55 protein-coding genes and 1 pseudogene (2 of these 56 cut by a window edge) are annotated in these 56,828 nt (G+C 57.2%); 21 read left to right on the top strand and 35 right to left on the bottom strand.

The features are described 5' to 3' along the window. The 5 genes from fba to QEP11_RS09350 all read right to left on the bottom strand — a co-directional run. Positions 1–860, bottom strand: the 5' portion of a protein-coding gene (gene fba / locus QEP11_RS09370; protein WP_284336359.1) for a class II fructose-bisphosphate aldolase. 205 nt of this gene lie to the left of the window's left edge; 860 of the gene's 1,065 nt are visible here — the first part of the coding sequence; the start codon lies at positions 858–860; its stop codon lies beyond the left edge, outside the window. A 149-nt stretch (positions 861–1,009) separates the two neighbouring features. Continuing rightward, positions 1,010–2,455, bottom strand: coding sequence for a pyruvate kinase (gene pyk, locus QEP11_RS09365; RefSeq protein WP_284336403.1), 1,446 nt, complete (start codon positions 2,453–2,455; stop codon positions 1,010–1,012). Positions 2,456–2,489: 34 nt separating this feature from the next. Then, complete coding sequence (locus QEP11_RS09360) at positions 2,490–3,872, bottom strand: aminopeptidase P N-terminal domain-containing protein (protein WP_284336358.1); 1,383 nt, start codon at positions 3,870–3,872, stop codon at positions 2,490–2,492. A gap of 75 nt (positions 3,873–3,947) precedes the next feature. Continuing rightward, positions 3,948–4,742 (bottom strand): sulfite exporter TauE/SafE family protein, encoded by a 795-nt coding sequence (locus QEP11_RS09355; protein ID WP_284336357.1) that lies wholly within the window; start codon positions 4,740–4,742, stop codon positions 3,948–3,950. A 35-nt stretch (positions 4,743–4,777) separates the two neighbouring features. Beyond that, the gene (locus tag QEP11_RS09350) at positions 4,778–5,545 is read right to left on the bottom strand and encodes a nucleotidyltransferase family protein (RefSeq protein ID WP_284336356.1); all 768 of its coding nucleotides are present in this window, start codon (positions 5,543–5,545) and stop codon (positions 4,778–4,780) included. 152 nt (positions 5,546–5,697) lie between these two features. Here QEP11_RS09350 and tkt point away from each other — a divergent pair, with 152 nt between their 5' ends. The 3 genes from tkt to QEP11_RS09335 all read left to right on the top strand — a co-directional run bounded on the left by tkt (position 5,698) and on the right by QEP11_RS09335 (position 10,513). Continuing rightward, a complete protein-coding gene (gene tkt, locus QEP11_RS09345; RefSeq protein WP_284336355.1) occupies positions 5,698–7,743 on the top strand; it encodes a transketolase in 2,046 nt (681 codons plus the stop codon). A gap of 94 nt (positions 7,744–7,837) precedes the next feature. Then, positions 7,838–8,836 carry a type I glyceraldehyde-3-phosphate dehydrogenase gene (gap, locus tag QEP11_RS09340; RefSeq protein ID WP_284336354.1) on the top strand — a complete coding sequence of 333 codons (999 nt, stop codon included), beginning with the start codon at positions 7,838–7,840 and terminating at the stop codon, positions 8,834–8,836. Between the two features lie 177 nt (positions 8,837–9,013). Further along, positions 9,014–10,513 carry a rhomboid family protein gene (locus QEP11_RS09335; RefSeq protein WP_284336353.1) on the top strand — a complete coding sequence of 500 codons (1,500 nt, stop codon included), beginning with the start codon at positions 9,014–9,016 and terminating at the stop codon, positions 10,511–10,513. Between the two features lie 12 nt (positions 10,514–10,525). Here QEP11_RS09335 and QEP11_RS09330 read toward each other — a convergent pair whose 3' ends face one another. Next, complete coding sequence (locus QEP11_RS09330) at positions 10,526–11,860, bottom strand: hypothetical protein (RefSeq protein WP_284336352.1); 1,335 nt, start codon at positions 11,858–11,860, stop codon at positions 10,526–10,528. A 59-nt stretch (positions 11,861–11,919) separates the two neighbouring features. Between QEP11_RS09330 and QEP11_RS09325 the strand changes: the two genes are divergently transcribed. Beyond that, positions 11,920–12,168, top strand: a complete 249-nt coding sequence (locus QEP11_RS09325) for a hypothetical protein (protein ID WP_284336351.1) — start codon at positions 11,920–11,922, stop codon at positions 12,166–12,168. A gap of 252 nt (positions 12,169–12,420) precedes the next feature. On the opposite strand, the gene QEP11_RS09320 is transcribed toward QEP11_RS09325, so the two are convergent. Then, positions 12,421–12,678 (bottom strand): hypothetical protein, encoded by a 258-nt coding sequence (locus QEP11_RS09320; protein ID WP_284336350.1) that lies wholly within the window; start codon positions 12,676–12,678, stop codon positions 12,421–12,423. A 474-nt stretch (positions 12,679–13,152) separates the two neighbouring features. On the opposite strand from QEP11_RS09320, the gene QEP11_RS09315 reads away from it, so the two are divergent. Then, the gene (locus QEP11_RS09315; RefSeq protein ID WP_284336349.1) at positions 13,153–14,559 is read left to right on the top strand and encodes an aspartate ammonia-lyase; all 1,407 of its coding nucleotides are present in this window, start codon (positions 13,153–13,155) and stop codon (positions 14,557–14,559) included. Between the two features lie 83 nt (positions 14,560–14,642). On the opposite strand, the gene QEP11_RS09310 is transcribed toward QEP11_RS09315, so the two are convergent. Next, on the bottom strand, positions 14,643–15,014 hold the full coding sequence (locus tag QEP11_RS09310; RefSeq protein ID WP_284336348.1) for an HPF/RaiA family ribosome-associated protein: 372 nt from the start codon (positions 15,012–15,014) through the stop codon (positions 14,643–14,645). A gap of 386 nt (positions 15,015–15,400) precedes the next feature. Here QEP11_RS09310 and QEP11_RS09305 point away from each other — a divergent pair, with 386 nt between their 5' ends. After that, a complete protein-coding gene (locus tag QEP11_RS09305; RefSeq protein ID WP_284336347.1) occupies positions 15,401–16,273 on the top strand; it encodes a gamma-glutamyl-gamma-aminobutyrate hydrolase family protein in 873 nt (290 codons plus the stop codon). Between the two features lie 18 nt (positions 16,274–16,291). Here QEP11_RS09305 and QEP11_RS09300 read toward each other — a convergent pair whose 3' ends face one another. The 6 genes from QEP11_RS09300 to QEP11_RS09275 form a co-directional block, all read right to left on the bottom strand. Further along, a complete protein-coding gene (locus QEP11_RS09300) occupies positions 16,292–16,777 on the bottom strand; it encodes an FKBP-type peptidyl-prolyl cis-trans isomerase (protein ID WP_284336402.1) in 486 nt (161 codons plus the stop codon). A gap of 104 nt (positions 16,778–16,881) precedes the next feature. Further along, the gene (locus QEP11_RS09295; protein ID WP_413788711.1) at positions 16,882–17,919 is read right to left on the bottom strand and encodes a pirin family protein; all 1,038 of its coding nucleotides are present in this window, start codon (positions 17,917–17,919) and stop codon (positions 16,882–16,884) included. Positions 17,920–18,069: 150 nt separating this feature from the next. Continuing rightward, positions 18,070–18,780 (bottom strand): glutathione S-transferase N-terminal domain-containing protein, encoded by a 711-nt coding sequence (locus tag QEP11_RS09290; RefSeq protein ID WP_284336345.1) that lies wholly within the window; start codon positions 18,778–18,780, stop codon positions 18,070–18,072. A gap of 91 nt (positions 18,781–18,871) precedes the next feature. Further along, positions 18,872–19,444 (bottom strand): DUF1439 domain-containing protein, encoded by a 573-nt coding sequence (locus QEP11_RS09285; RefSeq protein ID WP_284336344.1) that lies wholly within the window; start codon positions 19,442–19,444, stop codon positions 18,872–18,874. A 180-nt stretch (positions 19,445–19,624) separates the two neighbouring features. Continuing rightward, on the bottom strand, positions 19,625–20,386 hold the full coding sequence (locus QEP11_RS09280) for a tyrosine-protein phosphatase (RefSeq protein WP_284336343.1): 762 nt from the start codon (positions 20,384–20,386) through the stop codon (positions 19,625–19,627). Between the two features lie 119 nt (positions 20,387–20,505). Then, positions 20,506–23,412 carry a DNA topoisomerase III gene (locus QEP11_RS09275; RefSeq protein ID WP_284336342.1) on the bottom strand — a complete coding sequence of 969 codons (2,907 nt, stop codon included), beginning with the start codon at positions 23,410–23,412 and terminating at the stop codon, positions 20,506–20,508. A 150-nt stretch (positions 23,413–23,562) separates the two neighbouring features. Here QEP11_RS09275 and QEP11_RS09270 point away from each other — a divergent pair, with 150 nt between their 5' ends. The 3 genes from QEP11_RS09270 to QEP11_RS09260 are packed head-to-tail and all read left to right on the top strand — an operon-like array spanning position 23,563 to position 25,680. Further along, complete coding sequence (locus QEP11_RS09270; RefSeq protein ID WP_284336341.1) at positions 23,563–24,087, top strand: SET domain-containing protein; 525 nt, start codon at positions 23,563–23,565, stop codon at positions 24,085–24,087. Then, the gene (locus tag QEP11_RS09265; protein ID WP_284336340.1) at positions 24,084–24,941 is read left to right on the top strand and encodes a biotin--[acetyl-CoA-carboxylase] ligase; all 858 of its coding nucleotides are present in this window, start codon (positions 24,084–24,086) and stop codon (positions 24,939–24,941) included. Before QEP11_RS09270 ends, QEP11_RS09265 begins: the two co-directional genes overlap by 4 nt. 25 nt (positions 24,942–24,966) lie before the next feature. Beyond that, a complete protein-coding gene (locus QEP11_RS09260) occupies positions 24,967–25,680 on the top strand; it encodes an SPOR domain-containing protein (RefSeq protein WP_284336339.1) in 714 nt (237 codons plus the stop codon). A gap of 61 nt (positions 25,681–25,741) precedes the next feature. Here QEP11_RS09260 and QEP11_RS09255 read toward each other — a convergent pair whose 3' ends face one another. Together QEP11_RS09255 and QEP11_RS09250 are read right to left on the bottom strand one after the other, a co-directional pair. Beyond that, positions 25,742–26,713, bottom strand: a complete 972-nt coding sequence (locus QEP11_RS09255) for a Bug family tripartite tricarboxylate transporter substrate binding protein (protein WP_284336338.1) — start codon at positions 26,711–26,713, stop codon at positions 25,742–25,744. Positions 26,714–26,864: 151 nt separating this feature from the next. After that, positions 26,865–27,833 (bottom strand): Bug family tripartite tricarboxylate transporter substrate binding protein, encoded by a 969-nt coding sequence (locus tag QEP11_RS09250; protein ID WP_284336337.1) that lies wholly within the window; start codon positions 27,831–27,833, stop codon positions 26,865–26,867. A 123-nt stretch (positions 27,834–27,956) separates the two neighbouring features. Between QEP11_RS09250 and QEP11_RS09245 the strand changes: the two genes are divergently transcribed. Continuing rightward, positions 27,957–28,943, top strand: a complete 987-nt coding sequence (locus QEP11_RS09245; protein WP_284336336.1) for a LysR substrate-binding domain-containing protein — start codon at positions 27,957–27,959, stop codon at positions 28,941–28,943. A 45-nt stretch (positions 28,944–28,988) separates the two neighbouring features. On the opposite strand, the gene QEP11_RS09240 is transcribed toward QEP11_RS09245, so the two are convergent. The 3 genes from QEP11_RS09240 to QEP11_RS09230 form a co-directional block, all read right to left on the bottom strand. Further along, entirely contained in the window at positions 28,989–30,446 is a 1,458-nt protein-coding gene (locus QEP11_RS09240; RefSeq protein WP_284336335.1) for a sensor histidine kinase, read from the bottom strand. Between the two features lie 66 nt (positions 30,447–30,512). Then, positions 30,513–31,190, bottom strand: a complete 678-nt coding sequence (locus QEP11_RS09235) for a response regulator (protein WP_284336334.1) — start codon at positions 31,188–31,190, stop codon at positions 30,513–30,515. 262 nt (positions 31,191–31,452) lie between these two features. Then, positions 31,453–31,950, bottom strand: coding sequence for a MarR family winged helix-turn-helix transcriptional regulator (locus tag QEP11_RS09230; RefSeq protein ID WP_284336333.1), 498 nt, complete (start codon positions 31,948–31,950; stop codon positions 31,453–31,455). Positions 31,951–32,098: 148 nt separating this feature from the next. Between QEP11_RS09230 and recA the strand changes: the two genes are divergently transcribed. The 3 genes and pseudogenes from recA to QEP11_RS09215 all read left to right on the top strand — a co-directional run bounded on the left by recA (position 32,099) and on the right by QEP11_RS09215 (position 34,645). Next, positions 32,099–33,211, top strand: coding sequence for a recombinase RecA (gene recA, locus QEP11_RS09225; RefSeq protein WP_284336332.1), 1,113 nt, complete (start codon positions 32,099–32,101; stop codon positions 33,209–33,211). A 71-nt stretch (positions 33,212–33,282) separates the two neighbouring features. Then, positions 33,283–33,735 (top strand): recombination regulator RecX, encoded by a 453-nt coding sequence (gene recX / locus QEP11_RS09220; protein ID WP_284336331.1) that lies wholly within the window; start codon positions 33,283–33,285, stop codon positions 33,733–33,735. 167 nt (positions 33,736–33,902) lie between these two features. Continuing rightward, positions 33,903–34,645 (top strand): annotated as a pseudogene (locus tag QEP11_RS09215) (SDR family NAD(P)-dependent oxidoreductase). A gap of 46 nt (positions 34,646–34,691) precedes the next feature. Here QEP11_RS09215 and yddG read toward each other — a convergent pair. From yddG to argC, 3 genes are all read right to left on the bottom strand, one after another. After that, positions 34,692–35,630, bottom strand: coding sequence for an aromatic amino acid DMT transporter YddG (gene yddG, locus QEP11_RS09210; protein WP_284336330.1), 939 nt, complete (start codon positions 35,628–35,630; stop codon positions 34,692–34,694). Positions 35,631–35,761: 131 nt separating this feature from the next. Beyond that, on the bottom strand, positions 35,762–36,073 hold the full coding sequence (locus QEP11_RS09205) for a hemerythrin domain-containing protein (protein ID WP_284336329.1): 312 nt from the start codon (positions 36,071–36,073) through the stop codon (positions 35,762–35,764). Between the two features lie 292 nt (positions 36,074–36,365). Then, entirely contained in the window at positions 36,366–37,304 is a 939-nt protein-coding gene (gene argC / locus QEP11_RS09200; protein WP_284336328.1) for an N-acetyl-gamma-glutamyl-phosphate reductase, read from the bottom strand. Positions 37,305–37,634: 330 nt separating this feature from the next. Here argC and sucC point away from each other — a divergent pair, with 330 nt between their 5' ends. From sucC to QEP11_RS09175, 4 genes are all read left to right on the top strand, one after another. Beyond that, positions 37,635–38,795: an ADP-forming succinate--CoA ligase subunit beta gene (gene sucC, locus QEP11_RS09195; RefSeq protein ID WP_284336327.1), complete on the top strand. Its 1,161-nt coding sequence runs from the start codon at positions 37,635–37,637 to the stop codon at positions 38,793–38,795. 21 nt (positions 38,796–38,816) lie between these two features. Then, complete coding sequence (sucD, locus tag QEP11_RS09190) at positions 38,817–39,719, top strand: succinate--CoA ligase subunit alpha (RefSeq protein ID WP_284336326.1); 903 nt, start codon at positions 38,817–38,819, stop codon at positions 39,717–39,719. A gap of 373 nt (positions 39,720–40,092) precedes the next feature. Then, positions 40,093–40,677, top strand: a complete 585-nt coding sequence (locus tag QEP11_RS09180) for a pilin (RefSeq protein ID WP_349816764.1) — start codon at positions 40,093–40,095, stop codon at positions 40,675–40,677. A 44-nt stretch (positions 40,678–40,721) separates the two neighbouring features. After that, on the top strand, positions 40,722–41,543 hold the full coding sequence (locus QEP11_RS09175; RefSeq protein WP_284336325.1) for a hypothetical protein: 822 nt from the start codon (positions 40,722–40,724) through the stop codon (positions 41,541–41,543). A 1-nt stretch (position 41,544) separates the two neighbouring features. Here the strand turns inward: QEP11_RS09175 and moaC are convergent, their stop codons facing one another. Beyond that, positions 41,545–42,045: a cyclic pyranopterin monophosphate synthase MoaC gene (gene moaC / locus QEP11_RS09170; protein ID WP_284336324.1), complete on the bottom strand. Its 501-nt coding sequence runs from the start codon at positions 42,043–42,045 to the stop codon at positions 41,545–41,547. A 146-nt stretch (positions 42,046–42,191) separates the two neighbouring features. Here moaC and QEP11_RS09165 point away from each other — a divergent pair, with 146 nt between their 5' ends. Then, positions 42,192–43,730, top strand: coding sequence for a M48 family metalloprotease (locus QEP11_RS09165; protein WP_413788706.1), 1,539 nt, complete (start codon positions 42,192–42,194; stop codon positions 43,728–43,730). Here the strand turns inward: QEP11_RS09165 and QEP11_RS09160 are convergent. The 3 genes from QEP11_RS09160 to QEP11_RS09150 all read right to left on the bottom strand — a co-directional run bounded on the left by QEP11_RS09160 (position 43,704) and on the right by QEP11_RS09150 (position 45,537). Further along, positions 43,704–44,051: a phage holin family protein gene (locus QEP11_RS09160; RefSeq protein WP_284336323.1), complete on the bottom strand. Its 348-nt coding sequence runs from the start codon at positions 44,049–44,051 to the stop codon at positions 43,704–43,706. The genes QEP11_RS09165 and QEP11_RS09160 overlap by 27 nt on opposite strands. 117 nt (positions 44,052–44,168) lie before the next feature. Beyond that, positions 44,169–44,630 (bottom strand): hypothetical protein, encoded by a 462-nt coding sequence (locus QEP11_RS09155; protein ID WP_284336322.1) that lies wholly within the window; start codon positions 44,628–44,630, stop codon positions 44,169–44,171. A gap of 142 nt (positions 44,631–44,772) precedes the next feature. After that, complete coding sequence (locus tag QEP11_RS09150) at positions 44,773–45,537, bottom strand: TerC family protein (protein ID WP_284336321.1); 765 nt, start codon at positions 45,535–45,537, stop codon at positions 44,773–44,775. A 392-nt stretch (positions 45,538–45,929) separates the two neighbouring features. Here QEP11_RS09150 and QEP11_RS09145 point away from each other — a divergent pair, with 392 nt between their 5' ends. Continuing rightward, positions 45,930–46,340: a DUF3717 domain-containing protein gene (locus tag QEP11_RS09145; protein ID WP_284336320.1), complete on the top strand. Its 411-nt coding sequence runs from the start codon at positions 45,930–45,932 to the stop codon at positions 46,338–46,340. A gap of 80 nt (positions 46,341–46,420) precedes the next feature. Here the strand turns inward: QEP11_RS09145 and QEP11_RS09140 are convergent, their stop codons facing one another. The 5 genes from QEP11_RS09140 to def form a co-directional block, all read right to left on the bottom strand. Continuing rightward, on the bottom strand, positions 46,421–46,762 hold the full coding sequence (locus QEP11_RS09140) for an AzlD domain-containing protein (RefSeq protein ID WP_284336319.1): 342 nt from the start codon (positions 46,760–46,762) through the stop codon (positions 46,421–46,423). Next, the gene (locus QEP11_RS09135) at positions 46,759–47,589 is read right to left on the bottom strand and encodes an AzlC family ABC transporter permease (protein ID WP_284336318.1); all 831 of its coding nucleotides are present in this window, start codon (positions 47,587–47,589) and stop codon (positions 46,759–46,761) included. Before QEP11_RS09135 ends, QEP11_RS09140 begins: the two co-directional genes overlap by 4 nt. 3 nt (positions 47,590–47,592) lie before the next feature. Then, positions 47,593–48,561 (bottom strand): methionyl-tRNA formyltransferase, encoded by a 969-nt coding sequence (fmt, locus tag QEP11_RS09130; protein ID WP_284336317.1) that lies wholly within the window; start codon positions 48,559–48,561, stop codon positions 47,593–47,595. Positions 48,562–48,649: 88 nt separating this feature from the next. After that, entirely contained in the window at positions 48,650–49,159 is a 510-nt protein-coding gene (locus tag QEP11_RS09125; RefSeq protein ID WP_284336316.1) for a hypothetical protein, read from the bottom strand. Then, on the bottom strand, positions 49,159–49,662 hold the full coding sequence (gene def, locus QEP11_RS09120; RefSeq protein WP_284336315.1) for a peptide deformylase: 504 nt from the start codon (positions 49,660–49,662) through the stop codon (positions 49,159–49,161). The genes QEP11_RS09125 and def overlap by 1 nt, the downstream gene beginning before the upstream one ends. A gap of 159 nt (positions 49,663–49,821) precedes the next feature. Between def and QEP11_RS09115 the strand changes: the two genes are divergently transcribed. Then, positions 49,822–51,006: a LysM peptidoglycan-binding domain-containing protein gene (locus tag QEP11_RS09115; protein ID WP_284336314.1), complete on the top strand. Its 1,185-nt coding sequence runs from the start codon at positions 49,822–49,824 to the stop codon at positions 51,004–51,006. Positions 51,007–51,009: 3 nt separating this feature from the next. Continuing rightward, positions 51,010–52,164: a DNA-processing protein DprA gene (gene dprA, locus QEP11_RS09110; RefSeq protein ID WP_284336313.1), complete on the top strand. Its 1,155-nt coding sequence runs from the start codon at positions 51,010–51,012 to the stop codon at positions 52,162–52,164. An 84-nt stretch (positions 52,165–52,248) separates the two neighbouring features. Here the strand turns inward: dprA and secF are convergent, their stop codons facing one another. The 4 genes from secF to QEP11_RS09090 all read right to left on the bottom strand — a co-directional run. Further along, positions 52,249–53,202 (bottom strand): protein translocase subunit SecF, encoded by a 954-nt coding sequence (secF, locus tag QEP11_RS09105; RefSeq protein WP_284336312.1) that lies wholly within the window; start codon positions 53,200–53,202, stop codon positions 52,249–52,251. A gap of 11 nt (positions 53,203–53,213) precedes the next feature. After that, a complete protein-coding gene (gene secD / locus QEP11_RS09100; protein WP_284336311.1) occupies positions 53,214–55,094 on the bottom strand; it encodes a protein translocase subunit SecD in 1,881 nt (626 codons plus the stop codon). A gap of 88 nt (positions 55,095–55,182) precedes the next feature. Next, complete coding sequence (gene yajC, locus QEP11_RS09095) at positions 55,183–55,518, bottom strand: preprotein translocase subunit YajC (RefSeq protein WP_284336310.1); 336 nt, start codon at positions 55,516–55,518, stop codon at positions 55,183–55,185. Between the two features lie 245 nt (positions 55,519–55,763). Continuing rightward, positions 55,764–56,828, bottom strand: partial view of an indolepyruvate ferredoxin oxidoreductase family protein gene (locus tag QEP11_RS09090; RefSeq protein WP_284336309.1) — the 3' end only. It continues 2,565 nt past the right edge of the window; only the last 1,065 of its 3,630 coding nucleotides appear in the window; its start codon lies beyond the right edge, outside the window — the gene reads right to left on this strand; the stop codon is at positions 55,764–55,766.

The raw sequence follows: 56,828 nt of genomic DNA, 5'->3' as shown, positions 1-56,828 counted from the left end.
GCGCCGGTCATGGCCAGGCGGATGTCAGTGTCGATATTCACCTTGCGCACACCGTACTTGATGGCTTCCTGAATCTCCTTGACGGGAACGCCGTAGGTTTCCTTCATCTTGCCACCGTACTGGTTGATGATGGCCAGAAGCTCTTGAGGCACCGACGAAGAACCATGCATCACCAAGTGAGTATTGGGAATACGTGCGTGGATTTCCTTGACGCGCTGGATGGACAGGATGTCGCCTGTAGGGGGACGGCTGAACTTGTAAGCACCGTGGCTGGTGCCAATGGCGATGGCCAATGCATCCAGTTGAGTTTCGCGCACGAACACGGCAGCTTCTTCGGGGTCGGTCAGCATTTGGCTGTGATCCAGCTTGCCCACGGCACCAATGCCGTCTTCCTCGCCAGCGTCACCGGTTTCCAGATTGCCCAGGCAGCCCAACTCGCCTTCCACCGTCGCGCCAATCGCGTGGGCCATGGCCACCACTTGCTTGGTCACGTCCACGTTGTAGTCAAAGGACGAGGGGGTCTTGCCGTCGCCCATCAAAGAGCCGTCCATCATCACCGAGCCAAAGCCCAGAGCCAATGCGCCGCGGCAGACTTCAGGTGTGGTGCCGTGGTCTTGGTGCATCACCAGGGGAATGTGCGGATACATCTCGGCGGCCGCCTGGATCAGGTGTTTGATAAAGGGCTCACCTGCGTACTTACGGGCACCTGCGGAAGCCTGCAAGATCACGGGCGCGCCGACTTCATCAGCTGCCGACATCACTGCCTGAACTTGTTCCAGGTTGTTGACGTTAAAGGCGGGGATGCCATAGCCGTTTTCAGCGGCATGGTCGAGCATTTCGCGCATCGAGATCAAAGGCATGTTCGTGGTCCGATAAGGTTGAGCTAAAAAATTCTGGCGGCGGTAACCGCATGGTAACTTTCGATTTTAACCGCCCATGCCCATTCTGGCGACTGCGCCAAGCAATTGCCTTGATATGCAGAGCTGATGCCAACTGCTTGTCTACGGATTTACTTCACGCAACAAATTTTCAGCATATTGGAGCCCCCAGGCTGGCCCATGGGCTCACCGCAGGTAATGGCATAGACATCTCCAGTCTGCACAATACCGCGCATTCGCAGATGGCTTTCCGCCTGCACCAGCGCTTTGTCACGCTCGGTACTGGTATCCATGAGCAATGGGCGCACATTACGGTACAGCGCCATCTTGCGCTGGGTGCTGACATTGGGCGTCAGCGCATAAATCGGGGTATGAATGCGGTGACGGCTCATCCAAAGCGCCGTGGAGCCGCTTTCCGTCATCGCCACAATGGCCTTGGCTCCCAGCTTGTTGGCTGTAAAGAGCGCGCCCAGCGCAATCGCCTGGTCAATACGCTTGAACTCACGATCTCCAAACTGAGCATCCTGGCTGCGATCTTCCGCCGCCTCTGCGGCCGCGCAGATTTGGGCCATCTCACGCACGGTCTCCAGCGGGTACCGGCCAGCTGCTGTTTCGGCACTCAGCATCACGGCGTCAGTGCCATCCAGCACGGCATTGGCCACATCACTCACCTCAGCACGCGTTGGCACAGGGTTGGTGATCATGCTCTCCATCATCTGGGTCGCAGTGATCACGACCTTGTCCATCTCGCGCGCCATGCGGATCATCTTCTTTTGCAGGGCAGGTACAGCCGCGTTACCGACTTCCACTGCCAGGTCTCCACGCGCCACCATGATGCCGTCCGAAGCCTTGAGGATTTCATCCAGCAGCGGAATGGCCTCCGCGCGCTCAATCTTGGCAATCAGTCCCGGGCGATGGCTGGTGTCCGCAGCGGCTACGGTGCACAGCTGTCGCGCCATCTCCATGTCAGTCGCATTTTTGGGGAAACTCACCGCCACATAGTCCGCACCGAGCGCCATGGCAGTCTTGATGTCTTCCATATCCTTAGCGGTCAGCGCAGGAGCAGTCAAGCCTCCCCCCCGTTTGTTGATACCCTTGTTGTTGGATAGCTCGCCACCGACCGTCACCATGGTGTGGACCGCCTGGCCCAGCACACGGTCTACCGTCAGCACAATCAAACCATCATTGAGCAGCAGCACATCACCTGTCTTCACATCGCGTGGCAGCTCTTTGTAATCCAAGCCAACACCATGAATGTCACCCGGTTCGATGCGGCTGGCATCCAGCACAAACGGCGAGCCCTCCACTAAAAGAACCTTGCCTTCGGCAAACTTGCCGACACGAATCTTGGGCCCCTGCAGGTCTGCCATGATGGCCACTTCACGGCCTACACGCTGAGCGGCTGCGCGTACAGCGGCCGCGCGGTCAATATGGTCCTGGGCAGTGCCGTGACTGAAGTTCAGCCGCACCACGTTCACGCCCGTGGCAATCATTTTTGCCAGCAGTTCAGGATCGCTGGAGGCCGGGCCCAGAGTTGCCACAATCTTGGTCGCACGGCGGACATAGAGTTCTTGCATTTCCATAGCGTTCAGTGTCTGTACTCGTGTTGTATCAGTCGCGCATCAGCGCTTCGATGGCATCGGCTTCAACTGGCACCTCGCGGGTGATCAGCTCACAGCCGGACTCTGTTACCACAGCGTCGTCTTCAATACGAATGCCGATGTGGTGGAACTGCTCAGGCACACCAGGAGCGGGACGCACGTAAATGCCAGGCTCAATCGTGGTCACCATGCCGGGACACAAAATGCGGCTGGGGCGACTGGTGACCACCTGAGCGGTGAGCGCATCGGTGTGCTGCTTGCTCTGGTCAATCTCGGCAGGCTCCACATAGCTGCCACAGTCGTGCACATCCATGCCCAGCCAGTGACCGGTACGGTGCATATAGAACTGAAAGTAGGCACGCTGGGCGATCACATCCTGGGCATTGCCATAAGTGCTTTTGTCGAGCAGGCCCACATCCAGCATGCCCTGTGCCAGCACTGCCACGGTGGCATCGTGCGGATCGTTGAAACGGTTGCCCGGCCTGGTGGCGGCAACAGCGGCCTTTTGACTCTCCAGCACCAGCTCATACAGCGCGCGCTGTGGGCCGGTGAAGCGGCCATTGGCGGGAAAGGTGCGGGTGATATCGCTGGCGTAGCCTTCCAGTTCGCAGCCCGCATCAATCAGCACCAGATCGCCGCTACGCACCGGCGCTTTGTCGGCACGGTAGTGCAGCACGCAGGCGTTAGCGCCTGCTGCGACGATGGAGTCATAGGCCACGCCATTGGCACCTCCTTGACGGAATTCGTGCAGCAACTCGGCATCGAGGTGGTATTCGCGGCAATCTTCTCCCGCGCGCAGCATGCGCGCAGAACGCTGCATGGCACGAATATGAGCGCGAGCGCTGATCTGCGCGGCGCGGCGCATGATGTTCAGTTCGTGCACATCTTTGATGAGGCGCATTTCATCGAGCAAGGTACACACATCACCTTGCTGCGCAGGACACAGCGCACCAGCACGCGTGCGTGCGCGCACTTGCTGAAGCCACCCTTCCACGCGGGCAGCCAGCCCGTCATGCGTCGCAAAAGGCCACCAGACGGTCGCCTGATTTTCCAGCAGGCGAGGCAGTCGTGTATCAATGTCATTCGTAGAGACCGCTTCGCTCACACCCAAAGTGGCCACAGCGGCTTCGGGGCCCAGGCGATAACCGTCCCAGATTTCGCGCTCCAGATCCTTGGGCTGACAAAACAATGTACTGCTGCCATCGGCTTTGAGCACCAGGCAGGCATTCGGCTCGCCAAAGCCTGTCAGATAGTAAAAATAGCTGTCGTGCCGGTACAGATAACTGTTGTCGCGGTTGCGACCGCGCTCAGGTGCCGTTGGAATGATGGCAATGCCGCCATCGCCCAATTGGGCAGCCAGGCGTGCGCGGCGTTGTGCGTAAACAGAAGTCATGCCGCAGATGGTACTGCGCTCTGATGACGGCTTGGCGTAAGGCCTTGGTTTGTCTGTGCTTCTTTTCTTTCCAGACTACAGCGCCGACCACAGCAGGCTCAAGCCTGCCAGCATCAGCAAGGCGCACACCAGCCACTGCAGCACACGCTGGGGCAGTGGTGGAGGGTGTTTGGCAAAAAACCACGTCACCAACGTCACCACAGGCAAGGCCACGACGCTGACCACTACGGACGACCAAGCCAACTCTCCCATGACCATCACCACACCCAGACGCAGCACATTACCCATCAAGAACAGGGCCAGCAAACTTTGACGCACCACCAGCACTGACAAAGGCTGGCGATACAGGTGATAGACCAAGGGTGGCCCGGAGGTTGAAAACAAGCCACCAAGAACGCCTGCCAGCCCGCCCGCCAGCCACGTTGCAGACCACGGTGATGGCGTAGATCGCTGCGTCTTCTGGATCAACAAGACAACGGCGCACACAACAATCGCCACACCCAGCACCATGCGCAACACCCCTAAGGCGCTACCGCTCAACCACTGCAGCATGCCCAGCCCCAGTACCGTGCCCAGCAGGCTGGTGATGGCCAGGGGTTTGAGCACATCCCATCGCGGCTCGAACGGATGGCTGCGCAAATACACTGCACCGTTCACCAGTGACAGCAGGCATGCCACATTGGCTGCATCGGCAATCGACATCAGGTGCAACGCACCAGCTACCCCCACAAAGATCAAGCCGAACGCAAAACCTGTGAGGTTCTGGCACATGGATGCCAGCGCCACCACCACAAACAATTGCGTGTATTCCCACCAAGCCATGCGTGCCCCGTGCCGTAGCGTGAATACCACTGCGGCGATATCTTCCAAGAAAAAAGTATGCTGCGACTACTGCTCCAGCCAGCTTAGGCAGCAGCGTTCAATGCCGCCAGACGCTCGGGCGTGCCCACATCCGTCCAGCGCCCGGTATAGAGTGTGGCGCCGCAGCGCCCCACATCCATGGCCTTGCGCAGCAAGGGAGCAAGCGGTGCAGCAACACCCTCAGGATTACCTGCAGCAATATCGCACCACGGCGCACCAAACAGTTCCGCCTTGAGCAAGGCAATGGTGCTGTAGGTCAAGCGAGGGCGCAGATCGCGTGACACATCCGCTGGCGGCAAATTGACCGCACGCCCAGTCCCACTACCCGGCGTGCTTTCCACCCAGCCGAAGTCGCCCTTGGCGTTGTGCGCCGGATTGGGCACCAGCCACACATGGGCCAGATCATCGGATTGTGCAAAGGCTTGTGCCGTGGCATTGTCGAAAACAAAGTCTGGCACATACACATCGCCAGCAGCCAGCCAGAAGGCATCTCCCAACAACGGCAAGGCACGCACAATACCGCCCGCAGTTTCAAGGGCATGGCCAAAGTCCTGCTGCTCATGCGAATACCCCAGCTGCATGCCCTGTTGTAACCAGCGTGCATCAAGGTGCACCGGGATCTGCTCACCCAGCCATGCCGTATTCACCACCACCTCACGCACGCCGTCCCGCTGCAATGCGGCCATGTGCCAGTCAAGCAAAGCCTTGCCCTGCACGGTCAGCAAGGGTTTGGGGGTGGTGTCGGTCAGCGGGCGCATGCGCTCGCCGCGGCCTGCGGCCAGCAACATGGCGGGAAGGGAAATAGGGCTCATCACTTATCAATTCCTAACGCGTGTCTGCACGCTCTGCAACCCACACTGTAGGCGATACAGGGGGCTATGTAATCGCATGGAAACCGCGCTTGATGCACATCGGTAAAATCCCCCCATCTTTGAATATCAATCCCCTCCGGAATTCTCTTCCCATGGCAAACACCCCAATGATGGCCAATGCGATCCGCGCTTTGGCTATGGACGCAGTGCAACAAGCTAACTCCGGCCACCCCGGTGCCCCCATGGGCATGGCCGATATGGCCGTGGCGCTGTGGAGCCGCCACCTGCAGCACAACCCTGCAAACCCACACTGGGCCAATCGTGACCGTTTCATTCTGTCCAACGGTCACGGCTCAATGCTGATTTACGCGCTGCTGCATCTGAGCGGCTACGACCTGCCCATGGAAGAGCTGAAGAACTTCCGCCAACTGCACAGCAAGACAGCCGGTCACCCCGAAGTGGGCATCACACCCGGCGTGGAAACCACAACCGGCCCTCTGGGTCAGGGCATCACGAATGCAGTGGGCTTTGCGCTGGCTGAAAAACTGCTGGCCGCTGAGTTCAACCAGCCCAAGCACGCCATCGTGGACCACCACACTTTCGTGTTCATGGGCGACGGCTGCCTGATGGAAGGCATCTCGCACGAAGCGGCTTCCCTGGCTGGTGCCTGGAAGCTGAACAAGCTGATCGCCCTGTGGGACGACAACGAAATCTCCATCGATGGCAAGGTGACTCCTTGGTTCGCTGACAACACGCCTGCCCGCTTTGAAGCCTACGGCTGGAACGTGATCCGTGACGTGGATGGCCACAATGTAGATGCCGTGGACGCTGCCATTGCCCAAGCCAAGAAGAGCAAGGACAAGCCCACGCTGATTTGCTGCAAGACACACATCGGCAAGGGCTCGCCCAACCGAGCCAACACTTCCAAGGCCCACGGCGAGCCACTGGGTGCAGAAGAAATCGCCCTGACCCGCGCAGCGCTGGGCTGGACCGCTGCACCGTTTGAAATCCCTGCCGAAGTCTATGCAGACTGGGACTGCAAGGCCGCTGGCAAGAAGGCCGAAGCAGCATGGAACAAGAAGTTCGCTGCCTACGCCAAGGCTTTCCCCGAGCAAGCCGCAGAGTTCAAGCGCCGCATGGCCGGCGATCTGCCCGCCAACTTCCTGGAGGTGGCTGCCAAGATTGCCTCTGATGCACACGACCAGGCTGCTACCGTGGCCAGCCGCAAGGCCAGCCAGTTGGCGCTGGAAGGGCTGACTGCCGCCCTGCCCGAACTGCTGGGTGGCTCTGCCGACCTGACCGGCTCCAACCTGACCAACACCAAGTCCACTCCCGCTTTCCGCGTGGACGACAAAGGCAACGTGGTCAAGACTGAAGACGGCAAGATTGGCCGCCACATCAACTACGGCGTGCGTGAGTTCGGTATGGCAGCCATCATGAACGGTGTGGCACTGCATGGCGGCTACATCCCCTACGGCGGCACCTTCATGACCTTCTCGGACTACAGCCGCAATGCGATCCGCATGGCTGCACTGATGAAGCAACGTGTGGTGCATGTGTTCACGCACGATTCCATCGGCCTGGGCGAAGACGGCCCTACCCACCAGTCCATCGAGCACGCGGCCTCTTTGCGTCTGATCCCCGGCCTGGATGTATGGCGCCCCGCCGACACCACTGAAACTGCCGTGGCCTGGACTGTGGCCCTGAGCCAGAAGAACAAGCCCACCGCGCTGTTGCTGAGCCGCCAGAATCTGGCTTACTCGCCCAAGGCAGAGACAGCCCTGGACAACATCGCCAACGGCGCCTACGTGCTGTCCGAGCCCAAGGACGTCGGCCTGAAGGGCAAGAAGGCCCAGGCCGTGATCATTGCCACCGGCTCTGAAGTGCAGCTGGCACTGGCTGCGCAAAAGCAACTGGCCGAGCAAAAGATTGCCGTGCGCGTGGTTTCCATGCCCAGCACCACCACATTCGACAAGCAAGACGTGGCGTACAAGACTTCCGTACTGCCTGCAGGCATTCCCCGCATCGCGGTGGAAATGGGCGTGACCGACTTCTGGTGGAAGTACGGTTGTGCAGCTGTGGTCGGCATCGACACCTACGGTGAGTCCGCCCCTGCCGGCGTACTCTTCAAGCATTTTGGTTTCACTGCTGACAATGTGTCAGCCACAGTGATCGAAGCCATCCAGCGCAACAAGTAAGCAACACCACCCGTCATCGCCCTAGGCTCTGACGGGTGTTTTGCGTAGAGTTAACCAGTTTCTTTATCTCCACTATCCATAGCAAGAGGCAACTATGACTATCAAGGTTGGTATCAACGGCTTTGGCCGCATTGGCCGTAATGTGCTGCGTTCCGCAGTGCAAAACTTCTCCGATATCGAAATCGTCGGTATCAACGACCTGCTGGAGCCTGACTATCTGGCCTACATGCTGAAGTACGACAGCGTGCACGGCCGCTTTGACGGTGAAGTGTCCGTCGAAGGCAATACCTTGATCGTGAATGGCAAGAAGATCCGCCTGACCCAGGAGCGTGACCCTGCCAATCTGAAGTGGGACGAAGTGGGTGCTGAAGTGGTGATCGAATCCACCGGCCTGTTCCTGACAGACGAAACCGCGCGCAAGCACATCACTGCTGGTGCCAAGAAGGTCATCATGTCGGCCCCTTCCAAGGACGCCACACCCATGTTCGTGTACGGCGTGAACTGCAAGTCCTACGCTGGTCAGGACATCATCTCCAACGCTTCGTGCACCACCAACTGCCTGGCACCTGTGGCCAAGGTGCTGAACGACAAGTGGGGTATCAAGCGCGGCCTGATGACTACCGTTCACGCTGCCACTGCCACGCAAAAAACCGTGGATGGCCCTTCCAACAAGGACTGGCGCGGTGGCCGCGGCATTCTGGAAAACATCATTCCCTCCAGCACTGGCGCTGCCAAGGCTGTGGGCGTGGTGATTCCTGAACTGAACAAGAAGCTGACCGGCATGTCCTTCCGCGTGCCCACTTCCGACGTGTCCGTGGTGGACCTGACCGTGGAACTGAACACCGAAGCTTCCTACGAAGAAATCTGCGCAGAAATGAAGGCGCAGTCCGAAGGCGCTTTGAAAGGCGTGCTCGGCTACACCGAAGACAAGGTGGTTGCCACCGACTTCCGTGGTGAGACCTGCACTTCCGTGTTCGATGCCGAAGCTGGTATCGCCCTGGACAAGACCTTTGTGAAGGTCGTGGCCTGGTACGACAACGAGTGGGGCTATTCCAACAAGTGCCTGGAAATGGTGCGCGTGGTGGCCAAGTGATCTGCACAGATCGCAAACCGCTTGGGCATAGCGCCTGAGCCATCAGCGCTAGGGTCCAGCAAAAAGCAAGCAATGTCACATTGCTTGCTTTTTTTGCGCCATGCCAAGAGGCCAGATGAGGGGATCGCTAGAGTCAGCGGCTGTGCACTGAATCCCGCCACACGTTCATCTACAACCATGTTTCTGGCCATTCCCCTTGAGAACAAACCATCGTGGAGTTCGCCTCCCTGGATGACGGTACTGCTCATCGTCATCAATTGTGTGATCTTCTGGGGCTGGCAAACGCCCGACGAAGAGTCGGTAGAGCGTGCAAGCCAGCACTACGCCCAAACGGTGCTCCCCACGATAGAACTGCCCTTGTTCCTTGAGCATCTTCAGAAGCAGTCTGCCCATGCTCATGTGCGCAAGCGCAATTCCATGGAAGCCATCAAGGAGTTGTACGAACACAAAGCTTATGACCTGCTCTATACGCTCATGTGGCAAGAGAGGGTATTCCGTGAAAGTTTGCTGGAGGGATTGGTCATCACCACCAGCCACCCTGATTATGCGCAGTGGCAGGAGGCTCGCGCTGCCTTCACACCGCTGGAGCTCAGTGAGAGCTTTACCGAGCGCTGGTCCATCAATTACGCACCCACTGCAGGCCTGCAGCCGGTCCAAGCCTTCACCTCCACTTTTCTGCATGGCAGCACGGGCCACTTGCTGGGTAATATGGTGTTTCTGTTCCTGTTTGGTTTCACGCTCGAAATCGCGCTGGGCTCGTTCACCTATCTCGCTTTCTATGTGCTGGGAGGTACCGCCGCATCGCTGTTCGCACTGATGTTCTATGCGGGCATGGGTGGCTACGGCCTTGGTGCATCGGGAGCCATCTCGGCGCTGATGGCCATGTATGCAGTGATGTACCGCATGCGACGCATCCGGTTCTTCTACATGCTGCTGTTTTACTTCAACTACGCCACCTGGCCAGCACTGATCATGCTACCGGTATGGATGGGGGTAGAGCTGCTGCAGCATCTGCTGGGAGATAAGCAGGTGGCCTATATGGCCCACTTTGGCGGCCTGCTGGCAGGTGCTCTATTGATGTGGGCCTATATGCGTTTGCATGTAGTGCAAGCGCCGATCAGCGCACAAGCACTGGCCAAGACCTCCCGTCACCAACTGGCCGATGCCGTAGCCCGAGCCCAGCGCTATACCGACGCACTGGAGTTTGACCGCGCAGCTCTTGCCTGGCGCAAAGCCGCGCATCTTGCGCCATCAGACCCTGACACTCTGCGGGCTTGGTTCGAAAGCGCGCGACACCACCCGGACAGAGAGGATTTTCATGCTGCAGCGCGGCGAATTTTCAAACTCCCGGCCACTACGGACTCCGAGCGTCAGTTGCAACTTTCCAGCTACCGTACCTACAGACAGCGAGCCCGGCCCGGCATGCGCATGAGCGCAGAAACCATGCACGGTCTCGCCCGCAACTTCGTGCGCATCGGAGCCTTGCCCGAAGCCGAAACACTATGCCAGTCACTGTGCAAGCTGACAGACCACCCTCAGTTGCCGGACACACTGATATTGCTGGTCAACGGCATGGTCCGCGCTGGCCGTGTCCAGGAAGCCAAATCCTGGCTCCCCACGCTACAGCAGCTTGCTCCCAAAGAAACCACGACACAGTGGCTGGCTCAACAAGACTGAACAACCCGCCGGTCAAGACTTGCTGCTGAGCATTTCCAGTTCATCACGCAGCAGCCACTCCACCTCCTTGGTGCTGGGGTGCTCCGGAAACCGCTGTTTCATGCCGATGTACACCTTCATCCCTGCCATGGGCTGGCCCAGCCCCTGCTTGTAGGCGCGCACCACCAACTCCAGCATGGCTGGAATCAAGTCGCTGCCGGCAAAGCGCTTGTCGAACTCCTTGGCCAGAAGCAGCACATATTTGGGTTTGCCGCCCTTCCATGCATGCTTGGCAAGATCCAGGCTCGCCTGGTCCGAATTGAGCCTGAAGTCGGAACAACTCTTGACGCAGCTCACCCAGGCCTCCATCGCCTCGCCGATGCGCTGGTGAGCGATCAGCATCGGGATAAAGCCCTGGCCCACATCGGACAGCGTCTCCACACGATCCGTCAGCTTGAGCACTCGGAAGTAGCGCCGATAGTCAGGCAAGTTCCGGTAGCTTTCACGCTGCCACTCACGTGCCTGCGAGACTGCCTCGTCCATCTGATTGGACTGCACCAGTTGGGCAATCAGCGCATCACGGTGTTTGGCCTCCTGCACCGCTGGATCAACCTGCGGCACAGAATGCCCTTGGGGTGCCCGCTCCACATTGATACCTAGCACGGCATGGTACTGGTACATGACGTATCCGATCATGGCTGCCATCACCCAGGTGAAATACATCGCTGCAAAGCTCACCAGAGGCAGCAGCAATACTGGCTTCACGACTTCAAGCATCAACATCACCACCATGGGCATGCCATATTGCAGCAAGAACAGAAAGAAGCACAACAATAGATAGGGTTTCCCGATGGCGAAAATCGTTCCCAGCAACTCAAACGGGTTGGCTGCCGAGCGCAGGCTGTGGGTCGTGGTCAAAACCATCCAGGCAGCGGGAGTCAGCAGGGCCACCGCGACATTGGCCACCACCTCCACAGCCGCCCCCATTGGCCTTAAAAAACCCACAAAAAATCCAAAAACAACAAGAACGCCAAAAAACTTCCAGGGCAACCATTTCCACCCCTCATCCATATGACTGGCCCGGTACTCCGAACTATCCGTAATGCCGCGCGAGGCCAGAGCGGCGACCTTGAACGCATAACGGCTGACAGAGAGCACCAGGCCCAGGCCCAGAACCACAGCAAAAAACGGAGAAAGATAGAGACCTAATACGAGGATTCCGTAGCTGCCTACCGATAGCAGCAAACCGTAAAGCAAAGGCTCAAGTTGTAACGGAAATAGAAAAAAGCTGTTGAGCTTCTGCCAAAACGGTGGAATTTCCCACTCAGAAGCCTTCTCGGAATAGCGATTGTTGCGTATTGAATGCAAGTCTTCCCTCTCTTTCGTCACCGGTATCCGCATGCGACATGGGCACAAACTGGGTGAACATGGCCTCTTTTTTGGAGACTCTCTGTACTCCCAAAAATGTAACCAAAGTAACAAAAGAGCATGTCGCCTGGGAGCGACACATCGTGGCGCAGTCTTTCTCGGAAAACGATAAATCGCAGCTTTCGCCTGACAACCGCCTTGCAAGTGGTTTGCGTGGCCTTGAAGCTATCACTGGTGCAGATCGCAACATCTCTGGCAGCGACCTGGGAGATGTCCACGCCTGCGCCTCATACAAAAAATATCTGTAGCTATTTGGCTTCTTGCTGCGCTTCCCATCCTGCTTTCACCCCAGACAATCTCCTGCGAACAAGCCGCGAATGGGCGGTCAGAGTGGAAGGCTTTTTCCTGATTCATGCCTTGGTCCGCACATGGATGAGGTGCAGGCTGGGGTTTTCGCACTGCATGCGGATTGCGGTGCCGGGAATTTCCACACCCATCTACGGCTGCGCGTTCATGCTGAGAAGGGGGTTGAATCACGCAGCCTGCTGCAAGCCAGTCAACTAGTTGACGATATGAATTGCGCCCTCATCCACGTAGAACAAAAATTCTTCGCGCGCGACGGTTACGGTAACCGGCTGGCCTTCGCTCACCCAAGACAGCACCATGCTGGCAATTGCTACATCCACCTCAACCTCCAATCCAACAGGAATATCTTCCGTCGGCCCATCTCCCACGCGGTGCTGTACCTTCCCTTGAATCTTTGCCTTGAAGTGCTCGGGCAGGTCGGTATTAGGTGATTGGGTATTTTTTTCCGTCATGTGTCCTCCTTTTTGTTGCTGCACAGCATAAACGCCCTACATCTAGGGACCAATGTAACCAAGGCTTTACCCAGCGTCTGTCAGCGAGGTGGCTATGAGCTTGCCCAAGCGTTTCCAGATGTTTTCAACACTGCTCGGCACGCACCAATTTGAAGATGCCTATTCGCACTATTTAAGTGCGAATATCGTCTAAAAACAACCAAAGTATGTGTTTTATTTATTTTGTTGCTTATTAATTCAGCCAATCAACATGAATTGCACCTAAATAAAGCAATCACAGACCATGTATGCACAAATACAGCGCAGGTTATGCAGAAAAGATTTCATAATTCCTGCATACGCCCTGCACCACTGGGCGAAGGCCTTGGCTTAACCAGTGGGACAGGGCGTCGCCACGTGTGCATCCGGACACCGCTTACGGGAGACGTTTACACACAAGGCGCACTTGTTTCATTGCATTGGAGAGTTGTAGTCATGCGCCAAGAAAGCGACTTTTTGGGTCCCAAAGACATTCCCGATACTGCCTACTGGGGCGTTCACTCTGCTCGCGCGGTAGAAAACTTCCCCATCACCGGTCAGGCGGTGGCCCAAATGCCCGCCTTGATTCGCGGCTTTGCCTATGTCAAAAAGGCAGCAGCTGCAGCCAATCTGGCGATGGGAACCATCAATGCACAGCAAGCCACCGCTATCTCCAAAGCCTGTGACCTGCTGATCGCTGGTCAGCACCACGACCAGTTTGTGGTGGACGTGATCCAAGGAGGAGCGGGCACCTCCACCAATATGAACGCCAACGAGGTCATTGCCAATCTGGCGTTGGAAACATTGGGCCTGCCCAAGGGCAGCTATGACGTTATTCACCCCAACGACCATGTCAACGCCTCCCAGTCCACCAACGATGCCTATCCCACCTCAGTGAAATTGGCCACCTATTTTGAAATTCAGGACCTGTTGGCAGCCCTGGCAGCATTGCGCGGTGCCTTCCAGGCCAAGGCCGAAGAGTTCAAGGATGTACTGAAAATTGGCCGCACCCAGCTACAAGACGCTGTGCCCATGACGCTGGGCCAGGAGTTCAATGCCTTTGTCTCCATGATTGCCGATGACGAGAAACGCCTGCGCGAATCCGCCAGCCTGATGTGCGAGATCAATATGGGGGGCACTGCCATCGGCACCGGCATCAACGCACCCGTGGGTTATGTGGATGTAGTCGTTCCCAAGCTGGCCGAGTTTTCCAATGTACCCGTGGTGAAGGCCAAGGACCTGATCGCAGCCACCGGCGATACCGGCGCGTTTGCCGACATCTCCGGCATCCTCAAGCGCATTGCGGTCAAGCTGTCCAAGATCAGCAATGACTTGCGCCTGCTGTCCTCCGGGCCCCAGGCTGGTGTGGGCGATATCAAGCTGCCTGCACGCCAGGCTGGCTCGTCCATCATGCCCGGCAAGGTCAACCCAGTGATTCCTGAAGTGATGAATCAGGTCTGTTTTGAAGTGATTGGCAATGACGCCGCCATCACCATGGCTGTGGAAGCTGGCCAGTTGCAACTGAATGCGTTCGAGCCCTTGATGGCATGGGCCTTGCACAAGAGCCTCAAGCACTTGGCCCATGCTTGCAAGACTTTGCAGGTGAACTGCGTGGAAGGCATTGAAGCCAACACCGCCTTGCTGGATACCCGCATCCACGAGTCTGTGACCTTGGTCACCGCACTCAACCCGTTGATTGGCTATGAAAAGGCAGCCAAGATTGCCAAGACTGCCATCGCCTCTGGAAAGCCTATTGCCATCGTCGCGGAAGAGCTAGGCATCATGAGCCAGGCGCAAATGAAGGCGCTGTTGGTGGCCGACAAGCTCACTACCCCTGGCGCACTCACCGCTGCTACTGCATAAAGCAGCGACTTCAAGTCGCTCCATAAAAAAAGCCATGGCGGAAAGGCCATGGCTTTTTTGCATAGTGCGTATGCAGTGGCTATTTAGCCTTCGGTGCCTGTGGCAACGTCATCGACACCACGCACACTTTCTCGACCCTTCTTGTCGCGCAGCTTATCCAGATCAGTTTCCACTGCACGGCGCAATTTTTCCAGCGCGGCGTTGAAAGCGTCTTTGACTTTTTCTGCCTCGGCGTTCACAGCAATGGGTGGGCGCCCATTGGCACGGGTTTCCAGCACACACTTCTTCCCAGGGCCGCCCGTCGTTTTGAGCGCGTCTACCGCGGTCAAAAAGACTTCTACGCGCACCACATATTCCTTCAGACGCGCCAACTTGGTATTGATCTCCTCGTGGGCCCATGTTTCCAGCGAATCACCGCCCTGGATGGTTGCGTCGGTATGGACTTGTACTTGCATGCATCTCTCCTTGTCACCAAAAGCCGTGCCGTCAAGCACGGCGGGGGTTTGCTGAGTCCAGCGGAAATCAGATCACGACTCCATCCTAGCAGCGCTCAGGAATCGTTTGTATCTTTGTCACAGTGTGGGGGTAAAAATCCTGCTTGCAAGTCGGATCACCACGCTCAATTGATGTTTATCAATAATTTCAACACCCTTGCCGCGGCTGTGAGTAGTCCATATTTTCTTTGCTATATATTGGCCTGATGCACTCAAAAGAATAGCAAAAAGCCTGGGAAATTTGCTTGTAACGTTATCCACACAGCGGCAGCAGAGACTTTCCTACATGACAAAGCCAAGTCAGACAGTTACAACTGGAGCACTGCCACCATTCATGCCTGTGCTCCATGTCGCTTACTGCCTCACGCCGACTGAAAATCGGCCTGTCCGCCTGTTTCTCTCATGCTGATTCCACCCGCCCACTATTCACCGGTAAAACATTGCAGTATGTAGAACAGTCCATCGCCCACTGGATCATGTCCAGTGGTGCCATGGTGGTGATGGTGCCTTGCCCCATGGGTGAAACCGCCAAAGGCGATGTCACGCTGGCGCATTACGCCGAGTGGCTGGATGGCGTGGTGATGCATGGTGGTGCCGACGTGTGGCCCGGTAGCTATGGTGAGGAGCCCTTGCACCCAGAATGGCTGGGAGATCGGGTGCGTGACCTTTATGACTTGGCCGTGGTGGAGGCCTTCAGCCAGGCTGGCAAGCCCATTTTTGGCGTATGCAGAGGCTTGCAACTGATCAATGTGGCCTTTGGCGGAACACTCTACCAAGACATCCTCACACAGGTGCCGGGTGCGCAGGTGCACCGTAACGCCTCCACTTACGACAAACACCAGCACGACATCCACATCGTCCCTGGTTCGCGCCTCTCGGAACTCTATCCCAATACTTCTTTAGCCAGGGTGAACAGTATTCATCACCAAGGCATCAAAGAAGTGGCGCCCGAGTTTGTGGTGGAAGCATGGAGCGTACCCGACAACATTCCCGAGGCCATTTATCGTCGCGCACCCGGTAAAAGCTATATCTCAGCCACACAGTGGCACCCTGAGTTCAGCAACCCGGATAGCCCCATCATTGACAGCAGCGTGTTGCTGGGCGATTTTCTGACAGCCTGTGCGCATGCCAAGCACCGCCCTGCCGAAAGCCACAGCCCATTCCAGATCCGCGACCGCGCAGCACGCGTACTACGACGTGCGCTGCTTCGCCGTCAGTAAAAGCAAGAGCTGCCCAGCTTAGTGGTGGTGACCGTGACCGCCGTGCACGTGACGATGCTCAATTTCGACAGCCTCTGCCGCGCGCACTTCCGTCACCTTGCAACTGAAACGCAGGGCCTTACCCGCCAGAGGATGGTTGCCATCCAGTTGCACCACAGGCCCTTTGATCTTCACCACGTTGTAAATCTGGGGCAAACCTTGGTCATTCGTGCCTCGCAGTTGACCTCCAACCTTCACACCGGCAGGAAACTCGCCCTTGGGGATGGTGCGTTGCAAGCTGGGGTCATGCGGACCAAAGGCTTCATCCACGCTCAGATCGATGGTCAGCGTATCGCCTGTAGCCTTGCCTTCCAGCGCAGCTTCCACTTTGGCAAAAATATTGTCGTAACCGCCGTGCAGATAGGCCACGTCGCCCTTGTCCAGCAGGCTGCCAGCAATGCCACCATTCAGGAGTTCATGGATTTTGTAGTTCAGCGTAACCGCTGTGTCTTTGGTGATGTTCATGGATGTCAGCACAAAAAATGGCGGCCAAGCCGCCATGGTTGGAATGCTACGCATTGTCCACCATCCCCTGCGCGGGGTGCAGGGAATGGTGTGCTTGGGCTGCATCAAGCTGTGGGCACTTCGTCCTCTGCCTGACCAGGATGACGCGCAAAACGACGAGGTTCGCTACCGTGCACCGGAGCATTGCTGTCCCAGGGCCAGCCGCCAAACTGAGTGCGGCGGAAATCCATCATGGCTTGCATGATCTCTTCCTGCGTGTTCATGACAAACGGGCCATACTGCGCCACTTGTTCGCGGATCGGCTTACCCTGCAGCATTACCAGTTCGCCAGTTGCATCGCCTGTATTGACCAGCTCCACGTCACGCCCCGCCTCCAGTTGCAGTGCAGCATGTTCACGCAAATCCTGACCCGCCAGCTGCAATCGGCTGCCCACAAACCAGTAAAGCATGCGACGGGTTTCTGCTCCCTTGGCAGCAGCCAAAGTCCAGCGCGCACCGGGCTCCAGAGAGATTGTCCAGATCGCCAGATCCGAGCCCTCTTGCGAAGCCCAGGACTCGGGTGGAGGCGACAACGGTGCATCAGCACCTTGCAATGCCCCGGCAATCACAGTCACCGTCGTCTTTTTGCCCTGGTCATCTGTGTGGTGCAGGCGCGGAATGCGCTCGTTCCACAACATGGTGAAGTGCGGCTTGACCATCTTCTGCCTGGCAGGCAGGTTCAACCAGATCTGGAACAACTCCAGGGGGTTGGGCTGATCGGTGTTGAGCAGCGGGAACATCTCGGAGTGCATGATGCCCTCCCCAGCGGTCACCCACTGCACATCACCGCCACCAAAGCGAGCGGCAGCGCCCAGCGAGTCCGCGTGGTCAATCAAGCCCTTGCGCACCAGCGTGACGGTCTCAAAGCCACGGTGGGGGTGACCAGGGAAACCGGGCACATGCTCACCGTGATACATCGAAAAGCCATCTTTGTTGCTGAAGTCGCTGCCCATGGGGCGATCTTCCAGCTCCACGGCCTGCACACCCATGCTGCCGTCACCGGCAGGATACGCATCGTTGTGGTGGGCACAAAAGAGGAAGGGATCGATACAAGGCCAGCGTGCGCCAAGTTCTAAAGTCTGGATGATGGGGGATGCAGACATCATGTCGCTCCTGCTTGGTGCTGCCATGTCCACCCCCATGGCGGACAACATGCAGCGTTGCAATAGATCAAAGATATAGGCGAGAACCTGCCTTACCAAGCCCCGAAAGTAGCAACAGAGTGTTCCATTAACAAGACAATTGCAAGTAAATCATGGATTTACTGCTGGCGGCACATTTAATCCTCGCTGAACCGCAGGGCGTTCCAACCAGGTTGCCAGCACGCGCTGCACATTGGCATAGCTGGGCAAGTCCAGCAGAGCCTCCGCCTCATAGTTCACATGCAGGCAGCGAATCCAGGGCAGCACCGCAATATCGGCAATGCTGTAGTCGCTGCCCATGATCCACTCTCGGTCTTGCAAACGCTGATCCAGCACGCCCAGCAAACGTTTGGCCTCATTCACATAACGCTGCAGGGGACGCTTGTCCTCAAAGTCTTTGCCGCCATATCGATGGAAGAAGCCCACCTGACCAAACATGGGACCAGCTCCGCCCATCTGCCACATCAGCCACTGCAGGGTTTCATAGCGCGACCGTGCATCCGATGACAGCAGCTGACCGGACTTTTCTGCCAGGTAGACCAGGATAGCCCCTGACTCGAACAAACCCAGTGGCTGCCCCCCAGGGCCATTCGGATCGAGAATGGCCGGGATTTTGTTATTGGGGTTGAGCGCCAGAAACTCTGCAGAGAACTGGTCATTGGCATGAATGTCCACCCGGTGGGCTTCATACGGAATGCCCACCTCCTCAAGCATCACCGACACCTTGATGCCATTCGGTGTGGGCAAGGAATACAGTTGCAGCCTCTGCGGAAACTGGGCGGGCCACTTGCGGGTGATGGGGTGTACCAGGGATTGTTGCATCGTGCTGCTCTCCAGCCAAAGCCACAGCGCAAGCGCTGCAGCACAGTCTTGTCAATGGAGACACGATGTTAGCGGGCTTGACCGCCACCGCCTAGGGCTTGCTGCTGACTACCGGCTTTTGTTCGATGGCTACGGTCAGGCCTTTGTCCGTCACGGTGATGGCTCCTGGCTGCAGGCCCAAGCTATCAGCCAGTTCCAGATCTTCTGGTTTCACGGTGTAGAGCGGAAAGCCCTGCAGCGCTTGCTGCGCCAAGCGCAGGCCATAGGTCTGCACCATGTCAGCCATGGCGGCAGGCGCATCGGGCAGCATCAGCGAAAGCACCTCCACGCGCTGCGCACGCACACTGCGGTCGCGGGGCTCGTAGTACAGGCCAAAGCGCACCTGCATCTGACCGCTCAAGCTTTGGCGCAAGGCAGGGCCGGACAGCTGTACGGACAAGGTGGTCTGCAGCTGATTGCTCACCGGCAGCAGCAGCAATTGAGGCTGCTGCATATCGAACTGCAGCAGGCCCGCAACCGGAAACTGCTTGGGAAAATGCTCTGCCAGCCCTTGCTCCAGCTGCGCCTGCGGGATGTTGATCTTGGTCGGCACGGCCTGCGAGCAGGCACTGATCCACATGGTACTGGCTGCTGCTGCGGCAAGGAAAAAACGACGGCGAAACATGACTGAAGCTCGAAGTGCTGCGTCCACCACCCCAAGGCGGCTTGGGAAATTGCAAAAAATGTCACAAAACGCTTGCTTTACAAGCGTTCATTGCTCTCAATTTAAACAGTTTAGCGCAAAGCTTGATCTTGCATTGGACACAGTGCCATCATGGCAAACACAAGGTTGCCACGCAGGCATTCATGCCTGCAGATAGCGTGCGCGCAAGGTGTTCTGAGCTGATTCGTCGAGTTGCATGGCTTCTCGCAGATAAGTGGGCATATCCCCATAATCACGCTCGACCATCTCATAAGCACTTGCCAGGAATTCCGGCTGCACCCGCCACAGCACATTCAGGATATCTTGCGGCACAGATTGCGCAGCACGCGCAGCCATGGCAGCCGGGCGTTGGTAGTACTGGTTGGTAAGCAGGTAATCGCGCTCAATGTCGGTGCGTGCCACTCCCAATGTTTCCAAAATCAAGGCCGCAGCCCACCCGGTTCGATCTTTGCCCGCCGTGCAGTGAATCACCGTCGGCGCATCTTCTTGCAGCAGCAACTGGAACAGCTGCGCAAACTGTGCTGCGTTGTCACGCACAAAGTGGCGATAGGTTTCCTGCATCAAGGCCACACTGTCTTCAGCCGTCATACTGCCTCCAGCATGAATCAACGCCAATGCTTTTTGAACTACCGTGGGCTCAACGGTAAGCGCATGGGTTTGCACCCCCTCCCATGCGTAGGCATCTGTTGTGCGCTCTTGCACACCCCGAAAGTCAGCGCTGCGACGCACACCTAACCCTTGCAGGGCACGCAGCCCCTCGTCTGTCAAATCAGCCAGGTGGTCTGAACGAAACAGCGTGCGCCATCGCACGCTGCGACCACCATGGCCCACATAGCCACCGAGATCGCGAAAGTTGGTCGTACCAGGCAAAGCGATATGGCGCGCAGGAGGGTTCAAGGTCATCGCAATTTCTCCATTCAATCAGGGATGCAGCATGTCAGACGCCCATGTCAAAAACATGAAAACGCCGCAAGCACTCCAATTGGAGCGCAGTGCGGCGTTGTTGTCAGTCACACAGCGGATCAGTCGTTGGCCACCAGATGCTTGCCAACCAGCCCTGTGACCTCAAACATCCCAACACGCTCCTTGCCAAATACTGGCAGCAGCTTGGCGTCCGCAACAATCACGCGCTTGTCCTTAGGATCCTGCAGATTGTGGGCCTTCACGTAGTCCCACACTTTTTTGACCACCTCGGTGCGTGCCACAGGGCTGTCGCCAATCACAGCCGCCAAAGCAGCATCGGGGCGGTAGTTGGCTGCCACGGTCTTTCTCGCAACTGTTTTCTTGGCCGCAGTGGTCTTCTTGGCTGCAGGCGCTTTCTTGGCAGTAGTTGCTGTTTTAGCCGCACCACCTGCTGCCGGTTTGCGCGCTGGGTACTTGCTGGCTTCGAACTCGAAATTGACTTTGCCAGCAGCAGCATCCCAGGCCAGGAAGGCCTTGAAGTTGCGACGTGTGCGGTTGGAGACAAACTTCTCCAGAAGATCGGTTTTGCCGGTAGCCAGCAGCTTGCTCATCTGCTCGCGCTCAATCGGCTGCTGCAGAATGATCTGGCCGCTCTTGAAGTCACACGACGGCGTGGGCTGCTGCGCCGTCGGCACAGAGCGGCTGCACACGTAGTTGGCCCCATGCTCAAAAACGGGAGAGCCACACTTCGGACAGTTGCCCAACGATTGCTGACCCACAAAGTCCACAGGCCCACTGGCTTCCGCTTCTTTCTCGTCTTCGCCAAAGTCGAATTCCAGCTTGAAGTTCTTGGCTTCCTCATCACGCACGATGGCAACTTCGGCCACAAATGGCCAACCAGCCTTGGAGCGAAACCCTTCCAGCGGGCCAATGCGGCGCTCGCGCAGCAATTGCTCGGCCTCGTGCGTCTCAAAGGTGCGGCCTGCGGGCGATTTGGTGAACGAGAAGCCGCAACCATCGCTGTGGCCGTCGGCACCGGTGCAGGCGTAGCGGCGATAGTTTTCTTTGACGATGCCACCACAGTTGGGACAAGGTGTTGCCAAGGTGGCGTAATCCCCCGGAATGGTGTCGCGGTCATACTCCTTGGCCTTGCGCACGATTTTTTCCGTCATGCCTGCAATCTGCTGCATGAAGGCTGTGCGCGAAAGCTCACCTTTTTCCATTTGCGAGAGCTTGTACTCCCACTCGCCCGTGAGATCAGCACGACAGAGTTCATTGATTTCCAGACCACGCAGCAGCGTCATCAACTGGAAAGCCTTGGCCGTGGGAATCAGCTCGCGCCCTTCGCGCAGCATGTATTTTTCGGTCAGCAAGCCTTCGATGATGGCCGCACGCGTCGCAGGTGTGCCCAGGCCCTTTTCCTGCATGGCTTCGCGCAGTTCATCGTCTTCCACCTGCTTGCCCGCGCTTTCCATCGCGCCCAACAGCGTCGCTTCCGAGTAACGGGCAGGAGGCTTGGTCTTCAGGCCCTTGGGCTGTGCATCGCTGGTGCGTGGGTGCTCTCCAGGCTGTACCGCCACCAAGGGCTGCCCCTTGTCACCTTCCTTGGCATCCTCGACTTCATTGGCCGCTTCCTTACCGTAAATGGCCAACCAGCCGGGTTTGACCAGCACCTTGCCTTCAGTTTTGAAATGGTGCTGCTCCACCTGCGAGACACGGGTGGTGACTTGGTATTCGGCGCTGGGGAAGAACACCGCCATAAAGCGGCGCACGACCAGGTCATACAGCTTTTGCTCAGCCTCAGACAGGCCAGCAGGCGCCTGCGTGGTGGGGATGATGGCAAAGTGGTCTGATACCTTGGCATTGTCAAAAATGCGTTTGGTGGGACGCACATAACCAGCGCCGAGTGCTTGCTGTGCGAAGGGCTCCAGATGGCGCATGCCACTGTTGGCCAGCATCTCGAAGGTCTGCCGTGCTACCGGCACATAGTCTTCCGGCAGCGCTCGTGAGTCGGTACGCGGGTAAGTCAGCGCCTTGTGGCGCTCGTACAGGCTTTGCGCCAGCGCCAGCGTGGTCTTGGCCGAGAAGCCAAACTTGCCGTTGGCCTCACGCTGCAAGCTGGTCAGATCGAACAGCAGCGGCGAAGCCTGGGTGGTGGGCTTGCTCTCCTCGGTGACTGTGGCAGGCTTGCCCTTGACTGCGGCAGCAATGGACTCCGCCTCATGCTTGCTCCAGACACGGTCGGCTTTGGCCTCGGCATCCTCGGTTTTTTTCCACTGAGGATTGAACCACTTGCCCAGGTACTGACCAGCCTGCGCATCAAACGTGCCGTGCACCTCCCAGTAATCACGGCTGATGAACTTGCGAATCTTGTCTTCACGATCCACCACCAATGACAGCGTCGGCGTCTGCACACGGCCCACCGTGGTCAGAAAGAAACCGCCGTCACGCGAATTGAATGCCGTCATGGCACGCGTGCCGTTGATACCCACCAGCCAGTCGGCCTCGGAGCGGCTGCGCGCAGCATCGGCCAGACCCTGCATCTGTTGATCGCTGCGCAGCTTCTCAAAGCCCTCACGAATCGCCTGCGGCGTCATGGACTGCAGCCACAAGCGAGAAATTGGCTTGCCCAGCCCGCCCTTCGCTCCACCTGCGTATTGCTCGATCAGACGGAAGATCAGCTCACCCTCGCGACCCGCGTCACAGGCATTGATCAGTTGCGTCACATCCTTGCGCTTGGCCTGCTTGACCACAGAGTTCAAACGGCTCTTGGTCTTGTCGACCGGTTTGAGATCAAAGCGTGGCGGAATCACCGGCAAGTTGGCAAAGCTCCATTTGCCGCGCTTGACGTCAAACTCTTCGGGCGCCTGGATTTCCACCAAATGGCCCACTGCACTGGTCACCACGAACTGCTCGTTCTCAAAGTGGTCTTCGTGCTTGTCAAACTTGCCATAGGCGGGCGTGAGGGCCCGCACGATGTCTTGTGCCACCGACGGTTTTTCCGCTATCACCAAGGTCTTTGTCATTGAATGCTCTCGTCATTTGCAACGGCCGCCCACACAGCATGGGGCCACCGCTTCTACAATTCGTCTTCACGCACGCGTGCGTGCGCATATGTACATGTACGCATGTGCGCGCACGTGCATGTGTGCATATTTAAGTTATCAGAGATTTCAATGCCCAGCACATCCCGCCCTTCTTCTCTTGGAAAGCGCATCCAGACGCGTCGCTCCGGTGTACATGGCAAGGGCGTGTTTGCAGTACAGGACATTGCCGCTGGCGAAACCATCATTGAATACAAAGGCGAAGTGATCAATTGGGAAGAAGCCCAGGCGCGTCACCCCCATGACCCTTCGCAGCCCAACCACACTTTCTACTTTCATGTGGATAACGATGTGGTGATCGATGCCACCTACGGCGGTAACTCGGCCCGCTGGATCAACCACAGCTGCGCCCCCAACTGCTACACCGATGAGCGTGGCGGCCGTATCTACATCGTGGCATTGCGCAATATTCGCAGTGGCGAAGAACTGAACTACGACTATGGTCTGATGGTGGAAGAGCGCTACACCAAGGCGCTCAAGGCCGAATACGCTTGCTTTTGTGGTGCTTCCACCTGCCGCGGAACCATGCTGGCGCCCAAGCGTGGCTGGCGCCCACCAATGCCTGAAGACTTTCCCTGCGATGGGAGCTGGACATGAGCGCGCAACCCACACATTGGCATGCCGAAGACCTGTGGCTGGAAATTGCCCCCAAACTGCCCGGCTTCACCATGGAGGTACTGCCCGAAATTGATTCCAGCAACACCGAACTGATGCGCCGGGCGCGTGCGGGCCGTGCCGAGCCCATTGTGCTGGTGACCGAATCGCAAACCGCTGGCCGAGGCCGCCAGGGCCGCAGCTGGGTCAACCAGCCCGGCGATTGCCTGATGTATTCACTGGGCCTGGTGCTCAATCCCGTAGACTGGTCGGGCTTGTCGCTGGTCGTTGGGTTGAGCATTGCTGAATCGCTGCAACCCGCTGGTACTGGCAGCCAACCTCAGATTGGCGTGAAATGGCCCAATGATTTATGGCTGCACGATGGCCGCAAACTGGGGGGCACCTTGATCGAAACAGCCAATCTACCACCCGCCACGGATGCTGCTTGCTTTGGAGCAGGGCTTGGTGTGCCACGTTTTGTCATCATCGGCACAGGAATCAATGTACGCAGGCCGCCTGCTCAGGCCCAGGCACTGTCCACCCCTGCAGCCTGTTTGCAGGACGTGGATGCGCAGTGGAGCGCCCCTCGGGCCCTGAAACAGCTGTTGCCACGCTTGGTGGACGATGTGCTGCTATTTGCCAACCACGGCTTTGGGCCATTTCAAAAACGCTTTGCTGCGCGCGATGTGCTGCGCGGCCAGCACGTGCATTTGAGCGATGGCAGCAGTGGTGAAGTGCTTGGTGTGCTGGCCGATGGCGCTCTGCAATTGCGTACTAATAACGGTCTGCGCAGTGTCATCAGCGGCGATGTCAGCGTGCGCCCCATGCACATGTCACTGCCGCCGTCGGCGGTCTGAACCAAAGGAAAAAGGAACTGCTTGCATGTTGCGTTTTGCCTTGCTCGTACTGTTGCTGGCCAATGCCGGCTATCTGGCCTGGACCCAAGGGTGGATGGCCACCCTGGGCTGGGCACCGGCGGTGCAGACCGAGTCCTACCGCCTGCAGCAGCAGGTGCGCCCCGACGTGCTGAGCATCGCACCTCAAGTGGCCGAGCCCATCAACGCACCCAGAACACCAGAGTTTCAGCCAGAAGCACTGGTCACAACGGTGAGCGAACCCACCGAGGAAGTCTTGCCAGAAAGCACCATCTGCCTGCAAAGCGACAGCATGGACGAAGCCAAGTCTTCCGCCCTGCAACGCAGCTTGCAAGGCAGCGCACTGCCCGCATCCAGCTGGCAGCTGCAGACCAGTTCGGTATCTGGCCGCTGGATGGTGTATCTGGGCAAATTCCCCAATGACACTGCGCTGGAAAAGCGCCGTGCCGATTTGCGCGCCCGCAGAATTGCCTATGACCGCGCAGGAGGCAATCTGGAGCCCGGGCTGTCGCTCGGACGTTTTTCCAGCGAAGAAGCCGCTGCTCGAGAGTTGAGCCGTATGCTTAACCAAGGTGTGCGCGGCGCACGCGTGGTGCAAGAGCGTGCGCCCCAGACGCTTTACACGCTGCGTGTGGAGCAGGCAACTGCCGCACAGCACAATCAGTTGCGCAGCATGCTACCTGCACTGGGCATTACGCTACGCGCCTGCCCAGGCAGCTGAGCCATCTTCAGCCACAGGGTTGCCGTGCCTTTGCTGCAGCCCTGTTCCATCGAAACACTGCTTACTCGATGCTGATATTGGCCGATGCGGCCACCGTCTTCATCTTGGTCACTTCGCTGGCAATTTGCTGGGTGAAATCCGCGCTTGAAGTGCCCGATACATACAGGCCTTGGGCATCCATGCGCTTTTTCACCACCGGGTCTTGCAAGGCCTGAGCCACCGCTTTTTGCACACGTTCTATTTGCGCCACTGGTGTGTTCTTGGGAGCGACCAGCCCAAACCAGGAAGGGTCATTGAGCTCCGGATGCCCCACTTCCTTGTAAGTCGGCACATCGGGCAGCACAGGCAAGCGCTCGGACCATGACACCGCAATCGCACGCAACTTGCCCGACTGGACATGAGGCAGCGAAGACGCTACTTGGTCAAAATAGACTGGCACCTGGCCTCCCAGCACATCATTGACCGCAGGGCCTGCACCACGATAGGGAATGTGCACCATCTCCACGCCCGTGGCCTTGATGAACTGCGCACCCCACATGTGGCCAATGGTGCCGTTACCGGGTGTGGCATAGCTGACCTTGCCAGGGTTGGCCTTCAGGTAAGCCACCAGTTCCGCGAAATTCTTCACAGGCACCACAGAGGGGTTGACGACAATCACACCCGGGGCCTTCACCACCTCTGTCACACCCACAAAGTCTTTCACCGCGTCATAAGGCAGCTTTTTATAGACCGCAGGATTCACGCCATGCGTGGACAAGGTAGCTACGCCAAAGGTGTTGCCATCGCTCGCGCGCGCCACTTCCGCCATTCCAATCGAGCCACCTGCACCAGCCTTGTTCTCGATCACGACAGGTTGCCCCATCAGCTTACCCAGTACATCCTGAAGATTGCGAGGCACCATGTCCGTGGCACCACCAGGAGGGAAAGGCACCACGATGCGCAATGCTGCGCTCTCTTGTGCGCTAGCCACCCAAGGCAGGCTGGCTGCAAAAGCAACCGCTGTTACGGAGGTGAAAAAGAAACGACGCTGCATACAACTCACCTTTCAAGCAATAAAACCTGCGCAAATGCGCCAATCACACTACTTGTATGCAAGCAATATGCCAATCCGCTCATCCCTGATAAGGCATAAGAAAACCCGCAGGCTTACGCACTGCGGGTTGGCAGGAAGGGCGGGCAGTGAATCAGTTCACACTGATGTTGGCCGATGCAGCCACGGTCTTCATCTTGGCCACTTCGCTGGCAATTTGCTGGGTGAAGTCCGCACTGGAAGTACCCGATACATACATGCCTTGGGCGTCCATACGTTTCTTCACAGCCGGATCCTTCAAAGCTTCAGCCACAGCCTTTTGCACACGCGCCACTGTTTCAGCAGGAGTGCTCTTTGGAGCAACCAAGCCGAACCAGGAAGGATCGTTCAGCTCTGGATGACCCACTTCCTTGTAAGTGGGGACATCAGGCAGCACATCCAGACGTTCGCTCCAGGAAACGGCAATGGCGCGCAGCTTGCCACCCTTGATATGCGGCAGCGAAGAGGCCACCTGGTCAAAGTACACAGGCACCTGGCCGCCAAGCACGTCGTTAATGGCGGGACCTGCACCACGGTAAGGAATGTGCAGCATGTCTACACCCGTGGACTTGATGAACTGCGCGCCCCACATGTGGCCAATGGTGCCGTTGCCAGGCGTGGCATAGCTGACCTTGCCAGGGTTGGCCTTCAGATACGCAACCAACTCTGCAAAATTCTTGGCAGGAATCAGCTTGGGATTGATCACGATGACGCCAGGAGCCTTCACGATCTCTGTCACACCCACAAAGTCTTCGATAGCGTTGTAAGGCAGCTTGGTGTAAACGGCGGGGTTCACGCCGTGGGTCGACAGCGTCGCAATGCCGAAGGTCAGGCCATCGTTGGAACGGGCCACTTCGGCCATGCCAATGGAGCCACCTGCACCAGCCTTGTTTTCAATGATGACGGGCTGGCCCAGCAATTTGCCCAGAACGTCCTGCATATTGCGGGGCACCATGTCGGTGGAGCCGCCCGCGGGAAAAGGCACAACGATGCGCAACGGGCGTGTATCTTGGGCCATGGTCATGCCAGATACAGAAACTGCAGCGGCTGCAGCTACAGCGGAGAGAAAATGACGACGTTGCATCGTGGGGCTCCCATGTCGAAAAAACGGGTTATCTATAAGACCAGTGCATAAGGTTAGGGTAAATCCTCATCTCGACCAAACAAATAGTCCTATTGTTATGATTCCATCAAGGAATATCGAACAGTGCCTACTAGCTTACTTCCATTGCGCCGCCTGACGCCGCCCGTGCATTTGCTGCGCGCTTTCTCCACGGTTGCGCGGTTCGGAGGTGTATCTCGCGCAGCCGAAGCCCTGCACCTGACACAAAGTGCGGTAAGCAAGCAGATCCAGGAATTGGAGAAGTGGGTCGGCGTGGATTTGTTTGAGCGCAGCCGCAAGCGCCTCACGCTCACACCAGCGGGCGAACGGTATGAAAAGGCCGTGCGTGCGCTGCTTTCACAGCTGGAGTCGGCCACGCTGGAGTTGATCACCAGCACGGACGGCGGCGGCGCATTGCACCTGTCCACCCTGCCTACGTTTGGCGCGAGTTGGTTGATTCCGCGCTTGCCACAATTTCAGCAGCAGCACCCGCAGGTCACTCTGCACTTCGTTCCCTACGCGCAAGGCTATGATTTTGAAAGCCCAAGCCTGGACTGCTCGATCCTGTTTGGCGAAGGACACTGGCCCGGCGCACGCGCCCACTATCTGGATGGGCAGGACGTTGTGCTGATTGCCCCCCCTCCCAGCTTTGGTGGGCCTGCTATCAACAGCCCACGCGACGTGGCCCAGTACACACGCTTGCGCCACCTGACCATTCCTCACGCCTGGATGACTTGGGCCCAAGCCTGGGATGTGCACAATCTAGACCCCCTGGCTGGACTGCAATTTGACCAGTTCCAAACCATTATTCAGGCAGTGATGGCAGGCATGGGCGTGGCTCTGGTACCGCGCTGTCTGGTGGAAGCACAAATTGCTCAAGGCTTGGTGAGCGAGGCCCTGCCCAATCATGGCCTGGTTAGCAACCTGGGCTACTGGCTGTGCTACCCCGAGTCACGCGCCAACATTGCACCGCTGGTTGCATTTCGCAATTGGCTGCTACAACAAGCGCGACCACATAAAGAGCCCACCGCCAGCAGCCTGGCCACCCAGCAAAAATTTCGCGGCAAGCTGCGCTCCAGCATCAGTGATTAACGCCCATTCGCTTCAGTGAACGGACACTCCTGCATCGTCGCAAACTCAAGACGGTGGCGTGGAGCGCATCGCACGAAAGCGCACCGTGAACAAAGCACCTGGCGGCTGGCGTTGTGGTTGCGCATCGTCAAGCAATACTTCTGCATCGTGCTGCCGCGCAATCTCCTGCACGATCGGCAGGCCTAGACCGGAGCCATCCGCTTCGGAGCCCAACGCACGATAAAACGGCTGGAACACCAGATCGCGCTCTTCCTTAGGCACTCCAGGACCTGTATCTTCCACCTGCAGCAACACTACACGCGCGAACACATCAGGAAGTACGCGTGCAGTCACCACAGCAGGCATTTCAGGGCTGGATGGGCTGTAGTTGATGGCGTTGCTCAGTAGATTGCGAATCATCTCTTTGAGCAAGGTGGCATTGCCCTGCAACCATACGCCCGCGTCGCCGGACTCCGCACCCTCATAGCCCATATCCACATGGCGTTCCATAGCCAGCGGCAACAAGTCCTGCATGACCTCAATCACCAAGGCTGCAAGATCGCAAGGTGCCCGTTGCAGCCCTGAGCCTGCACCTTCAGCGCGCGCCAATGACAAAAGCTGATTCACGGTATGCGTGGCACGTATGCTGGAGCGACCTATTTGCTCCAGCGAGCGCTTGAGCTCATGGGTACTTGTACCTTCGCGCTGCGCCAGATCGGCCTGCATGCGCAGACCCGCCAAAGGTGTTTTGAGCTGGTGCGCCGCATCAGCCAAAAAACGTTTTTGCGTGGCCAGCGATTCATTCAGGCGGCGCAGCAAATCATTCACCGCATCCACCAACGGCACCACTTCCATGGGCACGCCACGGTGATTCAATGGCGATAAATCCTCTGGTTTTCGCGCACGGATACGCTCTTCCAGCCGGCTCAGTGGCTTGATACCCCGCGCCAGCGCCAGCCATACCAGCAGCACCGCCAGCGGCAGGATGACAAACTGAGGCAGCATCACCCCCTTGATGATTTCCGCCGCCAGAACACTGCGTTTTTCACGCGTTTCCGCCACCTGTACCAAAGCCATGGCGTCTTTGTTCGATAACGGCAAGCGCAACCACATGGACGCCACGCGAATATCAATGCCACGCAACTCGTCATCGCGCAGCACAACCACGCCTGACATGCTCTCATCGCTCAAGTAAGCTGGCGGAAAATCACGGTCTCCAGCCACAAAGTTGCCTTTGGGGTCACGCACCTGATAGAACACCATGTCGGACTCATCAGCGCGCAGGATTTCTGAAGCTGGCTGGGGCAAGTTGAACTGAATCCGCCCGTCCGGCTCCACCATGATCAGCTGCGCCAGGGCGTGCACGTTGTACTCCAGCGCACGATCAAATGGCTTGTTGGCCAGCGACTGCGCCACCAGCCAAGTCAGCGCCAGACTCACCGGCCACAGCAACAGCAAGGGCGTGAGCATCCAGTCCAGAATTTCTCCGAACAAGGATCGCTGTTCTCGCTGGAAAATTTTCACGTTGCTGGCTCTTGGCCCATGGCTGTCGCAATTGAGCGCCGACGAAACAAACGCCCTAGCTTCGGATTATTCAGTCTGGATCTTTTCGAGACAGTAGCCCAGCCCACGCACCGTGGCAATACGAATCGGGCCACGTTCAATCTTTTTGCGCAAGCGATGGATGTACACCTCAATGGCGTTGTTACTCACCTCTTCGCCCCACTCGCACAGGCGCTCCACCAGCTGGTCCTTGCTGACCAGGCGCCCGACACGCTGCAGCAGAACTTCCAGCAAACCCAGCTCACGTGCAGACAGCTCCACCATCTTGCCGTCAATGGTGGCCACGCGGCCAGCCTGATCGTAAATCAAGGGACCATGCTTGATGGTGCTGGTGGCACCGCCCATGCCACGGCGCGTCAATGCGCGCACACGCGCCTCAAGCTCTTGCAGACTGAAGGGCTTGGCCATGTAATCATCCGCACCGAAGTCCAGCCCCTGAACACGCTCGTCGACGCTGTCAGCGGCCGTCAAGATCAGAACCGGCAAGGCGTCGCCGCGCCCTCGCATACGTTTGAGCACTTCCAGCCCGTGCATGCGTGGCAGGCCCAGATCCAGAATCAGCAAATCAAACTGATTGTTGGTCACCAACGCCGTATCGGCCTCAATACCGCTGGCCACATGGTCCACGACCGCGCCAGCGCCGCGCAGGCTGCGCAACAGGCCATCGGCCAATACTTGATCGTCTTCTGCAATGAGGATGCGCATCGCTTGTCTCCTTGCTGCGCCGCGATCTCTGTCGCAGGCTGCAGCGTCCATGTCAATTCAGGCTGGTGCCCATTCATCACTACCAACCACTTTTCCCCATGCACATCGCCGTAGCTTGCTTTGCCGCACCAGACTCTACTCAAGGCCATGTGCATAGGGCATGGACACCACTTGTCAGATTCATTCTAGGAGCCGCTCCCCCACCGCCCTACAGGTATTTACGCGGGTGCTGCGGTGCAGCACCCGCATTGCTTGATCAGAGTCAAGCGATATCCCCTGCATCGCTGCCGTAGGCCTCCAGACCAATGCGTACCACTGTGGCAATGTCTTCGCCCACTGCCTCCACAAACTCTGCCTCCGCCTGCTGCACCGCACGCTGAAATGCCCAGTGCCACTCGCGCCCGGCGTCGGTGTATTGCACGCGCTTGGCCCGCCGATCATGCGGATCCGCCTCACGCCTGACCAATCCCCAAGCCTCACACTGATCCACAAGATCAAGCATGGCCTGCTTGCTCATGCTGGCACGTGCGGCCAAATCCGTGATGCGGTCACCGTCCAGCGACAAATGCCTAGTGATGTGTATGTGCGCCGCTCCCACCTTGTCTCGTGCTGCCAGGTTGGAAAGTGCCAACGGTGTTTCGTCGTCTTGCGCCATCAGGCTGCGTACACGCGCATCAAACTTGCGCATGGCGTGGCCCAGCAAACGGCCAAAGTGTGTTTGCCGCCATGCTTCATCAAGCGGTGTAGTTACAGCCTTCATAGATAAAGTCAGTTTAAAGAATAGTCAAACAACTTGACTATATATTTTTCAAAAAGACCATACACTACTGTTCAAGCATCCAGCCTGTAGACAAGTACAGGGGGTGCACTTGTGAAGTCCACCCTCATTTTTCTTCAAGGAAACCGCCATGAACGCCATCGCCCGCAACACCGACGCCAACAGTGAAAAAGCCAAAGCACTGGCTGCAGCACTCGCACAAATTGAAAAACAGTTTGGCAAGGGCACCATCATGAAACTGGGCGAAGGCGAAGCCGTGGAAGACATCCAGGTGGTGTCCACCGGTTCTCTGGGCCTGGACGTAGCCTTGGGCGTGGGTGGTCTGCCCCGTGGCCGTGTCATCGAAATCTATGGCCCTGAGTCATCCGGCAAAACCACACTGACACTGCAGGTGGTTGCAGAAATGCAAAAAATCGGTGGCACCTGCGCCTTTATCGACGCCGAACACGCACTGGACACCAGCTATGCCCAAAAACTGGGCGTCAACCTCAACGAGGTACTGATCAGCCAGCCCGATACCGGCGAGCAGGCGCTCGAAATTGTGGACAGCCTGGTGCGCTCTGGGGCCGTGGATCTGATCGTCATCGACTCGGTGGCCGCTTTGGTCCCCAAGGCAGAAATCGAAGGCGAGATGGGCGATAACCTGCCCGGCCTGCAAGCGCGCCTGATGTCCCAGGCACTGCGCAAGCTGACAGCCACCATCAAGAAGACCAACTGCACCGTCATCTTCATCAACCAGATCCGTATGAAGATTGGCGTCATGTTCGGCTCCCCCGAAACCACTACCGGCGGTAACGCCCTGAAGTTCTACGCATCCGTGCGTCTGGACATTCGTCGCACCGGCACGATCAAGAAGGGGGACAACGCTATCGGTAACGAAACCAAGGTCAAGGTGGTCAAAAACAAAGTTTCGCCCCCCTTCAAGACGGCGGAGTTCGACATCCTTTTTGGCGAAGGCATCAGCCGCGAAGGTGAAATTCTGGACATGGCCGTGGACGCCAAGCTGCTGGACAAATCGGGAGCCTGGTATGCCTATAACGGCGAAAAGATTGGCCAAGGCCGCGACAATGCCCGTGAATTCCTGAAAGAGAACCCCGCGCTGGCCGTTGAAATCGAAAACAAGGTGCGTGAGAGCCTGGGCATCAGCCTGATCCCTGTGGCCGAAAGCGAGGCTGCAGCCAAGCCCGGCAAAGGCAAGAAAGCCGACAAGAACGCCCCTGACGAAGATGGCGTGATCGGCTGATCCCCTCAAAGAACCAGCTGCTAGCGCTTTGATCCAGGCGCTAGCAGCTATTTTTTTGGAGAACACGCACCATGGGATTCGACAAAATTTCGCTCACAGGCCGTGCGCTCAAATACCTCTCACAGCGTGAACACTCGCGCCTGGAACTGGAACGCAAGCTCTCATCCCACGTAGAGGAAGGCGAGGATTTATCCGCAGTGCTCGATGCGCTGGAGGCCAAGGGCTTCATCAACTCCGAGCGTGTCGCGCAATCGGTGCTCTACCGCCGCAGCAGCAAGCTGGGCAATGCCCGCGTGATGCACGAGCTACGCAGCAAAGGACTGGATGACGAAACCCTGCATGCTGCAGCCGAACAACTCAAAGAAACCGAGCACGCACGTGCGTGGGATGTGTGGCAGCGAAAATTTGGCACCGTAGCCAGCACACCGCAAGAGCGCATGAAGCAGATGCGCTTTCTCGCCAGCCGCGGCTTTGGCGGCGACATAGTGAACAAAGTGCTGCGCGGTCAGGCTCCGCAGGAATAGCACCTCCTTGGCGTCGACAACACCGGCGACAAAGCCAAGATTTGCAGCTGAGAAGAGATGCGAAACCACAACGCATCAGGCGTGATGCTCACGGGCTTAAGAGACAGAGTGCACACGCTGAGCCTCTCATAATGCAGGGCTGTAGCACCGCCCACACCTGTCCTCCCATGCATTCCTCACTCCCCGTGGCCTTGGTCACAGGCTCTACGTCAGGCATTGGTCAAGCCATTGCACACCGGCTTTCCCAAGATGGCTACGCCGTGATCTTGCATTCGCGCAGTTCCGTTGCTGCAGGCAGGACGATGGCACAAGCAATGGGTACAGCAGCCTACCTTCAGGCGGACCTGTCCATCGACGCCGAGCGTGTTCGATTAATTCACGAAGCTGTTGCCATCTGGGGACGCCTGGATGTACTTGTCAACAATGCAGGCATCAGCCATGTCATTGCCCATGACGATCTCATGGCGGCCACACCAGAGATCTGGCACTCCATGCATGAAGTGAATGTTGTGGCGCCATTTCGTCTAGCCGCCGAAGCGCGCCCTGCCTTGCTCCAGGCGGTGGCGCGTGGCAAACCAGCTTGCATCATCAATATCAGCTCACATGCTGGTGTGCGGCCCAAAGGGGCTTCAATTCCTTACGCTGCCAGCAAGGCCGCGTCAACCATACCACCCGCTTGCTCGCGCGTGCGCTGGCTCCAGATATCCGTGTCAACGCCGTCGCCCCGGGGCTTGTTGATACCCCTCTGACAGCTGACTGGACGCAGACACAAAAGCTTTGGCGAGAACATTCGCCCATGCGCCGTGCAGCCAAGCCGCAAGACATTGCCCAGGCTGTCTCCATGCTCGTGGCCTCAGATTATTTGACGGGCGAAATTTTGCTCTCTGACGGTGGCTTGAACCTCACCTGATGTTTGGTTGCATGGTGATACAGAATCTGCGGTGACTTGCTTCGCTTTAACGCCCACGCGTTGCCCACCAGCACACCAGCGAGCCACCGGTAATCAACACTGCGCCCTGCCAAAACGGCAAACCAGGTTGCACCGCCAGCCACACACTGGCCCACAGTGCCGAAAGCACAGGGGTGAAATAGGAACCTGCAGCTAGCACTGCCAAATTGCCGCGCTGAATGCCGTGTTCCCAGCAACCGTAGCCCAGCGCGGTTAATGCCCCCACTGACAGCACTTGCCCGGCAACACTCCAGCTCCACTGCATAGCCACGGTATCCAGAATGAGCCACTGCAACCACAGCAAGGCTGCCGTCAGGAGCATGAACAATCCAACCCCGTTGAAACCACCTCCGTGGATGCGCGCCAGCACCGAATAGGTGGGCCACATCAAGGCTGCGCCAAAAGCCAGGGTATAGGCAATAGGATTGGCCGCCACATGCGCTGCAAAGCTTTGCCACCACGGCACCTCAGAAGCCTGTGCGCCTTCTCCCACCACCAGAACCAAGCCCCACAAACACAGGGCTGCACCAGGCCACAGCCACCAACGCGCATGCTGCTGGCGGCAAACCACGGCCAGCACAATCGTCAAGCAGGGCCAGAGGTAATTGATCATGCCCAGCTCCATGGACTGGGGGCGGTCATGAGCCAGACCAATTGCCACTGACAAACAGATTTCATACAGCGCAAACAGCAGCCCACACACCACCAGATACACCCGTGAGACGCTGCGCAGTTGCGCTCGCCCGGGAACTCCGTTGACCAGCAAGACCAAGATCGCGCTGACGGTATAGAGTACCGCCGCGCCGCCAAGTGCCCCCAGGCCTTCGGCGACAGAACGTATCAGCCCGACCGTGCAGCTCCAGCACAGCACAGCCACAAGGCCAACCACAGTGGCACGACGCACACTGGCCGCGTCTTTAGCCACGGGTGTTGCAAAAGAAGTCATGTAATAGCAATCATCAATATCAAAAACGGAGCAGCTCAGGCTTTATGAGCTGGCTTTGCAAGGACTTTAGAGCGCATTGGCACCAAATCCCCGCGGAGCCTTGAGAATTCCAGCAACTGCAGCTGCGCCGGTCATTGACCAGTCACATTGCATCGCAAAACGATGGGCTTGCCACCCATGGATGTTTTAGTCATCCATGCCACCAAAGCGCAATCCTGATAATCGTACGCCCATGGAACCAGGCCAACAGTCCGTGCCCCCGATCTTGCACCAGTAAAGCGCCAGCCTTGCCTTGCCACCAGCTCGGTCACCTCTTCCACCGATTCAAGCAACGGGGCCTGCTCACCAATATGACAGACACGCGGAGGAAAGCTGATTGAGCGCATCCATTCATCTTCCAGGTGAAAGTGGCTTTGCGCATGCGCCGCAAAGGCGGAGCGCATCAGCCATAGTCTCATCCGTGCAAGGCCAGCAAGCCCTGCGCAACCATGTAAAACTCTTCATACACAGCATCCATGGACGATAACCCTGCAACCGGGCATCAGACCACAACACGCTGCTATCTGTCCTGGGGACCGGGGCAGCAAGATCGCGCTTCGCCGTAGGCGCGGTATCGCACATGGTCGATTTGTCTCCAGTATCTTTACCGTCTATTACGCACGCTATTTTCAATGCACACAGCAAAACAGCCGCGCATGGCGGCTGTTTTGCAATGGACTGTGCAGCCAGGGCTGCTTACAGGTCCAGCATCAGTTGCAGATTTTGCACGGCGGCCCCGCTGGCGCCCTTGCCCAGATTGTCTAGGCGAGCAATCAAAACGGCTTGTCGGTGCTGCTCATTGGCAAATACGCGCAATTCCAGATTATTGGTGTTCGCCAAGGTATCAGCTGCCAGCTTGTTGTCTTCGGTAGGTGGCAGCACCTTCACCCACTGCGCGGGCGTATTGGTCTTGGCATAGTGACTGGCCAGCGCATCGTGCAGGTCCTGCGCCTTGGGAGCCCCCGGCAACAGGTCCAGATGCAGAGGCAGTTGCACCAGCATGCCCTGGGCGTAGTTACCCACCGCAGGTATGAACACAGGGCGGCGCGTCATGCCGCTGTACTGCAAAATTTCCGGGATGTGCTTGTGCGCCAAGCCCAGGCCATAAGCTTCATATGGAGCAGCACTGCTGTTGTCGGCTTCGTAAGCCTCAATCATGGCGCGGCCACCGCCGGTATATCCCGACACCGATGGCAAAGCCACAGGATAGTCCGCGGGCAGCAAGCCCGCATCTACCAGCGGGCGCAGCAAGGCAATCGCGCCAGTAGCGTAACAACCAGGATTGGAGACACGCGTAGCGTTCTTCACGGCATCCAGCTGCCTCGCGCACAGTTCAGGGAAGCCATATACCCAGCCTGATGCCACACGATGCGCCGTAGAAGCATCGATGATCTTGATGGCACGGCCAGTTTCTGCCGTGATGCTGTCCACCATGGCCGCAGTCTCCTTGGCGGCATCGTCGTGCAGACACAGAATCACCAGATCCACCTCTGCAATCAGGGCACGCTTGGCAGCGGGATCTTTGCGCATCTCGGGCGCAATGCTGATCAGTTCAACACCAGCCATACCCTGCAAGCGGTCACGAATCTGCAGACCCGTGGTGCCGGCTTCGCCATCAATAAAGACTTTGGACATCTCAACGCTCCCGCGCTCCTTGGCGCATCTGTACCGCTTGCGCGGCTCCATCAAAAAAATGGATTTTCGCTGCTATTGAACAGCGTGGAAAAAAAGAAAGTTTTGCGCCTCTTTTTTAGGGGTAAACCCGCATACCTCATTGACGTCCTACTTGCCTTTCCTGCTTCCCACCTACGTATAAATATACGTAGATCCCACTTAACAAAGCACTTTTTCGTTGCAATGCAGCATGGTACATTCTTTGATTGCCATGTCATACGAGCCCGGCTCCGCATGTTTAGGCAGCAGGAAAACGGGCATTTCTCCCTCCGTTTCAGAGAGACAAGACTCATGAAGATTCATGAATACCAAGGCAAGGAAATCTTGCGTCAATTCGGTGTGCCAGTACCCCGTGGCATTCCGGCATTCACCGTCCAGGAAGCTGTAGAGGCAGCGCAAAAGCTTGGCGGCCCAGTCTGGGTGGTGAAGGCGCAAATCCATGCTGGTGGCCGCGGCAAGGGCGGCGGCGTGAAGGTGGCTAAGACCATCGAAGACGTGAAAACACTGGCCGAGCAAATCCTCGGCATGCAACTGGTGACCCACCAGACTGGCCCTGAAGGCCAGAAAGTTCGTCGTCTGTACATCGAAGATGGCGCCGACATCAAGAACGAGTTGTATGTGTCGCTGGTGACCGACCGCGCTACGCAAAAGGTGGCCTTGATCGCCTCCAGCGAAGGCGGTATGGACATTGAAGAAGTGGCCCATTCCACCCCCGAGAAGATCATCACCGAGATGATCGACCCGCTGACCGGCATCACCGAAGCGCAATCGCGCAAGGTGGCAGCAGCCATCGGCCTGGAAGGCAAGTCCATTGACCAAGCCGTAGACATCTTCGCCAAGATCTACAAGTGCTACATGGACACCGATGCATCACTGGTGGAAATCAACCCCCTGAACTGCGACTCCAAGGGCGACCTGATGGCCCTGGACGCAAAGTTCAACTTCGACTCCAACGCTCTGTTCCGTCATCCCGAGATCGTGGCTTTCCGCGACCTGGACGAAGAAGACGCTGCTGAAATCGAAGCATCCAAGTTTGATCTGGCCTACATCTCGCTGGACGGCAATATCGGCTGCCTGGTGAACGGCGCTGGCCTGGCCATGGCGACTATGGACACCATCAAGCTGTTCGGCGGCGAGCCAGCCAACTTCCTGGACGTGGGTGGTGGCGCCACAGCCGAGAAGGTCACCGAAGCCTTCAAGATCATGCTCAAGAACCCTGAAGTCAAGGGCATCCTGGTCAACATCTTCGGCGGCATCATGAAGTGCGACACCATCGCCACCGGCGTGGTCACCGCTTGCAAGGCCGTGAACCTGTCCGTGCCACTGGTGGTGCGCATGAAGGGCACCAACGAAGAGCTGGGCAAGCAAATCCTCAAGGATTCCGGTCTGCCCATCATCGCTGCCGACACCATGGCTGAAGCCGCGACCAAGATCGTTGCTGCCGTTAAGTAATACGCCCCCGGAGATACACACATGTCGATCTTTATCAACAAAGACACCAAAGTCATCACCCAGGGCATTACTGGTAAGACTGGCCAATTCCACACTGAAAAGTGCCAGGAATACGCAAATGGCAAGAACTGCTTCGTGGCAGGCGTGAACCCCAAGAAGGCGGGCGAGCGCATTTTTGACATCCCAATCTATGGCTCCGTCAAGGACGCTGCCAAAGACACTGGCGCCACCGTTTCCGTGATCTATGTGCCACCAGCAGGCGCTGCTGCCGCCATCTGGGAAGCCGTGGAAGCCGATCTGGATCTGGCCATCTGCATCACCGAAGGCATTCCAGTGCGCGACATGCTGGAAGTGCGCAACAAGATGAAGGCCAAGGAAGCCGCTGGCGGCAAGAAGACCCTGCTGCTGGGCCCCAACTGCCCCGGCCTGATCACGCCTGACGAAATCAAGATTGGCATCATGCCCGGTCACATTCACAAGAAGGGCCGCGTGGGCGTGGTTTCGCGCTCCGGCACCCTGACGTACGAAGCCGTGGCACAGTTGACAGAACTGGGCATTGGCCAGTCTTCTGCTGTCGGCATTGGTGGTGACCCCATCAACGGCCTGAAGCACATCGACGTGATGAAGGCATTCAACGACGATCCAGACACCGACGCTGTCATCATGATTGGTGAAATCGGCGGCCCCGACGAAGCAGAAGCCGCTCAGTGGTGCAAGGCCAATATGAAGAAGCCTATCGTGGGCTTCATCGCTGGCGTGACCGCGCCTCCCGGCAAGCGCATGGGCCACGCCGGCGCCTTGATCTCAGGTGGTGCTGACACAGCCGATGCCAAGCTGGCCATCATGGAAGAGTGCGGTTTCACCATTACCCGCAACCCTTCTGAAATGGGCCGCCTGCTGCAAGGCCTGCTCAAGAAGGCCTAAAGCCTCGCTGCCACGATCTGGGCCAAGCAGATCGTATTCTTCAAAAAAGCCAGCCCTTTCAGGGCTGGCTTTTTTGCTTCTAATCAAACACTCTCAATTCAGTGATATCAAACCAGCTTTCAAATTCAATCCAAATGATTTGAGTCAAAATTCAAAACCATTTATTAAAATACTAGAAACTCTAAGCACCGAATACTTTCATCCACAAATGACAAAAAAGTAATCCAAATGATCTGAATCAATTCTCATCTGACGCATATTGTTAGATTCTGAGTAGAGATGACAAACTTTCACGTTTTTACCTCTTAAAAGTGCTGGCACAGCATTTGCTGCTTATAGCGCGTACTTTGTTTTTCTTCACTAGGAGCTTTTTATGAAGCGTACGATGCAAAAGGGTTTTACCCTGATTGAGTTGATGATTGTGGTGGCAATCATCGGTATTTTGGCTGCGGTGGCTTTGCCTGCTTATCAGGATTACACCGTGCGCACACGTATTTCTGAAGGCCTCAGCTTGGTGGAAACCGCCAAACTCAAACTCGCCACTGAGGGCATGGGCTCTTTGCGTGATATGGGTCGTGCGACATCCGAGTGGAACGCGCAGGCTGGCGACGTGGGTGCAAGCTCTAAGTTCGTCACCTCCATTCAGTTTGCAGGTGCACCTGCAGCTGATGCCGATCCAGCTGTACAGACAGAAAACCCAGTAATTACCATCACCTATGAGGAAGATGTTGTAGGCCTTACTGCTGCCACCAACACCCTCACTTTGACACCCTGGGTTCGTTCAGGTGAAGGCAACGGTGTTGGAGAGACTGCCCTTGATGCTGTGACTAACGGCCGACTTGGCACCTTGGATTGGGGTTGTTCATCTGATGCCAACACCACAGCAGTAGCGGACGGTATCACCATTACTACAGCAGGCACCGTTCCTGCGCGTTTTGCGCCTGCGCAGTGCCGTTAATTAAACACGTCTGTTGTAATTAATTGACCAAAAGGATCCCTTCTTTGGGATCCTTTTTAATTTCCGCTCCTCTGTTCTTTGCTCTTATGTCTCTTCCAAGAAATCGCTTTAACTTTGCACTGAAAGCATTGGGCATTCATGTTGCTTTACTTTCTGCGATTCTTTTATCCATTGTTTGGGTAACACTCTGCTACTGGATTCCAGCCCCTTACCAACGACTTGTTCAGACACCTCAGCTATTTATAATTTTTTTCCTCGTCAATATAGCTTGTGGCCCCTTACTCACGGTCATATTGGCCAACCCCAAAAAAGCAAAAAAAGAGCTTTGGCTGGACTTTAGTCTCGTTGCACTAATCCAATTGGGAATGTTGACTTACGGCATGTACACCATCGCCAATGCCCGACCTATTGCACTAGTATTTGAAGTGGACCGTTTTGTGCTGGTAATGGCTTCACAAATAGAGAAAAAAAAATTGCCGCTCGCACCACAAGAATACCAAACCCTGCCTTGGAAGGGGCCCAATTTATTAGGCACACGCATCCCTTTAGACGCTGATGAAAAGCTGCGCAGCATTGAGCTATCCATTCGAGGTATTGAGCCCAGTACTCGCCCTGCATGGTGGCAAGACTACGAACTCAGTCGGCCGCAAGTTATCAAGCGTATGCACAATCTACAAAGTCTGTTCCAGCGCGTATCAGCTCAGGATCGCCAGTTGATAGAGACAGAACTTCAAAAAACCCAGCGCACCTTACAAACAACTTTTTATCTACCTCTCGTATCTAGCCTCCAGGTCGATACCTGGATCGTGCTACTGGATACACAAGCCAATATTGTTGGCAATGTCGCTGTCGAAGGCTTTCAGTAGGCTAGCAGATTGCAATAAAACTCCCCGACTTGCCTCCATGCTTCTCCAGCACGCGCACACCCTCTATCGCCATTCCTTTGTCCACCGCCTTGCACATGTCATATACCGTGAGCAAGGCAATTTGCACGGCAGTCAGCGCTTCCATCTCCACGCCGGTTTTGCCGTGCAGCTCGACGGTGGCTTCGCAGCGCACGGCATTTTCTTGCGCCAGTAATTCGAAATCGACCGCTACGCGCGTCAGTGCCAAAGGGTGGCACAGGGGGATCAGATTGCTGGTTTGCTTGGCAGCCATGATGCCGGCAATGCGTGCAATGCCCAGCACGTCGCCTTTTTTGGCTGTGCCTTTCTGTATGATCTCCAGCGTTGCGGGCAGCATCACAATCTTGCCCTCCGCTACAGCAATGCGGTGTGTCGGCTGTTTAGCGCCCACATCCACCATATGCGCTTGGCCATGTGCGTCAAAGTGGGTAAGACCGTCATTGGGAAGCTGCTTATCGTTCATGGTGGTTTCAATTCATCAGACTCAAAAGGCCGCCAGTGCATTCTTGCTGGCATTACAAGCGTGTAAAGCTGGGAACACTGGCGCAATGCAGGCATCATAAGAGTCTGTTCTTGCCTCAGATGGCCTTGTGCCTTTTGCTTGTGCCCATGACTTCTGCTTTTACCCGCTTGACTGCCCCTGTACTACGCAACAGTTTGTTGGCGCTGGCCTTGAGCGCGCCGCTGTGGCAGCTGACACCCGCCCAGGCGCAAGTCGCGCTGCCCAATATGGGTGACGGTGCAGAGATGACCACCAGTGAGGAACGCCGCCTTGGCGACCGCATCATTCGATCGCTGTATCGCGACCCCGACTTCATCGACGATCCACAGCTACATGCCTACGTAATGGGTATCTGGCACCCGCTGGTACAAGCAGCCAAAGCGCGTGGAGACCTGTCTGCGGAGCTGGAAGAGCGTTTTGCCTGGCAAGTCCTGCTGGGGCGCGACAAAAGCATCAACGCCTTTGCCCTGCCCGGTGGCTATCTGGGAGTTCACCTGGGGCTGATTGGTGTGGTTTCGAGCCGTGATGAGCTAGCCACCGTGCTCGCGCACGAACTCACCCACGTCACGCAGCGTCACATTGCACGCATGTTTGGTGAAGAAAAGAAAAATCTACCCTTCCTTATTGCGGGCATGGTGTTGGGCGCTTTGGCAGCCAGCAAGCATCCTGATGCAGCCAATGCCATGATTGTGGGCGGCCAGGCCGCCGCCATTCAAAACCAGTTGAGCTTTTCTCGCAGCATGGAGCGCGAGGCTGACCGTATTGGCTATAGCTTGCTGGCCCCTGCGGGCTTTGCGCCACAGGGCGCAGTCAGCATGTTTGAGAAGCTGCAGCATGCCAGCCGCTTGAACGACAACGGAAGCTGGCCTTACTTGCGCAGCCACCCACTGACCACCGAGCGCATCGCTGATATGCAAACCCGTGTCCCGCATGACCAGGGCAAGCCCCCAACCTCCACCATGGAGCACGCCATGATGGCGGGCCGTGCACGCGTGCTCAGCCGCCCAGGTACAGACAAATTGCGCCAATGGATCCAGTTGCCCCAGATGAGTGAGTTTGCGCAACGCGATGCCAGAGAGCAAGCCGCCCAGTTGTATGTGGCAGCCTTGAGCCAGCTGGAGCTGAAAAATGTGTCCCAGGCACGGGGGCTATGGAGCCAGCTGCACGCGCACGTCCAAGCCACAGGCGATGCAGCAGCCAAGCAGCAGGTTCAATGGCTGGGCGCTGAAATAGAGCTGGCCGCCAGACAACCCACAGCGGCATGGCATTTGCTGGAAGATACGGATTTGCGCGGTGTGGTGAAGCGCCCCACTTTGATCTTGGGGAGCCAGGCGCTGCTGGGCATCGGGCAACCGAACAAAGTATCGGACCGCCTGCAATCCTGGGTGGTTGAGCACCCGCAAGATGCCACGGCCTGGCGCTTGCTCTCTCAGGCCTGGCAAGCCCAGAATCAGAGCCTGCGCGCAGTGCGTGCAGAAGCGGAAGCCCACGTCGCGCATTACGATTACGCTGCGGCAGTAGACCGCTTCAAAGCAGCTCAAGACCTAGCACGCCGCGGCCAAGGCGACCACATTGAAGCCTCTATCATCGACACGCGCTTGCGCAGCGTGGAAGATTTGCTAAGGGAACAGGCGCGCGAGAAGTGACTCGATGACCATACCGAGCAGTGAATAAAGGATGGCCCCCCAGACTGCTGCCCAAAAACCGGTCACATGCAACCCGCCCAGCAATCCCGAAGCCGCCCAGAGCATCAGGCCATTGATCACAAACAGGAACAATCCCACAGTGACCAGTGTCACTGGCAACGTCAGCAGAACCAGCAGTGGGCGGACCAGAGTATTGAGCAAGCTGATAACAATCACAGCCAACAGTGCAGAGCCAAAGCTTTGAACCTGAACACCGCTGAATACCGCAGCTACCAGCAACAGTGCAGCCGCACTGAGCAGCCATTTAAGCATTAGTTTCATACTGCCCAGCATAGCAGGATGACGGGACACAGGCATACGAAAGCAATGTGTGTAACCAAAGAAAAAAGGGCCCCATTGGGGCCCTTCGCAAGTCATCACAAACAAGCTACGGGATTTTCAAGCCGCCAGCGTTTCACCTACCAGCACCGTCCACAGCGCTCCTACGCCTGTCAACGTTCCTGCCAACTTGCGCATAGGGGCCATGGAAATGCTGGGCTTGGGCGCTACGCCCTCATGCATCTTGGGGCGGCGCATGTCGATCAGCTGCGTTTGCACGCCGTGTTCAGCATGCAACGCTTCCAGCAGTTCTGGCAATGGGCCACGAGCCAGCACGGTACTGACCTTCACGCCATGTGCATCAAGGACTGGCACACACTCCTGAAACAGGCGCTCCGCCCATTTGTTGCGCCAGTTTTCACGAGAACGATTGCTTACAAACCTGCTCACGCGATGGGTGATACGGGGTGCGCACCCGACCAATATCCAGTGCGAACGCGAAGCTTGTGGCGCTTTCACCGCAGTCTCCAACAACAGTTGGGCGTATTCGGCATCGTCTACGTACGCGATGATGGTATCCACGGCATCTTCCTTGGCAAACAAAGAAATTAAAGAATGACTTCTCAGTAAAAAGCCCTGCTGGGACTCGCAAGAAAACACTTGGTTCCGTTGCAATGCCAACAGCAGGGCCTGGTATTAGCGCACCTAAAGCGCCAATGTACTTTTAGTGGGCAGTTTCAGACTTCGCCTTCTTGGCTGCGACCATCTTGCCCAGCACCAACACCAGCAAGGCGCCACCCACATGAGCCACCCAGTAAATAGGCATGGAAGCGTTGAAAATGGCCATACCCTTCTCGTCAGCAGCCAGCAGCTTGGGCGCCCATGTCCACTTATCAGGGTTCACGAACAACGGATCGGTCACCAGCATACCGCCAGCAATCCAGCCCAGCAACATGCCGCCCGCCACTATGATCATGGGGTAGCGTTCCATCAGCTTGATGACCAGCTGCGAGCCCCACACGATGATCGGGATGGAAATCAACAGGCCCAACACGATGAGCAGCATCTGGTGCTCGCCCGAACTCTGGGCGGCTCCAGCAATCGCAATCACGTTGTCCACCGACATGACCAAGTCTGCCACGATGATGGTCTTGATCGCAGCCAGCAGCTTGTCGCTGCCTTGGATGTTGTCATGGCTTTCTTCATCCGGGGCGATCAGCTTGATACCAATCCACACCAGCAGCAAAGCCCCCACCAGCTTCAAGGCGGGCAGCGCCAACAGAACCATGGCAAAAGCGATCAGGATCACACGCAGCACGATGGCACCGGCTGTACCGTAGATGATGCCCTTGCGGCGCTGCTCAGGTGGCAGCTTGCGGCAAGCCAGCGCGATCACGACCGCGTTATCGCCACCCAACAAGATATCGATGATGATGATTTGCCCCAAAGCAATCCAGAATGGGGCATGGGTCAGGAAATCCAAATCCATATAAAACCTCAGTTGAAAACTACAGATGCGTTTTTACACATCCAGCAGATACTTTACGCATGTTCACCGGGGAGAAGTCTTTCGCGATACAGGGCAAGGCCTGCTCACTATGGGAGCTTCTTTGGGAGACCATTTGTAATCAGTCGCCCAAAGGTCTTGCCCGCAAGATCCTGATGGATCCCACCTGACAAGCCGGAAACCGTGGTTTCGTATTGACGACCTGCCAATCCGCCGGGTAGCGGCCGAATTGCGCGGCCCGGCGGGGAGCTACTCCCCTTTGAAGGGGGCAATTTAAACACAAGTCGCGCTGCTTTGCGCACAAATGTGCATGTGGATTATGCGGATGTACTGCCTCAGTCTTGCCCACTATCGCGTAGTACCCTTGGTACAACATGGAGCACATTCATATCACTGATCTAGAGGCTGCCATCAACTACTGGCGCTTACGCAGCCCGCCTGCAGCCAACATGGCGTTGCCTGACCCCACCAGAGCATTGGCCGAGGTCTATGCCTCAATGATCGTGCGCCGCGCCACCGAAATCACTCCGCAGTCGCTGCCGGACCCAGCCTTGCAAGCTTGGCTGGACTGGTATGACACCCAGCCTGACACGCCGTGTATTGCCATTTGCTCAACAAGCCAGGGGGACAGTCTGTGCAAAGGCTGCGGACGCAGCTTTGAAGAAGTGCAGCAGTGGCTCGGCATGACCCCATTTGCCAAGCGCGCGGTATGGCGGCGCATCAACGAAGAAGGCACCGCCTTGCGTTTTACACGCTACGCGGAGCGGGCCACAGAAAACAAATAGTAAGACGCTGTCACAGCTTGTCCGCACTACCCGAACATCGCTGACCGGCTGATATCCCGGAGCTGCCTCGCCGCAGCGCTCTACCAGCCCAGGCCAATGTGCAGTGGCAGATATACGGCCATGCCCACCAAGATGGTGCCCAAAATGCCCCTTTGGAAAAAAAAGTACAAAGTCGCACACAGTGCCGCTGGCAAGCGGGCATCGGCCAGGGAAGTGATCAAGGCACCATCACTCATCAGCAACTCTGGAGCGATCACCGCCGCCAAAGCAGCCAAAGGCGCATATTTCAGCCCGCGCTTGAACCATTCGGGCATGGGAACTTCCCGCTTGGGAATCATGAAAAAGGCACGTGTCACCAGGGTCACCACCGCCAAACCCAGCGTTGCGACCCATGGCCAGATGCCTGACAGCGCCTCGTTCATGAGTGTTCCTTATCACTGACACGCTCAGGCAAAGGCAGCACGGGGTGTTTTTCGCCTTTCTGAGGGTCTGGTGGCCGAATGGCAGGTGCAGGCCGCAAGCGTGCCACGCGACGCTCTGCCGCCTCCATCAGCAAACCTGCAGTCACTGCCGCAGCAATCGCAACCAGGATATTCATCTTGAGCGGCAGTGCGAACGTGGCAATGGCGGCACCGCATGCCACCAGACATGCCACCCATGTCGCTTTTTCTTTGAGCATGGAATACAGCACACCCAGCAAAGCCAGCACCCCAGCAAAGCCCAAGCCCCACTCCAGCGGAATCACATTCGCCAGCAAAATGCCTGCAATCGATGCAACCTGCCAAAACACCCAGTTGGCAGTGGCGGCTCCCCAGAAAAACGGTAACTGCTCGGGCTTTTTCTCCGGCGTAGGGTAGCGCTGCGCGAAAGCCACAAAGATGATGTCGCCGCTAAAGTAACCCAGCGTCAGCCGGTGCGCCAGCCGCAAATGCCCAAAGTAATGGCGCCACATGCTGCTCAAAATCACAAAGCGCAAATTGACGCAGGTGGCAGTAAACCACACCACCCACATGGGAGCGCCCACCACGAGCAGCGGCAGGATTGCCAGCTGGGCACTGCCTGCATACACGATGAGCGACATAAAGATCGCCAGTGGTAGTGACATCCCTGCCTTGACCATGGCCACACCCGTGACCAAGCCCCACGCGCCGATGCCAAGCATGGTCGCCAGCACAGCATGAATGCCTTGCTTGAAAGCTGGATCTTGTGCAATGCCTACGGCACGGCGCTGCAAAGCACGGGTGCTCATGATCTAGATAGCATCTGGAGAGCTCAGCAAAGCCCCGATCGGCAATTCAAAGCCACGCAAAAAGTCTGCTGCGGCCAGACGTTTGCCACCCGCACGCTGTAACTGCGTCAGCCGCAAGGCACCATTGCCACATGCAACGACAACACCATCTGCGCCTGCGGACAACACAGTGCCAGGCTGTGCTGCCCCTGCATAAGCCTCCGGTGCAGCGGCCCACAGTTTGATAACTTCGTGACCCAACTGCGTAGCTCCACCAGGGAATGGGTTGAAGGCCCGCAAGCGGCGGTCCAGCTCCAGCGCCGACAAAGTCCAGTCCATCCAGCTTTCTGCTTTTTCGATTTTGTGCGCGTAAGTCACGCCTTCAGTCGGCTGAGGCGTTCGCGTCAAGCCACCACAGGCACTCATCTCCAGCGCCTCCACAATCAGTCGGCCACCCAAGTCCGCCAGTTTGTCGTGCAGGCTGCCTGTGGTGTCTGTACTACTGATCGGCAAGCGCTCCACCAGACACATATCGCCGGTATCCAGGCCGATATCCATCTGCATGATGGTGATGCCAGTTTCTGCATCTCCCGCTTCAATCGCCCGGTGAATGGGCGCTGCGCCACGCCAGCGCGGCAGCAACGAACCGTGAATATTCAAGCAGCCTTTGGGCGGCAGATCCAGCACCCACTGCGGCAGGATCAAGCCATAGGCCGCGACCACCATGACATCGCCCTTGGCGTCGAGCAAGGCCTGGCGTGCGGTGGCTGCATCCTCAGGATATTTCCCGTCCAAACGCAAACTCAATGGTTGCTCTACGCGTATGCCATGCGCCAGCGCACACTGCTTGACAGGGGAGGCCTGCAGCTTCATCCCGCGCCCAGCAGGACGGTCAGGCTGCGTCAACACCAGGGGCACCTCAAAACCCGCATTGAGCAGACGCTCCAAGGCCACACGCGCAAAGTCGGGCGTGCCAGCAAAAATTACTTTCATGCGTTCCATCCAGGAGAAAACTACTGTGGCAGGGCGCTGATTGCCGTGCGTCAACTGCACCGTGGCAGAGCAATGCCGCTATCTATCGTTAGTTGCGTCGATCTTCATCGTTGCGCATTTCATCCATCAGCATCACGCGCTGCACCACCCCCTGCGGATCGACAAAGACATGTGCTTGCCGGTCGATGCCATTTTCGTAGAGCCGGTAGGTCCAGATATCGCCCTTGAAGTTGGCCACGTGCTCCACCAGCGCAGGCTTGCCAAAGTAGTTGAAAACGCTTTCACGATTATCCACGCCAGGCTTCAAAGCGTAAAAGTGCGCCTCTTTCAGCACTTGTTCAACATGCTGAAGGCGCTGCTGCACATCAAACACCATGTGATAAACCTGCTGACCCGCAGGCTGGCGGCTGTATATCCAGCGCACGCCGCCGTCTGGCAGCTGTACGCGCACATGAGGCGCCCCCATATCCTGGGCAACCTGCTGTGCTGATGTGCCCGGCTTTTGCCACTCAGGTACTGCACATGCGCTCAGCGTGGCAGCGCAAACGGCTGCCAGCGCCCAGCGCCACCATCCTGTGATCACTGGGCCGGCTCGCATTAGCGTGCCTTTTGCATCTTGACCATCTTGGTTTTGATGCGGTTGCGTTTCAGGGGGGAAAGGTATTCAACGAACACCTTGCCCATCAAATGATCCATTTCGTGCTGGATACATACCGCGAGCAAGCCTTCAGCTTCAATCTCGCGGGAGTGACCGTTCTCATCCAATGCGCGCACCTTGACCGAAGTTGAGCGCTCTACCCCATCGTAAATACCGGGAACAGACAAGCACCCTTCTTCGCCAACCTGCTTTTCATCGCTGGCCCACAGCAGTTCAGGGTTGATCAATACCAACTTTTGGTCACGATCTTGCGAAACATCAATGACGATCAGGCGCTCATGGAAGTCCACTTGGGTAGCTGCCAAACCAATGCCTTGAGCGTCATACATGGTCTCGAACATATCCTCGATCTGCGTACGGATACGGTCATCCACCTGTTCCACAGGCTTGGCCACCTTGTGCAGGCGAGGATCAGGAAAGCAAAGAATAGGAAGTAAGGCCATGGCAGATTTTTGAAAATATGTCTCTATTTTCGCCACTTTCCACGTTTGACGCAGCGCAAGTTGCGCATACGCATTGCCCTACCAAGGCCATGGAATCAGAATCATCGAGATTTATCTACACAAAACGGCACATCAAGCCGTGACCAGAGAGGGAAAAACATGAAGGGAAATGCCACTACTTGTGTCTTGACGATGGGAGCCGTGCTGTGCGGTGCCATCAGTGTGGCGCAAGCCCAGACCTTTCCTGTCACACAAGGACAGCGAGTCACCGCACAACAAGTAGCCCAACAAGGTGTGCCACTTTCAGCCCTGAGCCCCAGCGCCCCTGATAGCTATACCGTGCAACGTGGGGACACGTTATGGCGCATTTCTGGTTTATTCCTGCAACAGCCTTGGCGCTGGCCCGAGCTGTGGGGCATGAATCTGCAAGCCATTGCCAACCCCCACCTGATCTACCCAGGCCAGATTCTCTATCTGGAAAAATCTGGTGGCTACGCACACCTGACCACCTCACGCAATGGCGACGGCGGCACTATCAAACTATCACCGCGTGTACGCAGTGAAAGCCTGTCCGACATGGCATTGCCAACTTTGCAAATGCACATCATCGAAGCGTTCATGAGCGAACCTTTGGTGGTCGACAGCGACACCCTGGCCAGTGCCCCACGCATCATTGCAGGCGACGATGAGCGCATGATGCACTCCCCGGGAGATCGAGCCTATGTGCGTGGCCCTGCTGAAGCACCCTTGTTGCATGAGCATGGTGCAACCACCGCATATCGCATCTTCCGCCAAGCTGTACCGCTGCGTGATCCGATCACCCGCGAAGTCTTGGGCTACGAAGCGCAATATGTCGGACGCGCACAGCTGGAACACGGTGAGACACCACAGGAAGCCACAGCGGAAAGTACCTCACCCACTTACCTGCCCGCGACCATCTCTATCACTCGGACCAACGAGGAGCTGCTCGCCGGCGACCGGCTGCTGCCTGAACCGCCCCGCGAATACGTCAACTTTGTACCGCACGCTCCACAAGGCGAACTCACCGCACACGTTGTCTCCATTTATGGCAGCACCGCTGTGCAATATGCCACCCAACACCAAGTCGTGGCTATCAACAAAGGCCGTCAAGATGGTGTTGCACCTGGCATGATTCTTTCTTTGATCACCAAGGGGCAAAAGATCAAGGACAGAACCGATCCAGAGCGCCCCACCGTGCAACTGCCTGATGAAGAAAACGGTTTGGCCATGGTCTTCCGTTGCTTTGACCGCGTGTCTTACGCGCTGATCATGGACGTTCGCCGCGGTGCCCAGGTGGGGGACAAGCTCACCAATCCGCGCTAAGCCATGAACGCAGCCATCCCGCCTTGGGAGCCCAAAGAACTGGAGGCTTGGTTGCGCCTGGCGTTAACACCCAGCGTTGGCAATGCTGCTGCACGGCGTCTTTTGGCGAGTTTTGGGTCCCCCACGGCCATCTTTCAGGCTTCTTTGGCCGAGCTTGAGACTTGCGTCAATAGGGCCCAGGCCAAACGGTTGCGTGATTCGCCAGAGGCACTTGCCCCCGCTCTCGAAGCTACCTGGCGATGGCTGCATGACGACTCCACCGACGCGGCCCACGCTCTCATCACCTTGGGTGACCCGCGCTATCCAGAGAGCTTGCTGCACATCGCAGACCCTCCGCTGATGCTGTATGTCATCGGACCTGCGCTCTGGCTGCAACGTAATGCTCCCTTGCTTGACTGGCAACGCAGCATTGCTATTGTGGGCTCTCGCAATCCAACACCACAGGGCGCAGACAATGCCTTCCAGTTTGCCCGGCATCTTGGCACACAGGGATGGTGCGTGGTCTCCGGCCTGGCTCTGGGCATTGATGGCGCAGCGCATGAAGGAGCGCTGTCGGTCGAGGGGCGCATCCTCTCGACCGCAGCCGTAGTAGGCACCGGTGTTGACCATATCTACCCCCGGCAGCACAAACAGTTGGCACACAGGCTTGTGCAAAGCGGCTTGCTGATCAGTGAGTTTCCGCTGGGCACGCCTCCCGCGGCCAGCAATTTCCCGAAGCGCAATCGCATAATTTCTGGACTTTCGCGGGGCACCCTGGTGGTTGAGGCTGCCTTGGCCTCAGGCTCACTCATCACGGCGCGTACCGCCTCTGAGCAAGGCCGCGAAGTATTTGCCATCCCGGGCTCCATCCATAGCCCGCAAGCCCGTGGTTGCCACGCACTGATTCGTCAGGGCGCCAAACTGGTTGAACATGCCCGGGACATTCTGGAAGAATTCACTGATTGCATCCCTACGCCCACTGAATCCATGCCCTCCTGCTCCACACCTGAACACCCCTTGCTGCTCGCCATGGGCTACGACCCGGTACATCTGGACACCCTGTCTGCCCGCACAGGATGGAGCACGGCTGACTTGCAGGCACAGCTGCTGGAGCTGGAGCTGGATGGCCTTGTCAGCCGGCTGCCCGGAGGCCTTTATCAGCGCACGGTCCACGCCTAGCCCCCGCACCTAGCGCGGCCGTTCAACACCAAACACTAAAAAAGGCACCTTGCGGTGCCTTTTTATATTCATGCCTGCAGTGACTTACACCACGGCACCTGCGTTCGGATCGTTGGGATCCTGCTCGGTCTTGTTCGTCGCCTTGACCAGGTCCTCACGCTTGACACCCAGCCACATCACGATGGCAGCACCCACAAAAATGGACGAGTAGATGCCGAACACGATGCCGATGGTCAACGCCAGCGAGAAGTAGTGCAGGCTGGGACCACCAAAGAAGAACATCGCCAGCACCATGGCTTCCGTCGAAGCGTGGGTGATCACCGTGCGACTCATCGTCGATGTGATGGCGTGGTTGATCACGTCCTTCGTGCCCATCTTCCGCTGTTTACGGAAAGTTTCTCGGATACGGTCGAACACCACCACCGACTCATTGACCGAGTAACCCAGCACCGCCAGCACACCGGCCAAGACAGGCAGAGAAAATTCCCACTGGAAGAAGGCAAAAAAGCCAAGAATGATCACCACGTCGTGGAAATTGGCAAACGCAGCAGCCACGCCGAACTTCCACTCAAAGCGAAAGGCCAGATAGATGATGATGCCGGCCATCACCACAGCCAGCGCCAGCAAACCATTGGTCACCAGCTCCTCACCTACAGAAGGACCAACAAACTCGGTACGGCGCAGCGTCACCTCAGGGTCTTGCGCCTGCAGCGCCTGCAGCACCAGCTCGCTTTGCTGGGCCGAAGTCACGCCTTGCTGGACAGGCATGCGGATCATCACATCGCGCGCAGTACCGAAGTTCTGCACCGTCACATCGCTGTAGCCCTTGTCCTGAATGGTTTTGCGCACCTTCTCCAGGTCAGCTGGCTGGTTATAAGCCACTTCCATGACCGTACCGCCCGTGAATTCCACGGACAGGTGCAAGCCCTTGGTCGCCAGAAAGAAAACTGCCAGAACAAAGGTAATGATGGAAATCGCGTTGAGCACCAACGCGTATTTCATGAAAGGGATGTCTTTTCGGATACGGAAGAGTTCCATGTCTTCCTCCTTTACTTCGCGTTTTCAACGGCAGTGCCGTCAGGACGCCAGATGGTGCCAATAGAGACGCTCTTGAGCTTCTTCTGGCGGCCATACCAAAGATTCACCAGACCGCGAGAGAAGAACACGGCCGAGAACATGCTGGTTGCGATACCGATGCAGTGCACCACGGCAAAGCCGCGTACCGCACCCGAACCAAAGGCCAGCAGTGCCAGACCCACGATCAAGGTGGTCAGGTTGGAGTCCAGAATGGTTGCCCATGCACGGTCATAACCCGCATGAATCGCCGCCTGGGGCGACAGGCCAGCTCGCAGCTCTTCACGGATACGCTCGTTGATCAGCACGTTGGAGTCAATGGCCACACCAATAGCCAGGGCCATAGCCGCAATGCCGGGCAGCGTCAAAGTTGCTTGCAGCATGGACAGCACAGCCATCAGCAACAGCACATTAACCCCCAGCGCGATCGTGGAGAACACGCCGAACAGGTGGTAGTAAATGCACATGAAGGCGGCAATCACGATAAAGCCCCAGACCACGGAGTTGATGCCGCGCTCAATGTTGTCGGCACCCAGACTTGGGCCAATCGTGTATTCCTCGATGATTTCCATGGGCGCCGCCAGCGAGCCTGCGCGCAGCAGCAATGAGGTGTCATTGGCTTCCACGGTGGTCATGCGGCCCGAGATTTGCACACGGCCACCACCGATTTCAGAACGGATCACCGGCGCAGTCACCACCTCGCCCTTGCCCTTTTCGAACAGGATGATGGCCATGCGCTTGTTGATGTTCTCGCGAGTGATGTCCTTGAAGATACGCGCGCCCTTGGCATCCAGCACCAGGTTCACCGTTGGTTCCTGGGTCTGGCTGTCAAAGCCGGGCTGGGCATCGGTCAGGTTTTCGCCCGTCAAGATCACCTGCTTCTTGACGATCACAGCGTTGCCATTGCGGTCCAGATAGCGCTCAGAGCCAAACGGCACATTGCCGGAGCCCATTTCCGCTGCACGACCTTCGGACGACTCGTCCACCAGACGCAGCTCCAGTGTCGCGGTACGTCCCAGAATGTCCTTGGCCTTGGCCGTATCCTGCACACCCGGCAGTTGCACCACGATGCGGTTCAGACCTTGTTGCTGAATCACAGGTTCTGCCACGCCCAGCTCGTTGATACGGTTGTGCAGCGTGGTGATGTTCTGCTTGAGCGCCTGCTCCTGTACCTTGCGCAGCGCTTCGGGCTTGATGGTGGCACGCAGGCGGCCATCGACACCCGCGCCCACTTCAGCCACCTCCAGATCAGGGAACTGGTCAGCGATCAGGTTGCGCGCCGCCGTCATCGCGGCTTCATCGCGCAAGCGGATTTCGATCGCCTGGCCCTCGCGGTTGATACCGCCGTGGCGAATGCTCTTGTCGCGCATCATGGTGCGCAGGTCACCAGCCAGGGAATCGGCGCGCTTGGTCAGCGCAGCCTGCATGTCCACTTCCAGCATGAAGTGCACGCCACCACGCAAGTCCAGGCCCAGATACATGGGGTGCGCCCCCAGGGACGACAGCCACTGGGGCGAGCGCGACACCAGGTTCAGCGCCACGATGTAAGCAGGGTCGGTTGGATCGGTGATCAAGGCTCGCTCGATCACGTCCTTGGACTTGAGCTGCTCTTCGGACGTATTGAAACGCGCACGTACCGAATTGCCTTCCAGGCTCAGGATGTCAGGCGACAACGATGCCGCTTGCAACGCGCTCTCCACGCGCGCCAGCACGCTCTCGTCCACCTTGACAGAAGATTTGGCCGAGGACACTTGCACTGCAGGTGCCTCGCCGAAGAAATTGGGCAGGGTGTAAATCACCCCAATGAGTAGCGCGACCACAAGGATCGCGTACTTCCAGACCGGGTATCGGTTCATGATCGCGCTCTATCTCTCACGCTAGAAACAGGGCGCGGCATGCCTTTAGAAAGCCCACCGGCCCGCTCAACCAGAAAAACTCTGGTCCTTATTTAACGGTGCCCTTGGGCAGTACTTGCACCACCGCCGAGCGCTGGATTTGCACCTTCACGCCCGCAGCGATTTCGATGAACAGAAATTGCTCGTCCAGATCCACCACACGTCCCAGAATACCGCCCGCTGTGGCCACGTCATCACCCTTGGCAAGTGCTTCCACCATGGCGCGGTGCTCTTTTTGACGCTTCATCTGAGGACGGATCATCACGAAGTACAGCACCACGAACATCAGCACCAAAGGCAACATGCCAGTGAGCGACGACATCATGCCGCCTTCAGCAGCAGCGGCTGCAGGCGCGGTTTGAGCAAAAGCAGAAGAAATAAACACGGACGAACTCCACAATGGAATGGGCCAAAAAAAGGAACAGGCCAACAGGCCTGCAAGCACTACAGCATAGCTGAGCGCAAGTCAATGAAGCATTGTATGCGTGTGCTTTGTCCTGTGCCGTGGCTAAACCTGAGTGTCTGCCAGTGTTTGGCCCAGAATATGTTTCCCGCCAAATCCGCTGCTGGCGCTCGCATGGCATGCGCCAGCAGCTATCTATACGTGAGTTTCACCTCGCTCATGCAAGGCTAACCACGTGCTTGCAACTTTTGCGTAACTACCCTGGCAGGCTGATTCCACTGCTGCATCAAGGCCTGCCATTTGCTGCGTGCCGCTTTCAAATTGCGCTCTTTCACATGACCATAGCCGCGGATATCTTCAGGAATCCGCGCTATTTCCACCGCCAGCCCCAGCGACTCTGACGTTAACTGAGGCAGCAGCGCTTCAATGCAGTTACGGTACTCAGCAATCAAGGCGCGCTCTGTTTGACGCTCTTCATTCCGGCCAAACACATCCAGCGCCGTGCCGCGCAGCCACTTGAGGCCCGCCAGCACCTTGAACAAGCTACGAACATGCTGCCCATAGGGTTTCTTCACCAAGCGACCTTGCTCATCCTTCTTGGCTGTCGTGGGCGGCGCCAAGTGGTGCACCAACTTGTAATCACCGTCAAACATATCGGCAATCTTTTGGGTGAAAGCAGGGTCCAGATGCAATCGTGCGACTTCGTACTCATCCTTGTACGCCATAAGCTTGAACAGATAGCGCGCCACCGCTTCGGACAGCTTGGTGGAATTGCCTAACTGACTTTCCGCAACCTGCACTTTGTGGACAAATGCACTGTATTGTTCAGCGTAGGCCACATTTTGGTAGTCCGTCAAAAACGCGACCCTGCGCGCCACCAGCTCGGCCAAGCTTGGTTTTTTCACAAACTGGATGACCTGCGCCGCCCGGTAGATGGATTCCACCTCCTGCAGATTGTGCGCACAACGACGCCCCCATTCAAAAGCGGCCTGGTTGTTGGCCACCTGCACCCCATTGAGCTCCATGGCACGCAACAGCGCCGCCCTGCTTAAAGGAATACGGCCTTTTTGCCATGCGTAGCCCAGCATCAATGGGTTGGTATAGATGCTGTCGCCCAACAATTGCACGGCAGCTTGTTCCGCATCGAAGCTGCCAACCAGCTCTGCGCCAACGGTGCTGACCAACACACTTTCACAACTGCCTCCAGGGAATTGCCAGTCCGGGTTGTGCACAAACGCCGCTGTTGGCGTGCCGTGATTGTTCAGCGCCACAAAGGTGCGGCCTGCCTGCAT

This window comes from Comamonas halotolerans (assembly GCF_030162935.1).
In the GTDB taxonomy this organism is placed as follows: domain Bacteria; phylum Pseudomonadota; class Gammaproteobacteria; order Burkholderiales; family Burkholderiaceae_C; genus Comamonas; species Comamonas halotolerans.
Note: the sequence above shows the minus strand (reverse complement) of the source record. Positions and strands in the feature narration are given on the sequence as shown.

Coding starts and splice junctions, on each gene's coding strand:
- pyk (WP_284336403.1), bottom strand. CDS start 2,455: ATGCAAGAACTCTATGTCCGCCGTGCGACCAAGATTGTGGCAACTCTG.
- QEP11_RS09360 (WP_284336358.1), bottom strand. CDS start 3,872: ATGACTTCTGTTTACGCACAACGCCGCGCACGCCTGGCTGCCCAATTG.
- QEP11_RS09350 (WP_284336356.1), bottom strand. CDS start 5,545: ATGAGCCCTATTTCCCTTCCCGCCATGTTGCTGGCCGCAGGCCGCGGC.
- tkt (WP_284336355.1), top strand. CDS start 5,698: ATGGCAAACACCCCAATGATGGCCAATGCGATCCGCGCTTTGGCTATG.
- gap (WP_284336354.1), top strand. CDS start 7,838: ATGACTATCAAGGTTGGTATCAACGGCTTTGGCCGCATTGGCCGTAAT.
- QEP11_RS09335 (WP_284336353.1), top strand. CDS start 9,014: ATGTTTCTGGCCATTCCCCTTGAGAACAAACCATCGTGGAGTTCGCCT.
- QEP11_RS09325 (WP_284336351.1), top strand. CDS start 11,920: ATGGCCTCTTTTTTGGAGACTCTCTGTACTCCCAAAAATGTAACCAAA.
- QEP11_RS09320 (WP_284336350.1), bottom strand. CDS start 12,678: ATGACGGAAAAAAATACCCAATCACCTAATACCGACCTGCCCGAGCAC.
- QEP11_RS09315 (WP_284336349.1), top strand. CDS start 13,153: ATGCGCCAAGAAAGCGACTTTTTGGGTCCCAAAGACATTCCCGATACT.
- QEP11_RS09310 (WP_284336348.1), bottom strand. CDS start 15,014: ATGCAAGTACAAGTCCATACCGACGCAACCATCCAGGGCGGTGATTCG.
- QEP11_RS09305 (WP_284336347.1), top strand. CDS start 15,401: ATGTCGCTTACTGCCTCACGCCGACTGAAAATCGGCCTGTCCGCCTGT.
- QEP11_RS09300 (WP_284336402.1), bottom strand. CDS start 16,777: ATGAACATCACCAAAGACACAGCGGTTACGCTGAACTACAAAATCCAT.
- QEP11_RS09295 (WP_413788711.1), bottom strand. CDS start 17,919: ATGTCTGCATCCCCCATCATCCAGACTTTAGAACTTGGCGCACGCTGG.
- QEP11_RS09290 (WP_284336345.1), bottom strand. CDS start 18,780: ATGCAACAATCCCTGGTACACCCCATCACCCGCAAGTGGCCCGCCCAG.
- QEP11_RS09285 (WP_284336344.1), bottom strand. CDS start 19,444: ATGTTTCGCCGTCGTTTTTTCCTTGCCGCAGCAGCAGCCAGTACCATG.
- QEP11_RS09280 (WP_284336343.1), bottom strand. CDS start 20,386: ATGACCTTGAACCCTCCTGCGCGCCATATCGCTTTGCCTGGTACGACC.
- QEP11_RS09275 (WP_284336342.1), bottom strand. CDS start 23,412: ATGACAAAGACCTTGGTGATAGCGGAAAAACCGTCGGTGGCACAAGAC.
- QEP11_RS09270 (WP_284336341.1), top strand. CDS start 23,563: ATGCCCAGCACATCCCGCCCTTCTTCTCTTGGAAAGCGCATCCAGACG.
- QEP11_RS09265 (WP_284336340.1), top strand. CDS start 24,084: ATGAGCGCGCAACCCACACATTGGCATGCCGAAGACCTGTGGCTGGAA.
- QEP11_RS09260 (WP_284336339.1), top strand. CDS start 24,967: ATGTTGCGTTTTGCCTTGCTCGTACTGTTGCTGGCCAATGCCGGCTAT.
- QEP11_RS09255 (WP_284336338.1), bottom strand. CDS start 26,713: ATGCAGCGTCGTTTCTTTTTCACCTCCGTAACAGCGGTTGCTTTTGCA.
- QEP11_RS09250 (WP_284336337.1), bottom strand. CDS start 27,833: ATGCAACGTCGTCATTTTCTCTCCGCTGTAGCTGCAGCCGCTGCAGTT.
- QEP11_RS09235 (WP_284336334.1), bottom strand. CDS start 31,190: ATGCGCATCCTCATTGCAGAAGACGATCAAGTATTGGCCGATGGCCTG.
- QEP11_RS09230 (WP_284336333.1), bottom strand. CDS start 31,950: ATGAAGGCTGTAACTACACCGCTTGATGAAGCATGGCGGCAAACACAC.
- recA (WP_284336332.1), top strand. CDS start 32,099: ATGAACGCCATCGCCCGCAACACCGACGCCAACAGTGAAAAAGCCAAA.
- recX (WP_284336331.1), top strand. CDS start 33,283: ATGGGATTCGACAAAATTTCGCTCACAGGCCGTGCGCTCAAATACCTC.
- yddG (WP_284336330.1), bottom strand. CDS start 35,630: ATGACTTCTTTTGCAACACCCGTGGCTAAAGACGCGGCCAGTGTGCGT.
- QEP11_RS09205 (WP_284336329.1), bottom strand. CDS start 36,073: ATGCGCTCCGCCTTTGCGGCGCATGCGCAAAGCCACTTTCACCTGGAA.
- argC (WP_284336328.1), bottom strand. CDS start 37,304: ATGTCCAAAGTCTTTATTGATGGCGAAGCCGGCACCACGGGTCTGCAG.
- sucC (WP_284336327.1), top strand. CDS start 37,635: ATGAAGATTCATGAATACCAAGGCAAGGAAATCTTGCGTCAATTCGGT.
- sucD (WP_284336326.1), top strand. CDS start 38,817: ATGTCGATCTTTATCAACAAAGACACCAAAGTCATCACCCAGGGCATT.
- QEP11_RS09180 (WP_349816764.1), top strand. CDS start 40,093: ATGAAGCGTACGATGCAAAAGGGTTTTACCCTGATTGAGTTGATGATT.
- moaC (WP_284336324.1), bottom strand. CDS start 42,045: ATGAACGATAAGCAGCTTCCCAATGACGGTCTTACCCACTTTGACGCA.
- QEP11_RS09165 (WP_413788706.1), top strand. CDS start 42,192: ATGACTTCTGCTTTTACCCGCTTGACTGCCCCTGTACTACGCAACAGT.
- QEP11_RS09160 (WP_284336323.1), bottom strand. CDS start 44,051: ATGAAACTAATGCTTAAATGGCTGCTCAGTGCGGCTGCACTGTTGCTG.
- QEP11_RS09150 (WP_284336321.1), bottom strand. CDS start 45,537: ATGGATTTGGATTTCCTGACCCATGCCCCATTCTGGATTGCTTTGGGG.
- QEP11_RS09145 (WP_284336320.1), top strand. CDS start 45,930: ATGGAGCACATTCATATCACTGATCTAGAGGCTGCCATCAACTACTGG.
- QEP11_RS09140 (WP_284336319.1), bottom strand. CDS start 46,762: ATGAACGAGGCGCTGTCAGGCATCTGGCCATGGGTCGCAACGCTGGGT.
- QEP11_RS09135 (WP_284336318.1), bottom strand. CDS start 47,589: ATGAGCACCCGTGCTTTGCAGCGCCGTGCCGTAGGCATTGCACAAGAT.
- fmt (WP_284336317.1), bottom strand. CDS start 48,561: ATGAAAGTAATTTTTGCTGGCACGCCCGACTTTGCGCGTGTGGCCTTG.
- QEP11_RS09125 (WP_284336316.1), bottom strand. CDS start 49,159: ATGCGAGCCGGCCCAGTGATCACAGGATGGTGGCGCTGGGCGCTGGCA.
- def (WP_284336315.1), bottom strand. CDS start 49,662: ATGGCCTTACTTCCTATTCTTTGCTTTCCTGATCCTCGCCTGCACAAG.
- QEP11_RS09115 (WP_284336314.1), top strand. CDS start 49,822: ATGAAGGGAAATGCCACTACTTGTGTCTTGACGATGGGAGCCGTGCTG.
- dprA (WP_284336313.1), top strand. CDS start 51,010: ATGAACGCAGCCATCCCGCCTTGGGAGCCCAAAGAACTGGAGGCTTGG.
- secF (WP_284336312.1), bottom strand. CDS start 53,202: ATGGAACTCTTCCGTATCCGAAAAGACATCCCTTTCATGAAATACGCG.
- secD (WP_284336311.1), bottom strand. CDS start 55,094: ATGAACCGATACCCGGTCTGGAAGTACGCGATCCTTGTGGTCGCGCTA.